Here is a 57,671-nt window from a genome sequence, read left to right as displayed (position 1 = left end):
CTGCCTCGCCGGTGATCACTCCTTCGTCATTGATGTCGCTGGCCTGGATGAGCTGATCGCGATAACCCGTTGCAACCAGCTCGTTGAGATTGGCCATCACGCCGTTCTGCCACAGGAATGCCTGGCAACTCGCGAACCCGGCCATGCAGGACAAGCCGACCACCTGACCTAGCTTGTTGATGCCAAGCGCCTGGCTCTGCGCACCGGCACCTTGTCCTGGCAGCGTGCCCAGATCTTGCATACCGCCGCTCTGGGTCCACAGAAACGCATGCGCCAGAAGCCCGCGGCCAGTCTGCACATTGGCGAACCCGACCACCGCGCCGTTGCGGTTGATCGCCATCGGAGTGTTCCAGGCCGCCCCGCCAATATTGCCCATATACGTCGGCTGGCCGTGTTGCCAGATCACCGCGTGGATGGCGCTCAACCCGCCGACCGCGTTCGAGCAGATGCCCGAAATGCCGACGACCTGGCCTTGATCGTTGATGGCGGTGGCCGCTGAAACCGTGTCCACCGTGGTTTCGCCAGGGAGTGGCGGCAGCGGCGGCAGTTCCTCTATCTGGTCTTTGCCCGGCCCCCAGACCACCGCGCGGAACTGCAGCACCTGCGGCGGATTGCAGGTCGAATCGTGTACGGTGTTCTCGGCCCAACCGACTGTCTGGCCCAGGTTGTTCGTTCCGGTGGCGAAACTGTTGTAGCCACCCAGCGTGGGCAGCGCGCGCAATTTGCCCCAGTCGGAAACGAAGCCGGCGCAGTTATGCAAGGTCGCTGCCCCGGGGAAAAAAGCCGAACAGCTCCAGGCCTCGCCCAAAGGGTTCACGTCGGCGGTTTCCGCCATGCCGGAGATCACGCCAAGGCTGTTCTTCACCGGCCATTGAATGCTGCTGTTGGCGCCGCCCAGAGTGCCCAGGTCGAACCGCGACCCGAACAGCCACACCGTGGCGTGCGTGGTTTTGTCGCCGGGTTGATTGGCATTGCCGCCGATGATGCCGAGGTTGTCGATGCTGTTGCCGGAACTGAAAGTTCCACCCGCCGACGGCAGGTTGTAGACGGAATAACCGGGACCGCCCGATGCCGCCAGGGCTTGCGCGACTGCGCCGCTGCCGGCCAGCGTGGCGATCAGGATTGCATACGGAATCTTGCGCATGACGTACTCCCTCGTGATGTGGACTTCGAGATTGAGCTCGCCTGGAACGCATCGAAAGCGCCACTTTTGCGATGGGAGCTAGTCCGGTCGGTCGCCGCCGCGGATAGTCGTTACAATCGCGCCATGCGCCGATGGGAGCTGCCTATCGTGTTGGACCCCACGCGGGAACAGCCACTGTTCCTGCAGCTTGCTGGCGCCATCGCCGACGACATCCGGCGCGGCCGGCTCAAGCCCGGCGATGCACTGCCGGGTTCGCGCGAACTGGCCGAATGCCTGGGCATCAATCGCAACACCGTGGTCGCCGGTTATGGCGAGTTGGCGGCCGAAGGGTTGATCCATACACGTATCGGCGGAGGCACCTTCGTCGCCGATTCGGTGAACGTACCGTTCGCTCCGCATGCGCCGTCGGCGGAATACCCGGCACGCCCGACATACCGGCTCATGCCACCCGTGTATCAGTTGCCGCCCATCGGCGCGCCGGCGCCAGGTGCATTGAACATCTGCAACGGCATGCCCGATGTGCGTCTGTTTCCAGCAGCGGCAATGGCGCGTGCGTTCCGCCGCGCCATCGGCCAGCGTGGTCGTGCCTTGTTGACCTATGCCGATCCCTGCGGCCACCCGCGCCTGCGCAAGGAACTGGCGGCCATGTTGGCGAGCACGCGCGCGCTACCGGTGACGCCAAACAATCTCATGATCACGCGCAGCATCGAACAGGCCATCGACCTGGTCGCGCGCATGCTGTTGCAGCCGGGCGATGTGGTGGTCGTCGAGGCTTTCGGCTATCCGCCGGCGTGGAGCGTGCTGAAGCTCGCCGGTGCGCGACTGATGCCTTTGCCGCTGGACGATGACGGGCTCGACATCAGCGCGCTGGAGGCCTTGCTGGCGCAGCAGCAGGTGCGCGCCGTGTTCCTGACGCCGCATCACCAGTTCCCGACCACCGTCGTCATGTCACATGCGAAACGGTTGCGGTTGGCTGAGCTCGCCTTGCGGCACGGCTTTGCGATCATCGAGGACGATTACGACCACGAATTCCATTACGCCGGCAAGCCTGTCCTGCCGATTGCCTCGGGCGCGGGCCGCGCCAACGTGATCTATATCGGCTCGCTGTCCAACCTGCTGGCACCAGGAATAAGTTCCGGCTTCGTGATTGCGCCAGCACCGGTGTTCGAACGGCTGGCAAGTCTGCGCGCAGCGAGCGATGCCCAGGGCGATGCGGCGATGGAATGTGCGATTGCCGAACTTTTCGAAGATGGTGAATTGCTGCGCCATGTAAGACGGATGCGGCGCATCTACGCTGCCCGGCGCGATGCCCTGGCGGCATCGCTGGTGCGCCACCTCGGCAGCGCCGTCACGTTCCGCACCCCCGCCGGCGGCACGGGGCTATGGCTGCGTGTCGACGATGCGATCGACGTGGCTGCCTGGTCCGTTGCCGGTGACCTCGAAGGTGTGCAGTTCTTCGGTGCCGGACGCTATGAATTCTTCCAGCGCGAGCAACCGTTCATGCGACTGGGCTTCAGCTATCACGATGAAGCCGAACTGGACGAGGCGGTGCGGCGCATGGCGCGTGCGCTCGCACAGTCGCGAAGCAGTGCTGTCCGACCGGCGCGCAAGACGACCACACCGCAGGCCACCCAAACCGCCTCGCACGGGTAGCACGGCAAACGCGCCATGATTATTTGCCGCGCGCCTTCTCGCGAGCGGCGCGCAGTGCCAGCAGCTTCTCGCGCAACTGCAATTCAAGGCCACGCTCGACCGGTTCGTAGAACACGCTGCCGGCAAGTGCGTCGGGCAGGCATTGCTGGTCCAGCGCGATGCCGCCTTCGGCATCGTGGTCGTATTGATAGCCCTTACCGTAACCGAGGCCTTTCATCAATGTCGTCGGTGCGTTGCGCAAGTGCATCGGCACTTCCAGCGTGCCGCCGTCGCGCACCGCGGCGCGGGCCTTGTTGTAGGCCATGTACGCGGCGTTGCTCTTGGGCGAGATCGCCAGCCAGATCGCCAGCTGGGCCAGGCCCAACTCGCCTTCCGGGCTGCCCAGGCGTTCATAGGTATCCCACGCGTCCAGCGCCATGCGCCAGGCGCGGGGCTCGGCGAGGCCGACGTCCTCCACCGCCATGCGGGTCATCCGCCGCGCCAGGTACAGCGGATCGACGCCGCCGTCGAGCATGCGGCACAGCCAGTACACGGCGGCATCGGGATCGGACGAGCGCACGGATTTATGCAGCGCCGAGATCTGGTCGTAGAACTGCTCGCCCTGCTTGTCGAAACGGCGCGTTCGGTCGGCCAGCACCTGGGCCAACGTGACCTCGTCGATACGCCGGTCTTCGGCCAGCTCGGCGGCGATTTCCAGCAAGGTCAGCGCACGGCGCACGTCGCCGTCGGCGGCCTGGGCGATCGACTCCAGCGATTCGTCACCCACCTGCAGTTGCAACTCGCCGAGGCCGCGCTCGCTGTCGGTCAGCGCGCGCTTGAGCGCGGCAATGATGTCGTCGGTCGAGATCGGCTCCAGCACGTGTACGCGGCAGCGCGACAGCAGCGCGGAATTCAGTTCGAACGACGGGTTCTCGGTGGTGGCGCCGATGAAGATGATCACACCGCGTTCGATGTGCGGCAGGAACGCATCCTGCTGGGTCTTGTTGAAGCGGTGCACCTCGTCGACAAACAGCACGGTGCGCCGTCCCTGGGCGAAGTTCACCTCGGCTTCGGCCAGCGCCTTGCGCACATCCGGCAACCCGGACAGCACCGCGGAGATCGCTCGGAAATCCGCGTCGGCATAACGCGCCACCAGCAGCGCCAGCGTGGTCTTGCCGCAACCGGGCGGCCCCCACAGCACCATCGAGTGGATCTTGCCGGCCTCCAGCGCGCGGCGCAGCGCCTTGTCCGGGCCGACCAGCCGCTGCTGGCCCACGATCTCGTCGAGGCTGCGCGGGCGCATGCGTTCGGCCAGCGGCTTGAGCGCGTCGGGTTCGGCGAACAGGCCGGGCATGGACGTCGGGATGGAACGTGGCATGACGGGCATGATACGGCATGCCCGGGGACGCCCTAGCCGCCCTGACATCGGGATGACGCGGATTGCCGCTATGATGGCCCCACGCTGCGGCTTTGATCCGTAGCGCACCGCTGGGGGGGGCCAGAACGCAAGTGAAGGTGAGGACGCAGATTCCTTCCGGAAGAAGGAAGGATGGTGGTGACAGGTCGCACCTGCACACGTCAACCCGGCATGTCGGACAACGCATTAATTCGTTGCGTTACCGGGGCCGCCGTAGTCTCCTGAGGCTCGTCGGGTTGGTTCTGCTGTTTTTCCTGTGTGGTTCCGCCAGTGCGGGCAGCGACCCGTGGGCGCCATTCGATGCGCCCTGGTTCGACCGGCCCGGCACCGCCGAAGGGCTGCCGCAATCGATCATCACCTCGGTTGCGCAAGATCGGGGCGGCCTGATCTGGGTCGGCAGCATGGTGGGCCTGGCGCGCTACGACGGCTATCGCACGCAGGCATTCGACACCCGCAACGGCAACAACCCGGGGTTGCCCGACGCCTATGTGCGCAGCCTGCTCGCCCTGCCCGACGGCGGCCTGCTGATAGGCACCAACGCGGGCGGACTGGCACGCTTCGACCCGGCAACCAATCGGTTCCGCAACTACCCGATAGGCGCGAGCGGCACCTCGGACAGAAAGATCTACGACCTCGCCGATGATCATGCCGGTGGCGTGTGGATCGCCACCGATTCGGGACTGGATCACCTCGATCTGCGCACCGACACGATTACTCAGCTGCATACCGGCGGCGGCACCGAGCGACGCAATTTCAGCGTAATGCAGGATCGCGCCGGCAATCTGTGGCTGGGCAACAACAAGGGACTGTTCGTGCGCCGCGCCGGTTCGACGACATTCGAGCAGCCGAAGCATCCGGCCGGTGCCGTGGCCAGCGTGCTGGGCAATCAGATCTGGACCATCCACGAGGATCGTGCCGGCAGGCTGTGGGCAGGCAGCGGACAAGCCGGTGCGGCCTATCGCGATACCGACGGCCAGTGGCACGCGGTGCCGGGCTTCAGCGGCTATAGGAACGGCGCCCAGCAATCCACGGTGCGCGGCTTTCTTCAGGTCGCGCCGGACACGATATGGATCGCCACCGATGGCAGCGGCGTGCTCGCGTACACCGTGGGCGACACCCAACTGCGCCAGATCAAGCACGATGCGGCGATCGCCTCCACCCTGCCGGGCGACTCGGTGCGCGCGCTGCTGCTGGACCGTTCGGGCAACATCTGGGTCGCCACCGATCTCGGCCTCGCCCGCACCCATCCCAACGCGCGCCTGGCCTTCTCGCTGCTGCCTTCACCGCTGGAACAGAACACGCTCAGCGACACCAGCGTGCGCGGCATCTACGTCGACACACGCGACCGCATCTGGCTTGGCCTGGGCTCGGGCCGGATCGACATGATCGATCTCAAGGCCGGCCGCATGAGCCATCTGCAGCTGGACGGCAACCAGATCCACCGCGACGTGCAGACCTTCGTCGAAGCAGCGGACGGTTCGATCCTGGTCGGTACGCAAGGGCTGGCCCGGATCGAGCCCGATGCGCTGGCGATCCGGCCGCTGGCGCTGCCGGCGCTGGAAAACAAGCCGGTGCTCAGTCTGCAACGGGACGGTTCGCGCATCCTTATCGGCACCTATGACGGCTTGTATCGCTACGACACGCGCAGCGGGGCGCTCGATCATGTCGGTCACGAAGCGGGTGATCCGAACAGCCTCAGCAGCGACACGGTACGCGCGATCGCCCGCGTGGGCGACAGCTGGTGGTATGGCACCACCCGCGGCATCAGCATTGCGGACAGCACGCCGGACCACAGCACGCTGGACCCTCACGGCTTCGAGAACCTCACCCACCATCGCGACGACCCGTCCAGTCTGCCGCAGAACTATGTCAGCTCGATCATGCTGGACCCGCAGCAGCGATTGTGGGTCAGTACCTTCGGCGGGCTGGGAGTGATCGATCACTATTCGCCCGGAGGGCCTTATCGCTTCCGCACCCTCGGCGTCGCGCAAGGCTTGGCAGACGACAAGATCAGCGGCATGCAGGACGACGATCGCGGCAACCTGTGGATCAGCACTTCCATCGGCGTATCGATGATCGACAGCGACATGCGGAGCGTGCACAACCTCGGCCCGCGCGATGGCCTGCACATCCGCAGTTACATCTATGCGGCTGCCGCGCGGGCGCCAGATGGCGAACTGCTGTTCGGGGGCCTGGGCGGATTGACCGTGATCCGGCCGCAATGGCAGGCGCCGGCGACCGCTGCGGCGCCGCTGACGATCACCCATGCCATCGTCAACGGCAGCGAGATGCCGTTTGGGGAAATTCCCCGTGATGGGCAGACCCTCGAGCTGGATTCGCGCAGCCGGAACCTGCGACTGGACTTTGCCCTGCTCGACTACCAGGCGCCGCTGGAAACCTCCTACAGCTACCGCATGGAAGGCCTCGACGACGACTGGACCGAGATCCCCAGGGGCAGCCTGCCCAGCGCCATCTACACCAACCTGCCCCACGGCGACTATCGTCTGCATCTGCGCGCGGCGACCCATGGCATGCAGCCCCAGACCGTCGAAACCCGTGTCGGCATCACGGTCAAACCACGCTGGTACGAAACCGCGATCAGCCGGCTGATTGCCGTACTGCTGCTGATCGGGCTGATGGTCATGCTGGTCAATCTGCGCACGCTCTATCTCCGCCGCCAGGCCGCGCAGCTGCAGCGGCAGATCGACGAACACACGCGCGACCTGCTCGCCGCCAACCAGCGTCTCGATGAACTGGCCAGCACCGATGGACTGACCGGCGTCTACAACCGGCGCCGTTTTCTGGAGCTGGCCGGGGTCGTGCGCGAACAGGCGCAGGGACGCCCGGTGTGCATCGCGCTGTTCGACCTCGATCGCTTCAAGCGTATCAATGACACTCACGGTCACCTGGCCGGCGATACGGTGATCCGCTGCGCGATCGAGGTCATAAAGCGGCACTGCCGGCAAGGCGACTTGGTCGGGCGCTACGGCGGCGAGGAATTCGTGCTGTGCCTGCCCGACACCAGCCTGCAACATGCCCAGGAAACCACCGAGCGCATCTGCGCGGCGCTGGCCGGCACCACGGTAATCCACGACGGGCGCCCGATTCCGGTGACCGTCAGCATCGGCATCGCCGCGCTGCGTCCGGGTGAATCGATCGAACAATGGCTGTCGCGTGCCGACAAGGCGCTGTACGAGGCCAAGAACAATGGTCGCAACCGTTGCGCCACGGCGGTCTGAAGCACGCCGCCGTCAGCTCGTAGCGACACCGTCTTGCGGGATCAGTCCTTCAGCGGCTGAGTGGTGATTACCGGCACGTCGCCGATCACGTCGGCGCCCTTCGGCGGCACGAAATTGAAGGCGGACGCCGGAATCGGCGCATTGCGCTGCCAGCCGGAGAAACGGATGTCGGTGGTGGAGCCGAGCTGGTCGCGGAACGTCATGCGCGCCAGGCCGTTCGCGTCGAATCCGAGATCGGCATAGTCGAACTGCGGATCCTTGGCGGTGGAGGTGAGCCGCAACCAGACCAGCCCGTCGTGCTCGCCCTGCTCGGCGACCTTGAAGTTCCTGTCCAGCTGCTTGACGTCGGTCAGCACGGTGAGCGGGCTGTGCGCCTCTTCGGTGCTCTGCACGCGTACGGTGACCTGCTCCAGCTCCGGGTCGTACATCCATACCCGGCTGCCGTCGGCCACGATGGTCTGTTTGTACGGCGCCAGCGTATCCCAGCGGAATTGGCGCGGAGCTTCCAGCGCCAGCGTGCCGGAACTGGACTTGGTGCTGTGGCCGTTGATGTCGGTCAGCGACTGGGTGAACTGCCCGGTGAGCGAATGCAGGCCGGCGGCGAAGGCATCCAGCCGCGTGCGCGCCGCACCGTTGGCGGCCTGCGCCACGGTGCCTAGCGACAACATCAGCACAACTGCGGTGACGGCAAGCACGAAGCGTTTCATCGGATTCCCTGTAGATGGAGATGGCGTGGCGATGGGTACGAAGTGTGGCCCGCGCTGGCTTAACCGAACCATTTACCGTCAATTTTTGGGCGGCGGTGGCGCCAGCACTTCGCGGTTGCCGTTGTGCTGCGGGGCACTGACGACGCCGTCCTGTTCCATCTGCTCGACCAGCCGCGCGGCGCGGTTGTAGCCGATGCGCAGGTGGCGCTGCACGCCGGAGATCGAGGCGCGGCGCGTCTGTGTGACGATCGCTACCGCCTTGTCGTACAACTGGGTGTCGGCATCGCCGCCACCTTCCTCGCCATCCTGCGGCAGGCCGGAGTCGTTGATGTACTTGCCGTCGCTGGTGGCCTGCACTTCCTCGAGCACGCCCTCGATGTATTGCGGCGCGCCCTGCGATTTCAGCCAGGCGACCACGTGATGTACCTCGTGATCGTCGACGAAGGCGCCATGCACGCGCTCCGGCGTGGCGGTGCCAGGCGGCAGATAGAGCATGTCGCCATGGCCGAGCAACGCCTCGGCGCCGGATTGATCGAGAATCGTGCGCGAATCGATCTTGCTGGACACCTGGAACGCGATGCGGGTCGGGATATTCGCCTTGATCAGGCCGGTGATCACGTCGACCGACGGGCGCTGCGTGGCCAGGATCAGATGCACGCCGGCGGCACGCGCCTTCTGCGCGAGCCGGGCGATCAGCTCCTCCACTTTCTTGCCCACGATCATCATCATGTCGGCGAATTCGTCGATGATGATCACGATGTACGGCAGCGGCTCCAGCGGCTCGGCCGCCAGGTTCGGCATCTCCGGATTCGGCCGGAACAGCGGATCGAGCAAGGGCTGTCCGGCGTTCTCGGCGTCCTTCACCTTCTTGTTGAAGCCGCCCAGATTGCGCACGCCGACCGCGGCCATCAGCTTGTAGCGGCGCTCCATCTCGGCCACGCACCAGCGCAGCGCGTTGGCGGCTTCCTTCATGTCGGTGACCACCGGCGCCAGCAGGTGCGGGATGCCTTCGTAGACCGAAAGCTCCAGCATCTTCGGATCGATCATGATCATCCGCACGTCTTTCGCGCTGGCCTTGTACAGCAGGCTCAGCACCATCGCGTTGACCGCCACCGACTTGCCTGAACCGGTAGTGCCGGCCACCAGCAGATGCGGCATCTTGGCCAGGTCGACCACCACCGGCCTGCCGCCGATGTCCTTGCCCAGCGCCAGCGCCAGCGGCGACTTCAGCTGGTCGTACTTGTCCGAGCGCAGAATCTCCGACAGGTACACGATCTGCTTGTGGGTATTCGGAATTTCCAGTCCGATCACGTTTTTGCCGGGGATCACGTCGACCACGCGCACACTGACCACCGACAGGCCGCGGGCGATGTCCTTGTCCAGGCTCGACACCTGCGAACCGCGCACACCGGCCGCCGGTTCCATCTCGAAGCGGGTGATCACCGGGCCCGGATAGGCGCCGACCACCTTGGCGTCGATCTTGAAATCCTTCAGCTTGAACTCGACCTGGCGCGAGAGCACTTCGAGGGTTTCCTCGGAATAGCCCGGCCCCTGGAGCGGCGCCTCGTCCAGCAGCGACAGCGGCGGCAGCTCGCCCGGCGTGGAGGCACCGACGAACAGCGGAATCTGCGTTTCGAGTTTGGCCCGCTCGCTCTTGGTCACCGGCGCGGGCGCGGGCTCGATGCGTACCGGTTCGCGCTTGGCCTGCTTCACCGCATCGGCCTTCTTGACCACCTCGCGCTCGTTGCGAGCCTGCCGCGCGGCCATCGCCTGCGGCGCCTGGCGCAGCTTGCCGCGGGCCCAGCCCACCAGTTGCAATACGCCCTGCCCGGTCCAGTCCATCACCTTGAACCATGACAGCCCGGTCGCCAGCGTCACCGCGATCAGAAACAGCGCAAGCAACAGCAGCGGCGCACCCTTGGCGCCGAACGCACTGAGCAAGGCATCGCCGACCCAGACACCGATGATGCCGCCGACGCCTTGCGGCAGCACCGGATCGTCATGGAAATTGAGGTACAGCAGCGCGGGGCCGGTGATGAAGAAAAACACGAAGCCAATCAGGCGCAGCGCCGGCTCCCACGGATGCACCGACTGCTCGCCGCGCTGGCGCAGCACCTGCACGCCGAGCAACAGCAGCAGCAGCGGGAAACAGTAGGCCACCAGGCCGAAGATCCAGCGCAGCAGGTCGGCGACGTAGGCGCCCACCGTGCCGCCGAAATTGCGCGCATGCTCCAGCTGGCCGGCGTTCGTCCAGCTGGGGTCATGGGCGTTGTAACTGAACAGGCACACCAGCAGATACAACGCCAGCGGCAGCAATAGCAGAGCGCCGGCTTCACGCAGCCGGCGCTTCAGCTCCTCGCTGAGGCCTTCCTTCGGTTGTGGTTTGACGTTCGCGCTTCGCGCCACCTTGGAGGGCTTCCCTTTTTTGGACTGGTTAGTTCCAGACAGGGTCAGAGCATACCTTGCAACGCCGGATGTACCAGCTTGCCGCCGTCGATATTGATGCCGCCGCTCAACGGAGCGAACTCGCGCCACTCGTTACCGGCGGCCAGACGCTGCACGTACGGCAGGATCGCGGCGGATATCGCCACCGACGAGGTCTGCGGCACGGCGCCGGGCATGTTGGTGACGCAGAAGTGGGTGACGCCATGCACGTCGTAGGTCGGCTCCTTCCAGGTGGTCGGCTTCGAGGTCTCGAAGCAGCCGCCCTGGTCGATCGCGATGTCCACCAGCACGCTGCCCGGCTCCATCGTCTTGACCATGGCTTCGGTGACCACCCGTGGCGCCTTGGCGCTGGGCACCAGCACCGCGCCGACCACGATATCGGCGTCACGCACTTCTTCGGCCACGGACGACTCGTAGGCGTAAAGCGCGGTGACGTTCGGGCCCATCGCCATCATCTCGGCGAGGCGATCCTGGCGCTTGTCGAACACCACCACGTTGGCGCCCGCAGCGGCGGCCAGCGAGGCGGCGGCACCACCGGCGGCGCCGGCACCGAGCACGACGACCTTGCCGCGCGGAGTGGAGGCCATGCCGCCCAGCAGCTTGCCTTTGCCGCCCTGCGGGCGATGCAGCAAGGTGGTGCCGATCTGGGTCGCGATACGGCCGGCGATCACCGACATCGGCAACAGTAGCGGCAGCACACCGTTCTCTTCCACCGACTCGAACGCGATGCCGGTCAGGCCGATGTCGAGCAGACTCCGGGTCAGTGCCGGTTCGGCGGCCAGATGCAGGTAGCAGAACAGCAGGTGATGCTTCTTCAGCAGCGCCAGGTCGCCGGCCACCGGCTCTTTCACCTTGACGATCAGCTCGCCAGCCTCGTACAGGGCCGCAGCATCGGGCACGATCTTGATGCCTTCCTTGATATAGGCCTCGTCGGCAAAGCCGCTCTTCAGACCCGCACCAGCCTGGATGAACACTTCATGGCCACGGCGCACCAGATCGGCGGCGGCGGCGGGAACGAGGGCAACACGACCTTCGAGGGTCTTGGTTTCGGAGGGGATACCGATACGCATGGAGAAAGAATCCTGTGGGAGCACGTTGTAAATCCATCGCATTGACGCCGCGGTGGGTCATTGAATCTGTCGCCTACCTTGAATCGGCCGGGTGTATTCCCCATCCTTGCGGATTCGTGGCCTCTTGCTCGCCCACTTTGTCGCCGACTTTCCCCGGATGAGGAAACCATCGGCGCAGTGGCAGCGAATAAGGGTCCAGGCCATCAGTAAACTCAAGGATTATAACAACCATGAGCACCACCAAACACGTCCGCCTGCTGATCCTAGGCTCAGGCCCGGCCGGCTATACCGCGGCAGTTTATGCCGCGCGCGCCAACCTCAAGCCGACCATGATCACCGGCCTGCAGCAGGGCGGCCAGCTGATGACCACTACCGACGTGGACAACTGGCCAGGCGACGTCGAAGGCCTGCAGGGCCCGGCACTGATGCAGCGCATGGCCGAACATGCCGAACGCTTCCACACCGAGATGATCTTCGATCACATCCACACCGCGGATCTGAAGCAGCGCCCGTTCCGGCTCAAGGGCGATTCCGGCGAGTACACCGCCGACGCGCTCATCATCACGACCGGCGCCACCGCCAAATATCTGGGCATCGCCAGCGAAGAAAAGTACAAGGGCAAGGGCGTCTCCGCCTGCGCCACCTGCGACGGCTTCTTCTTCCGTGACCAGGACGTGGTGGTGATCGGCGGCGGCAATACTGCGGTCGAGGAAGCGCTGTACCTGGCCAATATCGGCCGCAAGGTCTACCTGGTGCACCGCCGCGACAAGCTGCGCGCCGAGAAGATCATGCAGGACAAGCTGTTCGAGAAGGCCGCCGCCGGCAAGATCGAGCTGGTCTGGAACCACAGCATCGACGAAGTGCTCGGCGACGAGACCGGTGTCACTGGCGTGCGCGTGAAAGACGTCAACTCCGGGGTCACCCGCGACATCGCCGCCACCGGCTTCTTCGTGGCGATCGGCCATACCCCGAACACCGGCATCTTCGAAGGCCAGCTCGACATGCACGACGGCTACATCAAGATCCATAGCGGGCAGAGCGGCATGGCCACGATGACCTCGGTGCCGGGCGTGTTCGCCGCCGGCGACGTCGCCGACCACGTGTATCGCCAGGCGGTGACTTCGGCCGGCTTCGGCTGCATGGCCGCACTGGACGCCGAACGCTGGCTGGATCAGCAGACCCCGGCCGGCTGATATTGTTTGTAGGAGCCCGCTCGCGGGCGATGCTTTTGCTCTGATCTCCCTACCCAATCAGACATCAAAGCAAAAGCATCGCCCGCGAGCGGACTCCTACAACAACGGTTGGGCCGATTCCGCCATGCATGACATCCGCTTCCACGCCGCGATCACCGAACTGCCCGCCGCGGAGTGGGACGCACTATGCGCCGACGCGAACCCGTTCGTGTCGCACGCTTTCCTGGCCGCACTGGAACGCGGCGGCTGCATCCGCCCCGACTGGGGCTGGCAGGCGCACCATCTGAGCCTTCATGAAAACGGCCGGCTGCTCGCGGCCGCGCCGCTATATCTGAAGGGCAATTCGCACGGCGAGTTCGTGTTCGACTGGAGCTGGGCCAGCGCCTGGGAACGCGCCGGCGGCGAGTACTATCCCAAGCTGCTCTGCGGCGTGCCCTACTCGCCGGTGCCCGGCCCGCGATTGCTGGCCGGCCATGACGAGCGCACGCCGATGCTGCAGCGGGCGCTGGTCGAGGCGATGCGCAGCGAAGCCGACCGGATGGGGTTGTCGTCGGTGCACGTGAATTTCCTGCAGGAAACCGAACTCGCCGCGTTCGGCCAAGGTCATTCGAACCCGCACTGGCTTGCGCGCTCGGATGTGCAGTTCCACTGGCACAACCACGGTTACCGCCACTTTCCTGCTTTTCTCGCCACGCTCAATCACAAGAAGCGCAAGAACATCCTGCGCGAACGCAGCCAGGTTGCCGCCAGCGGCGTGACCATCGAATGGCGCAGCGGCGACACACTGAGCAGCGACGAATGGCGGCAGGTGCACGCGCTGTACGAAACCACGTTCGACATGAAGGGCAACCATGCGGCGTTGACCGCGGCGTTCTTCCGTCAACTCGGCGAGCTGGGTGGGACCGCCCAGCTCGCACTGGCGCGCCAGGACGAAACCATCGTCGCGATGGCGTTGTTCATCCAGAGCAACAAGGTGCTGTACGGACGCTACTGGGGCGCGTCTGTGGACCTACCCGGCCTGCATTTCGAGTTGTGCTATTACCGCGGCATCGAGCATGCGATCGCCCACCAATTGACCCGCTTCGAACCCGGCGCGCAAGGCGAGCACAAGCTGGCGCGCGGCTTCCTGCCGGTGCGCACGCACTCGCGGCACTACCTGGCGAACCCGGATTTCCGCGCCGCCGTGGCAGCGGCGCTGGCCAGCGAAGCGCAAGCGGTCGACGCTTATGTCGACGAGCTGCAGAGCCACAGCCCGTACGCCAATCAGGGCCGGACCGAGCACAGCCACGCTGATCACAGCCGCACCGGTCCATGATCCGCCTGCCGCTACTGGGTCCCGACGCATGGGATCGCTTTCCCGACCCTCGCGGCGCGCTGACCGAGCCGAACGGCTTGCTGGCGTTCGGCGGCGATCTGTCGCCACAGCGTCTGCTCGCCGCTTATACCCACGGCATCTTTCCATGGTTCGGCGAGGGCGAACCCATCCTGTGGTGGTCGCCCGATCCGCGTTGCGTGTTTCGTACCGAAGCGGTGCGGATCAACCGCAGCCTGCGCCGCCAGCTGGCCGGCCGGCATTGGCGGCTGACCGTCGATCACTCTTTCGACGCAGTCATCCGCGCCTGCGCCGCGCCGCGCACCAACGAGTCGGGCACCTGGCTGGTGCCGGCGATGATCGATGCCTATGTGCAATTGCATCGGCAAGGTCACGCGCACAGCGTGGAAGTCTGGGATGGCGAGCGGCTGGTGGGCGGCATCTACGGCGTCGCGGTCGGCCGGCTGTTCTGCGGCGAATCGATGTTCAGCGCCGAAAGCGGCGGCTCCAAGCTTGCGCTGGCCGCGCTTGCCCGGCTGCTGCACGACATGGATTTTCCGCTGATCGATGCGCAGGTCAGCAACGCACATACGCTGGGCCTTGGCGCGATCGAGATACCGCGCGTGCAGTTTCTGCAACAAGTCGCCGAGCTCGGCCAGCGCGCCGGACTCGTCGGCAGCTGGAGCGTGTTCACGCCACGCTTGATTCAGCCTTGCGCGTCCGATTGACGGCCGTCGGCTTCAGTCGGCCGCAGCGCGGCCTAGCGCCTTGATGTCGTCGTAGTGATCCAGGAACAGCGCCACCAGATCCGGATCGAGCTGGCTGCCCGCGACCTGGCGCAAATAATCCAGCACGTCGGGTTCCGGCCAAGCCGGCTTGTAGACCCGCGCCGAGATCAGCGCATCCCATACATCGACTACGCTGAAGATCCGCGCCGCCAACGGAATTTCTTCACCGCGCAGACCTTGCGGATAGCCGGCGCCATCCCAGCGCTCATGATGAGCGTGCGGAATATCACCGGCCTCGCGCAGAAAATCGACACGCTGCAACAGTTCGTAGCCGAGTTTCGGATGCTGGCGCATCACCGCCATCTCTTCGTCGTCCAGTTTGCCGGGCTTGATCAGTATCGAATCCGGCAACGCCAGCTTGCCGATGTCATGCAACAAGGCACCGAACGTGAGATGACGCAGCGCCTCGCCATGCACGCCTGCCCGCTGGGCCAGGCCTGCGGACATACGCATCACCCGGTCGGAATGGTCACCGGTTTCCCGGTGGCGGATGTCCATCGCCGACACCAGCACGCGCAGCGCCTGACTGTGGCCTTCGCGCAAGGTGTGGTTGGCCATCTGCAAGCGGCGCAGGTCGCGGCCGATCATCCAATACAGCAGCGCCCCGGTGACCAGCACGAACAGCCCGCCCTTGATGCTCTGCAGGAATGTAAGCTGGGCCTGGCCACGCGCCATCGCGTTCAGTGCGCGATCGGAAAACCAGATCCACAGCGCAGACAGCAACACATAGGAAGAGGCCGTGCGGAATTGGGGGCTGATCGTCAAGACAAGACTCCGGCGGGAACGTCCCGTGCACGACATGCGCGCCTGGCATCCTGCGTGCAAGGGGCAGTGTGAAGCACGGACCGGCGTGACTGTGTGACAGAAACCTCAGCCGGCCCGCGCCGCGTACTTGCGCGCCACGTAATCGTCCAGGATGCCGACAAACTCATTGGCAATATTGTCGCCACGCAAGGTCATCGCCTTCTCGCCGTCGATGAATACCGGCGCCGCCGGCGCCTCGCCATTGCCGGGCAGCGAAATACCGATATTGGCGTGTTTGGATTCGCCCGGCCCGTTGACGATGCAGCCCATCACCGCCAGCGTGAGGTTCTCCACGCCGTCGTACTTGATGCGCCAGACGGGCATCTGCTCGCGCACGTGTTCCTGCACGGTCTTCGCCAGTTCCTGGAAGAACTCGCTGGTGGTGCGGCCGCAACCGGGGCATGCGGTGACCAGCGGCGTGAACGAGCGCAGGCCCATGGTCTGCAGCAGTTCCTGCGCCACGATCACTTCGCCGGTGCGCGAGGCGCCCGGCTCTGGCGTGAGCGAGATGCGGATGGTGTCGCCGATGCCCTCCTGCAACAGCACCGCCAGTGCGGCACTGGATGCGGTGATGCCCTTGGAACCCATGCCCGCCTCGGTGAGACCCAGATGCAAGGCGTAGTCGCAGCGCGCGGCGAGGTCGCGATATACCGCGATCAGCTCCTGCACACCGGAGACTTTGCACGACAGGATGATGCGATCGCGCGCCAGCCCGATCTTCTCGGCCAGCGCAGCCGAATCCAGCGCCGAGCGGATCAGCGCCTCGCGCGCCACGTGCGAGGCATCCCAGGGATCGGCGCGCTGCGCATTCTGGTCCATCAGCGCGGTGACCATGCTCTGGTCCAGCGATCCCCAGTTCGCGCCTATGCGTACCGGCTTGCCGTAGCGCAACGCCATCTCGATGATCGCGCCGAACTGGCTGTCTTTCTTCTTGCCGAAACCCACGTTGCCGGGATTGATGCGGTACTTCGCCAGCGCCTCGGCGCAGGCCGGCTCGCGCTCCAGCAGCTGGTGGCCGTTGTAATGGAAGTCGCCGATGATCGGCACGTCCACGCCCATCATCGCCAGTCGCTCGGCAATGCGCGGCACGGCGGCGGCTGCTGCCGGGGTGTTTACCGTGATGCGCACCAGTTCGGAGCCGGCACGGGCCAGCTCGGCGATCTGCCTGGCGGTGCTGGCCGGGTCTTCGGTGTCGGTGTTGGTCATCGACTGCACCACCACCGGCGCACCACCGCCCACGCGTATCTTGCCGATCTGCACGGCTACGCTGGGCCGGCGTAGCGCCGGTTCGGCCGGGCGCGGTTTCTGCGAAGCAAGCTCACTCATGGAATCAACCGGAAAACAGGTCGCGACGGTGCGCGACGACACCGCCAAGGATACCCGATCGAGCTTACACGCCTGTGGCAAATCGGCGCAGCTCCAGTCCAAAAGCCGATGAGAAGCGACCGTCGCCGACCTGCCCCACCAGCGCCAGGGCGGCGGCGAGGGGTAGCATCGATGCCCGGTGACGCGACGGGGCACGCGACACTGACCGGGCGAATTGCCGCAGCGAATTGATCGTAGTCAAGGCGGCGCATCATGCTTGAACCAATAATGCTGGGATTGATTGGGAAAACCGCATGCCGAATACCGAGTACTACAACGACAAGGTCGTCCGCCAGTTCCTGCTGGCTGCGGCCGTCTGGGGCATCATCGGCATGTCGGTCGGCGTGTACATCGCCGCCGAGCTGATGTGGCCCGCGCTCAACTTCGACCTGCCGTGGATCACCTTCAGCCGGCTGCGCCCCGATCACACGTTCGGCGTGATCTTCGCGTTCGGCGGCTCGGCGCTGATGGGCACCTGCTATTACGTCGTGCAGCGCACCGGCCACGCGCGGCTGGCGCTGGGCAAGCTGGCCGGCTTCACGTTCTGGGGCTGGCAGCTGATCTGCGTGCTGGCCATGGTGTCGATGCCGCTGGGCCTGACTACCAGCAAGGAATACGCCGAGCCGGAATGGTGGATCGCCCTGTTGACCGCCGTGGTGTGGGTGAGCTTCGGCACGGTGTTCTTCGCCAGCCTCGCGCGGCGGCGCATCAAGCACATCTACGTGGCGAACTGGTACTACGGCGCATTCATCATCGCCGTGGGCCTGCTGCACATCGTCAATCACTTGTCGCTGCCAGTGTCGTGGACGAAGTCGTACCCGATTTATTCGGGTGTGGTCGATGCGATGGTGGAATGGTGGTACGGCCACAACGCGGTGGCGTTCTTTCTCACCGCCGGCTTCCTCGGCATGATGTATTACTTCGTGCCGCGGCAGGCGCAGCAGCCGCTGTGGAGCTACCGCTTCTCGATAGTCAATTTCTGGGCGCTGATTTCGGTCTACATGTGGGCCGGCGCGCACCACCTGATGTACACCGCACTGCCGGACTGGGTGCAGTCGGTCGGCATGGCCTTCTCGCTGGTGTTGCTGATGCCCAGCCTGGGCTCGGCGGCGAACGGTCTGCTCACCTTCAACGGCTCGTGGTGGCGGCTCAAGATCGATCCGGCCGCCAAGTTCATGGTGATGTCGCTGGTGTTCTACGCGGCAGCCACCTTCGAAGGCTCGATGATGGCGGTGAAGACGGTGAACTCACTGTCGCACTACACCGACTGGACGATCGCCCACGTGCATTCCGGCTCGCTAGGCTGGGTCGCGATGATCACCATCGGCTCGCTGTACGCCATGGCGCCGCGCGCGCTGGGCCGCCCGGAAATGTACTCGCGCATGGCGATGGAGTGGCATTTCTGGCTGCACATGGCGGGCACCCTGCTCTATGTGGGTTCGATGTGGACCGCCGGCGTCACCGAGGGTCTGATGTGGCGCGCCACCCAGCCCGACGGCGCGCTCACCTACGGCTTCCTCGACAGCCTGATCGCGATCAAGCCGATGTACCTGATCCGCTGGCTGGGCGGCGTGTGCATCCTCTCGGGCATGTGGGTGATGGCGTGGAACCTCTGGTACACCGCGGCGGATGCGCGGGCGCGGCTGATCAAGCCGATTCCCGTGCCGATCCCGGAACCGGTACCGCATCAGGTACCCGCTCCGCTGCCCGCCGCCGGTTAAGGACGACATCATGGCCTACAAGCATTTCGAAGCGATCGAGAAACACGCCGGCCTGCTCGGCATCCTGATCGCGGTCATGGTCTCGCTGGGCGGGCTGGCCGAGATCACCCCGCTGTTCATGGAAGCGCATTCGCTGAAGGCGCCGCCAGGCGTGCATCCCTACGATCCGTTGCGGCTGATCGGCAAGGACGTCTATGTGCGCGAGGGCTGCTACCTGTGCCACTCGCAGATGATTCGCGCACTGCGTTTCGAGACCCAGCGCTACGGTCACTTCTCGACCACCGCCGAATCGGTCTACGACCGCCCGTTCCAGTGGGGCTCCAAGCGCACCGGGCCGGATCTTGCCCGCGTCGGCGGCAAGTACTCCGACGACTGGCATCGCATGCATCTGATGAATCCGCGCCAGGTCGCGCCGCAATCGAACATGCCCGGCTATCCCTGGCTGGCGCACGACACGATCGACGCCGCCGATGTGCAGGCGCGCATGCGCACGCTGCGCCGGCTGGGCGATCCGTATACAGACGCCGATATCGCCGCAGCGCCCGCCGCGTTGGCAGGCAAGACGGAAATGGACGCACTGATCGCCTACCTGCAAGGCCTGGGCATCCGCAACGAACCCACTGCGACAGCCGGCACGCCTACCACTCCGGACGATGCCCCGGCCGGCACCGGAGGCGCGCCATGACGCCGATGAATCCGATCTGGGGTTACATCGCCGGTGGATTCATCCTGCTGATGATGTTCAGCTTCATCGGTATCTGGATCTGGGCGTGGCGCAAACGGCACAAGCCCGCCTTCAACCGCATGGCGCGGCTGCCGCTGGAAGACGAGTTCGATACGGAAGTAGACACGAAGGAGAATCGCCCATGAGCAGCGGGTGGTCGTTATGGGTGATGTTCCTGGTGGTGCTCAATATGGGCATCACGTTGTTCCTGTTCCTGTGGGGACCGCGCGCGAAAATCCCCACCTTGCCCGACGGTACCAGCGGCCACGTGTGGGCCCACGGCGTGCTGCGGGAGGGTGTGCGCAAGCTGCCGCTCTGGTGGCTGCTGTTCTCGGCCAGCATGTTCGTGATCGCGTTCTTCTATCTGTATCTGTTTCCCGGCTTCGGCAATCACAAAGGTGCGCTGGGCTGGACTTCGCACGGCGAACTGGCCAAGGCGGTCGCCGCGAACGAGGAGAAGCTCGATCCGTTGATGGCGCGCTTTCGGCTGTATCCGGTCGAGCAACTGGCCGCCGATCCGCAAGCCCTGCAGATGGGCAAGGTCCTGTTCCAGGACAGCTGTGCCGCCTGCCATCAGCGCAGCGGCAAGGGCAATATGGTGCTCGGCGCACCCGATCTCACCGACAACGACTGGCTATATGGCGGCAGCGGCAAGGACATCGTCACGTCGATCCACGACGGCCGTGCCGGCGTGATGCCCCCGTGGGCCAGCCTGGGCGAAGACAACGTCGACAACCTTGTGCAGTACGTGCTGAGCCTGTCCGGCTCGCCGCACGACGAGGCCAAGGCCGCTGCCGGCAAGCCATTGTTCGCCACCTGCGCGGCCTGCCACGGCGCCGACGGCAAGGGCAACCAAGCGGTCGGCGCGCCGAACCTCACCGATCACATCTGGTTGCATGGCGGCACCGTGGCGGATATCCGCAAGACCATTCACGACGGTCGCCAAGGCCATATGCCGGTGTGGAGCCCGCGGCTGACCGAAGACCAGATCCGCATCGTTGCCGCTTATGTCTATCACCTGTCGCATCCGGCCGATGCCAGCAGCCAATGACATCGCCGCCCGCACCGCATCGGCCTGGTATCGCCAGCCGGTGCTGTGGCTGGGCATCGCGGTCTTCTTCGCGTCGATGGCCGGTTGCGTGTGGTTGATCGTGCTCGGTGTGCGCCACGCCGACACGCCGCTGGATACCTCGCATACGGTCTTCGGCGTTCCGGTCGGCGCACACAGCAGTCCGCAGCGCCCTCCAGCCGACCCGCCACGATGAGCATCTACGCGGCCAGCACCTATGCCGCTGGCACCTATGCGGCCGGCACCTATGCGGCATGGGGCCATCCACAACTCGCGGCGCAGGTATTGCGCAGCCGCCGCGACGGATGCAGCGAGATCGCCTTGCGCGTCGAATCGCTGCATGACCCGCGTCAGCTGCTGTGGCTGGAGCAGCGGATTCGCGCCCTGCCCGGCGTGAGGCGTGTCGCCATCGATCGCCCGGCCCGGCGCGTGCGGGTGGTGTGGGATACGCAGCGCACGTCGCTGCCGAGCCTGCTGGACAACTTCGCCGCCGCGCACTGCCCGGCGCAGCCACTGCAGCACGACAGCATCGACGATGCCCGCTCGCACGAACAACACGACGCGCTGAAGCGGCTGCTGGTCGCCGGCATGTGCGCGATGCAGGTGATGACGTACGCGTTCGTGATCTATATCGGCGTGGTCGATTTCGTCGACTTCAGCACGCGCAACCTGTTCCGCTGGCTCGGCTTGATCACCACCGTGCCCGTGGTGTTCTACTCGGCACAGCCATTTTTCGCCGGCGCCGTGCGCGAACTGCGCGAACGCCGGCTTGGGATCAACCTGCCGGTGGCGCTGGCGGTGGCGCTGGTGTTTCTCGCCAGCGTGTTCAACACGCTGCGCGGCAGCGGCGAGATCTATTTCGATTCGGTGAGCATGTTCGTGTTCCTGTTGCTCGGCGGTCGCTATCTGGAACTGCGCTCGCGCCATCGCAGCGGTGCGCTGGGCGACGCGGTGATCGATGCGTCGCCCCTGCTGGCCGAACGCCGACGCGCCGACGGCGAGCTGGAAACGGTCGCCGCGATCGGCTTGCTGCCCGGCGACCTGGTGCATATCGCCGAGGGCGGCACCGTGCCTGCGGACGGCGTGCTGGAAAGCGCGCGCGTGCAAGTGGACGAGGCGCTGCTGTCTGGCGAATCCCGCCCGCTAAGCCGCGTACGTGGTGAGCGGCTGATCGCCGGCAGCGTGCTGCTGTCCGGTCCGGCCGAGCTGCGCGTGGAGCATGGCGGCGCATCCACCACCGTGGCGCGCCTGGGCGCGCTGGCCACGCGTGCCCGACAGGCCCGCAACCTGCTCGGCGGCAGCGATCGCGAAATCGGCCGATTCGTCGGTCGCGTATTGCTGCTGACGGCGCTCACCGCCTTGGGCTGGCTGCTGGTCGATCCCGCGCGCGCGTTCGAGGCGGCGGTGGCGGTGCTGGTGGTGGCCTGCCCCTGCGCGTTCGCGCTGACCCGTCCGGCCACGCTGACCCGCGCGCTCGGCGTGCTGGCCGGTCGCGGCGTGCTGGTCACCGACGGTGCCGCACTGGCCACGCTGGCGCAGGTCGACTACGCGCTGTTCGACAAGACCGGCACGCTCAGCGTGCCGCAGCTGGACCGACGCGCCGTCGAACCCCTGCGCGGCGACACGCCCGACCGCGTGCTGCAGCTGGCTGCCGCACTGGCCCACGAAAGCTCGCATCCGCTGGCCCGCGCCCTCGCCGATGCCGCCCGCCAGCATGCACTGCCGTTGCGTGCGCAGTCGGTGCAGGTCAGCGCCGGTGCCGGCATCAGCGGCGAAGTCGATGGTCGCTCGCTGCGCCTGGGTCGTGCCGATTTCGCACTCGCTCCCAGTGGCCAGTCCCTGCCGGACAACACGGCAGGCGCGCTGCTGCTGGCCGACGCGCAAGGCGCCATCGCAGCGTTCCATCTGGACGAACAACCTCGCGCCGATGCTCGCCGCGTACTCGACGCGCTGCGCGCCGACGGCATCATGCCGACTATCGCCAGCGGCGACGATGAGGCTCGCGTAGCTGCTCTATCCAGCCGCCTCGGCATCGACGACTGGCATGCTCGTCAGTCGCCAGCCGACAAGCTCCAACGGCTGCAGGCTGCGCGTCGCGACGGCCACCTCACGCTGGCTGTCGGCGACGGCAGCAACGACGCGCCACTGCTGGCCGGCGCCGACGTCTCCGCGGCGCTGACCTCCGGCACCGAACTGGCGCAGGCGCACGCCGACCTGTTGTTGCTCGATGGACGTCTGGACGGTCTGATCGATGCCCGCGCGATCGCCCGCCAGGTACAGCGGGTGATGGCGCAGAGCCGACGCTGGTCGTTGCTGTACAACCTGTGCGCCGTGCCGTTTGCCGCGTTTGGTTTCGTGCCGCCATGGCTGGCCGGCATCGGCATGTCGCTGAGCTCGCTGGTAGTGGTGCTGAACGCGCTGCGGGTCGGTCGCGATGAGGCATCCGAACGGTCAGATCCGGCCGGCCCTGCGGAACGTACGCGCGAGCTGCGCGCATGAACATTCTGCTGATGCTGATTCCAGTCACTGTGCTGCTGTTGCTGGTCGCGGTGGCGCTGTTCTTCTGGGCCGTCAACCACCAGCAGTTCGACGACCTGGACAGCCCCGCGATCCTGCCGCTGATGGATGATCCACCGGCGGAAGAGTCCGCCCCGAAGCCCCCCGAAGAAACCGCCCCACCCACGCAGGACATCGTGTAGGTCGTCGCGTACGTAGGAGCCCGCTTGCGGGCGATGCTCTTGGCTCTTGGGTTGATTGATTTGAAGCAGAGAGCTTTCACCCTCCTGCGGAGGGCGAGTTACTTCTCTTTTGCTTGTCCAAAAGAGAAGTAACCAAGAGAAAACGACACCCCGCTTACGCGCTTGCCGGGCCTCCTGCCCGGCAAGTCCGCGGGTGGGTTACGGGGTTTGTCGACAGCACATCCTGTGCTGACGCCAAACTGGTCGGCATCCCTGCCGACCACCCTTCGGGCTTTTCCTCCACCCACCCGCCGCTTCAGAGGGGCCCCGGGTAGAGCAGCGGGCCATCGTGGCCCGCACTTTTCAGAAGAGCCAGAGCAACAGCAGAGCGACGCTTTGCTTCGGCTTTTCACCGAGTGCGGGCCACGATGGCCCGCTGCTCTACCCGGGGCCCCTGTGCGGCGGTGAGACGGGGTCGACAGGCCCGCAGGGGCATCGGCAAGGATGCCGATGCCTTTTCGCCAGGGCAGGATGCCCTGTCGAAAAGCCCGACCCCGGCTCACGGACTTGCCGCCCACGGATGGGCGGCAAGCGCCAAGCGGGGTGGCCTTCTCTTTTGGTTACTTTTCTCTTGGCCACACAAGAGAAAAGTGACTCGGGCGCCAGAGGCGCACGAAAGCTCTTCGCTTCAAATCAATCAACCCAAGAGCCAAGAGCATCGCCCACAAGCGGCCCCCTACATTTGCTTGCGGCGCAGCGCTGCCTGCAACAAGCGGCGCTGCAGACGATCGGCCAGCTTGACCGGATGAGCCAGCCCCATCCGCGCCAGCGCCTCGGCCTCATCAGCGGCCACCGCACCATGTCGACAGACGGCACGCAGCAACCGCCATCGGCCGCGCCAGTGGCTGCTGCAGGCTTTCAACCAGTTCAGCGCCGGCAGCAGGCGCTGCTCGACTTCGGTGAAGTCGCTGCCGAACGGAAACTGCGGCAGCAAGCCTTTCTGCTGGAACGGCGCCAGCGCCTCGTGCAGGTAGCGCGGAGAATGCCGACGCCAGGCTTCCAGTATCACGAAGTCCGCGGCCAGCTTGCGGTGTGCCTTCGCCTCCGCGCACAGCGCATCGAGAAAACGCGCGTCGCTGATCGACAGCATCGCCTCGACACACTCGCTGTCGCTCTTGCCGCGCAGGTCGGCCACGCCGTATTCCGTCACGTAGATGTCGCGCAGGTGGCGCGGGATGGTGGTCTGGCCGTAATTCCAGCGAATGTTGCTTTCGATCCCGCCACGCACCTGCCGCGTCGCGCGCAGCAGCAGCACCGAGCGGCCTTCCGGCAGTTCGTGCGCCATAGCCACGAAGTTGTACTGGCCGCCGACACCGCTGACCACGCCGCCATCGTCCAGCGTGTCGGACACCGCGGCGCCGAGCAGGGTCGCCATCATGCATGTGTTGAAGAAGCGCGCGCCGCGCCGCTGCAGCGTCGCCAGCACCTGGTGATCGCCGTACAGATGGTTGACGTTGGAGACCGGACCCATGTCGATCGCATCCGGATCGACCGCTTCGGTGGCGTCGAGCCATGCGTACAGTTCGCGCGAACCGAGAAAGAACGCGCCACGCAGATAATGTCCGCCCGGCACGTCGGCGGCCAGCCGACCGGCGGCCGAAGCACGCTCCAGCGCGAGATTGTCCCAGCTGCGCCGCTTCAGGATGCCGGCGCGCTGCAAGTGCATGAAGCCGTCCATCACCATCTCGCTGGCGCCATACAAGCCGGCCTGGAACGCAGCCAGGCCGCCCAGCCATCCGGCCAGCGCATGCGTGGCGCCGCGCCGGTCCAGCGCCACCAGCGCGCGTCGCCATACGGTGTTGTCCTGCTGGCGCAGCAGCAGCGCCTTGACCAGCGCGTCGGACAACGCGCCGATGCCGATCTGCAGGCAGCCGCCATCCCTGACCAGCGCACTGGCATGCAAGCCCAGCGCGTACTCGGCCAGGTCGACCGGCTGCCGCGGCAATGCGAACAGTAGCGGCGAAGTTTCCGGGCGCAGCTCCACGTCGAAATAGTCTTCGGCCACTTCGGCTTCGCCGCTCAGATACGGCAGGTCCGGATGCACCACCGCCACGCACAGCGGCCGCGGCTTGCCGGCGTCCTGTACCTGGCGCATGAAATCCAGAGTCAGGTCCGGATTGCACGACAAGCTGTAGCGCGCCCCGTCCGGCCCCTCGCGACGCGCCACCAGTTGCACCAGCAGGTTGATGTCCTGCACCACCAGATCGCGGGCGACGTGGGTGTAGTTCTGGCTGATATAGCTGCGCTGCGCACAGCCCGAATGCAGCAGCGCGCCGGACTGCAGGTAGAACTCATGCACTTCGACGTTCGAGGGCAACGCTCCGCGCGCCTGATCCAGCGCGTACTGCGGATCGACCTGATCGGCACCGAAGTGGCGCTCCAGGAACGGCCCGAGAAATCTTTGCTCCAGTCCCGGCGCCGGCTGCGGCCGGGTCAGCGACAGCGCGGTGTACAGACGCATGGACCGGATCGGATCGGCCGCGGTGTTCCGGTACAGCGCGTTGAGCAGTCCATGCGGCTTGCCCAGGCCCAGCGGCGCGGCAATGCGCAGATCCGCCCCCAGTTCGTCGGCGAGGTAGCGCGCGCATGCATCGGTATCGGTGTAGCGGTGCTCGATCTGCATGCACTGGATCATGCCAGAAGCTTGCCAACGACAACGCCGATACGGGTCATCGCCTAAACTCGACGCATGCCCATGCCACCGATCCATGCCACGCCGATCCGCCTGCTGGCGGAACAGGCGCTGAGCCGCACCGCCGGCGCGCCCTTGCTCAACGGTAATGCGGTGGAACTGCTGATCGACGCCTCCGCGCACTACGACGCCTGGCTGGCGGCGATCCGGGGTGCACGACAGCGAGTGCTGCTGGAGAACTACATCATCCGCAACGACGAGGTCGGCGTTGCGTTCCGCGATGCCCTGGTCGAGCGTGCGCGAAACGGCGTGTTTGTCGCTGTAGTGGTGGATTGGGTCGGTTGTCTGGGCCAGTCGCGCCATTCCTTCTGGGCGCCATTGCGCGCGGCCGGCGGCGAGGTGCGCGTGTTCAATCCGCCGCAGCTGGGGCAACCGTTCGGCTGGATCAGCCGCGATCATCGCAAGCTTTTGGTGGTCGACGGCGTGCACGGCTTCCTGTCAGGCGTATGCATCAGTGCGAAATGGCTGGGTGATCCGGCGCGCAATGTGCCGCCGTGGCGCGACACCGGTGTGGCGCTGCGCGGTCCCGTCGTGGCGGAGCTGGAGGCGACATTCGCGCAAAGCTGGCGTGAAACCGGTGCCGCGCTGCGGCAGTTTGTGCCCCTGCCGGAACCCGCCGCGGCCGTCGGCGATATCTCCCTGCGATTGATTGCCACCCAGCCGGCTACGGCCGGCATGTACCGGCTCGATCAGTTGATCGCGTCGATGGCGCGCAAGACGTTGTGGCTGACCGACGCTTATTTCGTGGGCCTCACGCCCTACGTGCAGGCACTGGTAGCGGCCGCGCGCGATGGCGTGGACGTGCGCCTGCTGGTGCCCGGCAGCAGCGACATCCCCGCGGTGGCCAGCATGTCGCGTTCGGGCTACCGGCCGTTGCTGAAAGCTGGCATCCGGGTGTTCGAGTGGAATGGCTCGATGCTGCACGCCAAGACCGCCGTCGCTGACGGGCAATGGGCACGGGTCGGTTCGTCCAACCTCAACATCGCCAGCTGGTTGAGCAATCGCGAGCTCGATGTGGCGGTCGAAGACGCCGACTTCGCCGACCAGCTCGCCGCGCAGTACGAACGCGATCTGGGCAACGCCACTGAAATCGTGCTGGCGGCGCCTCGCCGCCGTGGCAGCAGCGAGCGCGTACGCAGCAGCGAAACCCGACCGCGGATACCGCACGGCGGCGGCAGTTCCGGCCGCGCCGCCGCCGGTGCCTTGCGCATCGCCAACAGTGTCGGCGCCGCATTGACCAATCGTCGCGTGCTGGGCGACAGCTCCAGCGGCCCGCTGCTCGTCGGCACGCTGGCGCTGCTCACGCTGGCGGTCGTCGCGATCCTGTGGCCGGCCTGGGTGGGTTGGCCGCTGGGGGTGATGTGCGGCTGGTTCGCACTCAATCTCGGCATCCGTGCCTGGCGTCTGCGCGGGCAACGCGCAAACGATGGCGATTGAACGTCGCCAACTTTGCTTGAAGTGCTTCTTGCATTCCCTACCTCAAGCAGATGTTTTTTCACGACTTGATACGTTCGCCATGCTAGGCTCGCTCCCCTTATGCATGCGCCGTTCGACGACACGCCACGCCACGTTCTGACCCCCAGCTCGCTCAACCGGCTGGTGCGCGATCTGCTGGGCGACGCGCTGCCGCAGGTATGGATCGAAGGCGAGCTGTCGAACGTGGCGAAGCCCGCCTCCGGCCATCTGTACTTCACCTTGAAGGACAGCAGCGCCCAGGTGCGCTGTGCGATGTTCAAGCTGAAGGCATCCGCGCTGCGCTTCCGTCCGATCGACGGCATGCAGGTTCTGTTGCGCGCCAAGGTCGGCCTGTACGAGCCGCGCGGCGAATTCCAGCTGGTCGCCGAATACATGGAGCCCGCCGGCGAGGGCGCGCTGCAACGCGAGTTCGAGCAGCTCAAGGCACGGCTCAATGCCGAAGGCCTGTTCGAGCCCGGCCGCAAGCGCACCCTGCCCCGTTACGCGCGTCGCATCGGCGTGATCACCTCGGCCACCGGGGCCGCCGTGCGCGACGTGCTGAGCGTACTGGCACGACGCTGGCCGCTGGCCGATGTCGAAGTGCTGCCGGTGCCAGTGCAGGGCCGCGAGGCGCCGCCGGCGATCGTCGCGATGCTCAACAAGGCGTCCATCAGCGGCCGCTACGACGTGCTGCTGCTGACCCGCGGCGGCGGCTCGCTGGAAGACTTGTGGGCGTTCAACGACGAAGCGGTGGCGCGGGCGATCCACGCCAGCGCCGTGCCGGTGGTCTCCGCGGTCGGCCACGAGATCGACTTCAGCATTGCCGACTTCGTCGCCGACCTGCGTGCACCGACGCCATCCGCCGCAGCCGAACTGCTGGTGCCCGATGCGGTAGCGGTCGACCGTCACCTGCAGCAGTTGCAGCAGCGCATGCTGACCTTGCAACAGCGGCAGCTGCAGGCGCATGCGCAACGCGTCGATCATCTGCTGGCGCGCCTGCAGACGCAGCGACCGCAGGCGCGCTTGCAACGTGACCGAGAGCGGCTGCTGCATCTGCAGCGCCGCCTCACCGCAGTGCTGCGCGAACAGAGTCAGCTTCGTCACGTCCGACTGGAGCGGTTGCACGCGCGCCTGATGGCACAGCATCCGCGCGCCCGGCTGCCGTTGCTGGCACGCCGGCTGGCCGAACAGGATCAGCGCCTGCGCCGCGCCCTCGCACACGTCCTGGAACGCCGGCAGACCCGCCTGCGCCATGCCGGTCACGCGCTGCATGCGGTAAGCCCGCTGGCCACGCTGGAACGCGGCTACGCCATCCTGCTCGATGTCGAGGGCAAGGTCGTGCGCTCGGTCAGGGACGCAGCGATCGACATGAAGCTGCGCGCGCGTCTCGCCGATGGCGAACTCGCCTTGCGTGTCGACGCGAATGGAAGCGAGTCACCCCGAGACTGAGAGACCAGGCTGGGCGGAACAGCGCTTCGAATCAGGCAGCCTCCGAGAGCCGACACCCGCGCGTTACAATCTCCCTAGCAACCCTGCCTGTCTTTCTTTCATCACCATGCGCAATCCTCTGCAAGAACAACTGCTCAAGGCCGGACTGGTCAACAAGGCCAAGGCGGCGCAAGTGGTGCGCGAGCAGGCGAAACAGCGCAAGGGCAAGGCACCGGCGCCGCCGGGTGTCGAGCAGGTGGATGCACAGCGGTTGCAGGCCGAGAAAGCGGAGCGGGATCGCGCGCTGGCCGCCGAGCGCAACGCGCAGCTGCGTGCAAACGAGCAGCATGCGCAGGTTCGGCAGATCGTCGAAGCACACAAGGTCAAGCGCGAGGGCGAGATTGCCTATCGCTTCACCGACGGCGACACGATCCGCGACGTACTGGTCAACCAGGCGCTGCGCGCACAACTGGCCAGCGGCACGCTGGTGATCGTGCGTCACGACCAGGGCTATGAGCTGTTGCCGCGCGTCGCGGCCGACAAGGTCTACGAACGCGACGCGGCCATGATCGTGCTCGATCACGGCCGCGCAAAAACCGGCAGCGGCAACGACGCGGACGACGAGTACTACAAGCAGTTCGAAGTGCCGGACGACCTGATCTGGTAGCGCATCAACGCTTCAGTTCCAGCAAGTCCCAGCCATTGCCGTACAGATCATCGAACACGGCGACCGTGCCATAGGCCTCGTACCGCGGTTCCTCGCGGAAGTGCACGCCCTGGGCGCGCATGCGCTGCCAGTCGCGCTGGAAGTCGTCGGTATTGAGCAACAGGAATACACGACCGCCGGTCTGGTTGCCGATGCGCGAGGCCTGCTCGTCGCCTTTCGCCTTGGCCAGCAGCAGGCGGGTTTCGCTCGAGCCGGGCGGCGCCAGCAAAACCCAACGCTTGCCGTCGCCCATGTCGGTGTCCTCGATCAATTCGAAGCCAAGTGCGCGGGTATACCAGGCGATCGCCTCGTCATAGTCCGCCACCAGCAACGCCAGCGCGCCGAGATGCTGTTTCATTTTTTATCCGTCTTAAGTGTCGGCAGCGGACCGAGCTCCGCCTGCGATTTCCTGGTCAGTTTCGCGCGCACCAGCGTGTACGCGTCGAGGATGAACGCCGCCAGCTCGGCCGTGGCGAAACGCGACGGCTCGATGACCGAGATCCAGTGTGCGCGTGCCAGGTACGGCGCCGGAATCACGCCTGGTTGATCGGTGAGTTCCAGGAAACGGTCGTCGGCCACCTTGAACGACAGTCGGCCGCCCTCGCTGCCGTCCGACGGCATCACCGCGAACATCTTGCCACCGACGCTGAACACCGCGTCGATACCCCACTTGGTATCACGCGTGACGCCGGGCCAATGACGGCACAGCGCGTTCAGTTGAGCGACAGTGAGGCCGCTGGCTTGTTTGCGGCTCATGCCGTGCTCCGTGGGATTCGGCTCGTATTCTGCGGTGTGCCGCCGCTGCTGTCCGCCGATTTGGCGGCATCCCGTGCTGCAACACGATTTACATCGGTAGGGACATCATGCCGCAGCTAGTCATACGGTTCGTTATTGCAAATTCATGTTGCATTGCACACAATACGCAAAAGTACGGACGTCCCATGATTCCCGCCATCGACTTCTACGCCCCTTCCCGATTCGCCCCGTTGCCGCCGCGCAGCAGCGAGCGTTTTGCCCGCCCCCGCGTGGCGCCGTCGGCCCATGGCGAACAGGTACGTACGCAGGACGATCGCGAGTTGCTGCTGCGCGCGATCGAGCCCGGTGACGTGGCCGCGATGCAACGCTGCTTCAGCCGACTGTCGCCGGAAGATATCCGGCGCCGCTTTCTGCACGCCATGTCCGAACTGCCTGCGCCGATGGCACAGCGGATGTGCCGGATCGATCCGGCATTCGAGACCGCTTATGTATTGATGGATGAGTCGGTGCAGCCGGCGGAGATGCGCGGTGTAGGCCGGATCTACGTCGACGCAGCTACCGACGCGGCCGAGTTTTCGGTGCTGGTAGAACATGACTGGTGCCGTCTCGGCCTCGGCGCCCTGTTGATGCAGCGGCTGGTCGACGACAGCCGTCGTCGCCGCCTCGCCGAGCTGTGGGGTTACGTATTGCAAGAGAACCGTCCGATGCTGGACCTGTGCCACGAGCTGGGCTTCACCCAGCGGATGGTGCCGGACGAACCAGGCACTGCGCTGATCACGCTGAAGCTCTGATCGCGCCACTTGTACACAAACAGCCCCGGCCCGCCGGGGCTGTCGCGTTACACTTGCCCGCTTTCCCCGGCGCGGCTCGATGGCGGCGCCCTGAACACGCGTCCCTATGTCCAGCCTGATCAAGCACCCGCCCCTGCCCACCACCCCCAAGCAACGCCGCTACTGGACGCCACCCCACGGCTCCGCGCGGGCACTGCTGATCGCGGAAGCGGCACGCACCCACGACGGCTTGCTGGTGGCGGTGACCCGCGATACCCAGCGTGCACAGGCGCTGGAAGCCGAGCTGAACATCTTCGGCGGCGGCCTGCCCGTGCTGCATTTCCCGGACTGGGAAACGCTGCCCTACGACGTGTTCAGTCCGCATCCGGAAATCGTCTCGCAGCGTATCGCCACGCTGTATCAGTTGCCCAATGTGAAACGCGGCGTGCTGGTGGTGCCGGTGGCGACGCTGATGCAACGGATCGCGCCGCGCGCGCACATCACCGGTTCCGGGCTGGTGCTGGCCAGGCGCCAGAAGCTGGATCTTCTCGCCGAACAACGCCGGCTTGAGGCCTCCGGCTATCGCCATGTGCCGCAGGTGGCCGAGCCGGGCGACTTTGCGGTGCGCGGTGCGTTGCTCGACATTTTTCCGATGGGCACCGCCGAGCCGTATCGCATCGAACTGTTCGACGACGAAGTGGAATCGATCCGCAGCTTCGATCCGGAAACCCAGCGCTCGCAGCAGCAGGTGGAGAAGATCGAGTTGCTGCCCGCACGTGAGTTCCCGCTCACCGACGAGGCCGCGAAAGAGTTTCGCGGCAACCTGCGCGAGCGCTTCCCGATCGACGTGCGCCGCTGTCCGTTGTATCAGGATATGAAGGAAGGCGTGACGCCAGGCGGCATCGAGTATTACCTGCCGCTGTTCTTCCGGCAGACCGCTACGCTGTTCGACTACCTCGCCGACAATGCGCTGTTCGTACTCGGCGAGGGTGCCGGCGATGCAGCCGACCAGTTCTGGACGCAGACCGCCGAACGCTACGACCAGCGCGCGCACGACATCGAACGTCCGGTGCTGCCGCCGGCCGAGCTGTATCTGCCGCCCGAACAATTGCGCGAACAACTCAACAAACGGTTGCGCGTGGAAGTCGTCGACGCCGGCCATGAGCACGCTGTCGCCGCCGGCACCCAGCCCGCGCCGGAGTTGCCGCTCAACCGCAAGGGCGAGGAGCCGGGTACGTCGCTGCGGCATTTCCTGTCCAGCTATCCGGGGCGGGTGCTGATCACCGCCGACTCGGCGGGTCGGCGCGAGGCACTGATCGAAACGCTGGCCGGTGGCGGGATGAAACCGGACAACGTGGATGGCTGGACCGCTTTCCTCGCTACGGATGCGCAACGCTTCGCCATCACCATCGCAGGACTCGAGCAAGGCTTCGCACTCACCAAACCGGCGATCACCGTGCTCACCGAGCGCGAGCTCTACGGCGAGCGCGTGCGCAGCGAACGCGACCGCAAGCGTCGTCGCGGCACCGCGCGCGATCCGGAAGCGATCATCCGCGATCTCACCGAGCTCACCCTCGGTGCGCCGATCGTGCATGTCGATCACGGCGTGGGCCGCTACCAGGGCCTGGTCTCGATGGATGTGGGCGGCATGGATGGCGAGTTCCTCGTCATCGAATACGCCAAGGGCGACAAGCTGTATGTGCCGGTGGCGCAGCTCGGCCTGGTCAGCCGCTACTCCGGCACCGCGCCGGAACTGGCACCGCTGCATTCGCTGGGCGGCGACGCATGGGAACGTGCACGCAAGAAGGCCGCGGAAAAGGTGCGCGACGTCGCCGCCGAACTGCTGGCGATCTATGCGCAGCGTCAGGCGCGCGGCGGCGAGTCGATGCCGATCGATCGCCAATTGGTAGAGGAATTCGGCAGCACTTTCCCGTTCGAGGAAACACCCGACCAGGAAACCGCGATCGAAGCCGTGCTCGCCGACCTAGCCGCGCCGCGCGCGATGGACCGGGTGATCTGCGGCGATGTCGGCTTCGGCAAGACCGAGGTCGCGCTGCGCGCCGCATTCGCCACCGCCACCGCGGGCAAGCAGGTCGCCGTGCTGGTGCCGACCACCTTGCTGGCCCAGCAGCATTACCGCAATTTCGCCGATCGCTTCGCCGACTGGCCGGTGCGTGTCGACGTGCTGTCGCGCTTCAAGTCGGCCAAGGAAGTGAACGAGGCGCTGAAACGGCTCGCCGACGGCCAGATCGACGTGATCGTGGGCACCCACAAGCTGCTGCAGCCGGATATCAAGTTCAAGAACCTCGGCCTGGTCATCGTCGACGAGGAACAGCGCTTCGGCGTGCGCCAGAAGGAGCAGCTGAAGAAGCTGCGCGCCGAAGTGGATCTGCTGACCATGACCGCCACGCCGATCCCGCGCACGCTGAACATGGCGATGGCCGGCCTGCGCGATCTCTCGCTGATCGCCACACCGCCGGCGCATCGCTCGGCCGTGCGAACGTTCATTTCCGCCTGGGATCCGGCGACGATCCGCGAAGCCTTGCAGCGCGAACTGTCGCGCGGCGGCCAGGTGTACTTCCTGCACAACGAGGTGCAGAGCATCGAGCGCACCGTCCGCGAACTGGAGGAGCTGGTGCCCGAGGCGCGCATCCGCATCGCCCATGGCCAGATGCCGGAGCGCGAGCTGGAGGGCGTGATGGCGGATTTCCACCGCCAGCGTTTCAACGTGCTGGTATGCACGACAATCATCGAAACCGGCATCGACATCCCGACCGCCAACACCATCATCATCAACCGCGCCGACCGTTTCGGACTGGCGCAGCTGCATCAGCTGCGCGGCCGCGTGGGGCGCTCGCATCACCGCGCCTACGCTTATCTCGTCGTACCCGACCGCAAGTCGATCACCGCCGATGCACAGAAGCGCCTGGAAGCGCTCGCGTCGCTGGAAGAACTCGGCGCCGGCTTCACCCTGGCCACGCACGACCTGGAAATCCGCGGCGCGGGCGAACTGCTGGGCGACGAGCAGTCCGGCCAGATCCAGGAGATCGGTTTCGGCCTGTACACCGAACTGCTGGATCGTGCGGTGCGCGCACTGAAGTCGGGCAAGATCCCGGACTTCGACCTCAGCACCGAACACGAGACCGAGGTCGAACTGCACCTGCCTGCGCTGATCCCCGACGACTACCTGCCCGACGTGCACGCGCGCCTGACCTTGTACAAGCGCATCGCCAGCGCGCGCAGCGAAGACGACTTGCGCGACCTGCAGGTGGAAATGATCGACAGGTTCGGCTTGCTGCCGGACAGCGCCAAGCACCTGTTCGCCGTGGCCGGGCTGAAGCTGATGGCCACCCCGCTCGGCATCCGCAAACTCGACTTCGGTGCCAACGGCGGCCGCATCGTGTTCCGCGCGAGTTACCAGGGAAATCCGCCCGACGTCGATCCGATGCTGATCATCAAGCTGATCCAGCAGCTGCCGCGCGTCTATAAGCTCGATGGTCAGGACAAGTTGAAGATCACACTGGATCTTCCCGGCGCGACCGAGCGTATCCGCAGCGCGCAGGAAGTGCTGATACTGCTGGGTGCTCGCCGGCCTGGCTGAGCCAACCGGCAGAGCCCGGCGCAAGTGACCTTCCACGTCCGGATCGAACCGTTCAGGGGCCGCAACAAGCGACTGGCCGCCCCTATCATCGGATGCCGTGCCAGCTTCACGAGTGAGCAAGGCCGGGGCTCCGGGTCGTGCGCATCGACGCTGGCACGTCGCATGCTTGACATGTTCACAAGAGATGTGCAAGTTCGGATGTTGCCGTCCGGCCCGGCACGGAGCCCCTGGCTCGATGCCGCGCGGGCACCACACCGTTCGCTCGTGAATACGGCCGATCCGGCAAAAAGTACGCGTCATTCGCGATCTCGAACGAGATTGACAGAGCGGAGAGATGCAGATGAGGAAGCTGATCACATTACCGGGATCGGATCGCCGTTGGCGGTCATGGCCCGGTCTTGTGCTCAGCCTGCTATGGCTGGGTCTGGGTGCAGCCCATGCGGCTACTCCGTTGAACGGCGCCTGGCGCGAAGTCCGCACCAATGACACAGCGCAAGTCGTGCTCGCCGAATACCGCGCAGGCCAGCTGAAGAGTTTCGACCCCTCCCTGTTGCAGCGCTTTCCGCGCAGCACCGCCGGCAGCTGGGTGGTCATCGCATCACAGCCGCCCTGGGACAATGGCGAACGGGTGCTGACGATCTACCCGCCTCCGCTGAGCACGGCCACCGTCTTCGCCAACGGTGGCGAAACGCAGCCGGTGGCGCTGGCGCTGGATGACTTCAGTGCAGCGGCCCACGGCCACGGCCGGCTGGCCTGGCGGGTCCCGGCCGACCTGCCCGCGTCGGCACCGATCCTGCTCCGGTTCGAACCGTCCCCGACGCTGAGTGCGCCGGTGCGATTCCAGTTGCAGTCCTGGAACGAGTATCTCCAGCAGGATGCGCAGTGGCTGGTATTCGCCGGCGCCTGCTTCGCGGTGATGCTGGCGATGGTGCTGATGGCACTGTGCTTCGCGTTGATGCTGCGCGACGTCACCTATGCGTGGTACGCCGGTTACATCTTCTGCTACATGCTCATTCAGGGCATCCAGACCGGCTTCCTGTTCCACCCGCTGGAATGGAGCTGGCTGTCCGGCATGGCACCGCTGGCCGGGCCGGCGGCCGTGGCGCTGTCGGTGGCGTTTGCTTCGTTGTTCATGATGCGGTTCTGCGAACTGCAGCGTTACGCGCCGCTGCTGCGGGTGCCGATCGTGGCGCTGGCGGTCGGCATGATCCAGCTGGTCTTGATGCGCTGCAGCCATATCGCATTGCTGGTCGACGTGGCGCAAATCCTGCTCAATCCGCTGCTGATGATCGGAGCGGCGTTGCTGCTGGTCGCCGCCATCGTCGCCGCTGCGCGCGGTTCGCGCCAGGCGTGGTTTTTCCTGGCCGGCTGGACGCCGCTGTTGCTGCTTACTGCGATGACCAGCGCACAGGTCAACGGCGCGCTGCCGCAACTGGACTGGCTCAATGATGCGAGCCTGGCTGGCGGCGCGTTCGAGGCGATCGTGTTGTCGCTTGGCCTCGCCGATCGTGCACTCGGACTGCGCCATGACCGCGACATCGTGCGGGCGCTGGCCGATCATGACGCGCTCACCAACGTGCTCAACCGCCGCGCCTGGACCGAACGCGCCAGCGCCTTGCTGACAAACGGGCCGCCGCGGCCGATCGCGTTGCTGTTTCTCGATCTGGATCATTTCAAGCTGCTGAACGATCGTCAGGGACACAACGCCGGCGACCGCGCGCTGGTCGCTGTGGCGCAGGCACTGGCTACCGAGTTGCGGCCATCCGATCTGCTCGGTCGTTACGGTGGCGAGGAGTTTGTCGCCCTGCTCGATGGCACTACGCCGCAGCAGGCCATGCCGGTGGCGACCCGCCTGTGCCGGCGCGTGCATCGAATGGAAATTCCGTCCGGTGACGAATCGATGCTGCTCAGCATCAGCATCGGCGTCGCCATCTACCGGGATGGCGACGATGTGGAGTCGCTGGTCGAACGCGCCGACCAGGCCATGTACGAGGCCAAGCTCAGCGGCCGCAACCGGGTTTGCCTGCACGCCGACACCGTGCCGCCGAACGCGCCTCCCGGCCCACGGCTGCACATCGTGAAAAAGCGGGAGTAGCGACTCAGCGCTTCGCCAGCTCCCGCGCCGCAGCCACCACGTCGGCTTCACCCGGCAATACCAGCAAGGCCGCACCGGCCAGCGGCGTGAACGTATCCGCGCCGACCACGCGCCGCATCGGCGTAGCGCCACAGCCGCCTTCCACGATGGCGGTGACCACGCCTTCGCCCACGCCGGCACTCTTGCGCCCTTCGTCCAGCACCAGGATGCGCTTGGCGCTCTTTGCCTGCGCCGCGATGAAGGCATCGTTGAGCGGCGCCAGCCAGCGCAGGTCGACCACGCGCACCTGCCAGTCCAGCTCCTGCTCGATCGTGCGGGCGGCACGCAAAGCCATAGGCACGCCATTGCCGAAGGTAAAGATCACCAGGTCGTTCGCCGCCGCGTTGTAGATCCGCCCCTCGCCCAGAGTCATCGCCTGATCCGGTGCCGGATAGTCGTACTGCCACAGACCATCGCCGGCTTCGTACAGATCCTTGGTCATGTACAAGGCGATGGGTTCGAGGAACGCGCACACGCGGCCGTCGACCTTGGCCAGCGCCATCATCGTGCGCAGCATCATCGCCGCATCGTCGCCGCGGCTGGCGCAGCCGACCACCAGGCCGGGAATGTCGCGCAGCGCGGTGATCGAGTTGTCGTTGTGGAAGTGACCGCCGAAACCCTTCTGGTAGCCGAGCGAGGCAACGCGCATCACCATCGGATTGCGGTACTGGTCGTTGGAAAAGAACTGCAGCGACGCCGCCTCGCCGCGGATCTGGTCGCAGGCGTTGTGGAAATACGCCAGGTACTGGATCTCCGGCATCGGCAGCATGCCCATGTTGGCGTAGCCCTGGGCCAGGCCGAGGATCATCGTCTCGTCCAGCAGCGTGTTGAACACGCGGCTGCCCTTGAAGATCTTGTTGAGACCCTTGGTGACGGTGTACACGCCGCCCTTCTGCGCCACGTCCTCGCCAAACAGCAGCGCCTGCGGATACTTCGCCAGCAAGTCGTGCAAGGCCTGGCCGATCTGGATCGCCAGGTGCCGCGGCGGCAGTTTCTCCGGCAGCTTTTCCTCGCCGCCGAATACGGCGAGACGCTTCTCGGCATAGTCCGAGCGCGTGGCTTCAGCTTGCACCGCAGCCGGCGTATAGGGCGCCAGCGGCTTCATCACGTCGGCAAGCGAGGTCAGCCGATGCCGCGAATCCGCATCCTCGGCGGCGGCGAAGCAGCGCCTGCGAGTGGCCTCGTAAAGATTCAGCAATGCGTCCTTCGAGTACAGGCCGGACTCCAGCGCGATGCCGGCCGAGCGCAGCAACGGGTCGGCTGCCTCGACCGCGAACAGCTCCTCGACGCTGCGCCATTCGATCTCGAAATCGGTGCCGGCATGACCCATCACGCGAGTGGTCTTCAGATGCAGGAAGGTCGGCCGGCGCGTACTGCGGCAATGTTCCACCGCACGCTGCACCTGCGCGTAGCCTTCGGCCAGATCGAGTCCGTCGGCAAAGAAATAATCGAGGTTGGAACGATGCTGGAAGTTGCTGGCGACCCAGCCGGCCGGCGTCTTCACCGAGATGCCGATGCCGTTGTCCTCGCACACGAACAACACGGGTGCGGGCAGCTTCTGGTAAGCCGTCCATGCCGCTGCGTTGAACGCGGTCTGCGCGGTGGCGTGGTTGCTCGATGCATCGCCGAACGAGCAGATCGTGATGCTGTCGTCCGGAATCGGCAGTTGATGACCGATGCGGCGCGCCTGTTCGATCGCCACCGCCGTGCCCAGCGCCTTGGGCAGGTGCGAAGCGATCGTGGACGTCTGCGGCAACACCCACAACGGTTTGCTGCCCCATACCTTGTGGCGGCCACCGGAGGCCGGATCGTCCTTGCTGGCGGCGAAGCTCAACGCCGAATCCGTTACCGGGTCCATGCCCGGCAATTTGCGGAAACGCTCGGCCATGAAGCCACCGGAGCGGTAATGCAGAAACGCCGGATCGGTATGCCGGGTCAGCCGCGCCACCATCGCGTTGCCTTCATGGCCCGACGAGCCGATCGTGTAGAACACCTTGTTCTGCACGCGCAGCACGCGCGCCATCAGGTCGAGATGGCGCGAGATCAGCTGCGATTCGAGCAGCTCGCGAAAACCGCGTGCATCGAGCGCACTGCCCGGCAATACCGCCTCGCTGTCGCGCGGCGCGGCGCGCACCTCGCCCTGCCACAACTGCACGAACTCGATGAAATTCTGATCGACGATCTCGGCGCGATTGAAACCCTTGTGGCGGGCGCTGATGGCAAACGGCATGGACATGATGGCTATCGCTTGAATGAATGAGGAGTACGACGTTTTCTGTAGGAGCGACTTCAGTCGCGATCACTCTTGCCTCAAGTGATCACGGCCTCTCCTTGTGCAATGACTTCAGCAGCGCCGCACGCCGACTATCCTTGGGCCGCCCGAAACGTTCCAGCAGGTGGATCTGCTCCTCTACGGCGGGAATCGGCACGCGCAAACCGGCGACGTCCACGGCAATGATTTCCCCGATCCTCACCGGCTCCCAGCCGGCGCCGCCGGATACTTCGAGTCCACCCATGATTTCCACGGCCAGTCCCGGGAAAACGAAGCGTGCGAAGCGCGAGCGGAAGCGTTCGGCGCCGGCCGATGCCATGGTCGTCTCCAGTCGCTCCCGCCAGCGGTCTATCAGCGTTTCCGCATCGCGGGCACTGGTCAGCACGTCGAGATCGGCTACCGTCACCTTCGCCCCGATCAGCCACGCGGCGCCACTACCGATCAGGGTCCACGGATCACGGCAGTAGCGATGCAGATCCGGCACGCTCGCGGCGAGTACCTCGCGCAATGCCGCCGCCGTGTCGATGTCGGCGGATGCATTCATGATTGTGCGCGGCGCTTGCGCCATTGTTCGCGCGTCTGCGCCCAGATGTCGTTCGGCGAATCCTCGTACGGCGCCGGCAGCTTGCCGGGGCCGCGGCAGGTCGAGCCGAGTCGCTTGGCCAGCATCTGCGAAGCGTGGTTGTCCGGATGGATCGAATGGATCATCTCGCTCCAACCCAGCCGATCGAATGCCCAGTCGATCGCCGCGATGCAGCCTTCCAGCGCGTAGCCCTTGCCCCAGGCGGCGCGCGCCAGCCCCCAGCCCACCTCGGTACCGGGCCAGTCGACCGGATGCCAAGGCCCGAGCCGGCCTATCCATTCCCCGCTGCTTTTCTCTATCACCGAGAACATCGCGAAACCCTGGATCGACCAGGCACCCGCCAGGGTCAGGAAGCCGCGCCAGGCGGCGGCGCGCGATTGCTGGCCGCCGATGAACTGTGCCGCCTGGGCATCGGCCATGTTGGCCGCATAGGCATCGAAATCCTCCGCCCGGGGTGGACGCAGGATCAGCCGCTCGGTTTCGATGCGCAGCGAATCGGAATCCATGTGCCGCCGCCCCGTTTCAGAATGCGTTGATGCCAGTCAGCTCGCGGCCGACCACCAGCTCGTGCACGGTCTCGGTGCCTTCATAGGTGATCACCGATTCCAGATTCAGCGCGTGACGGATCGCACCGTGTTCCGTGGTGATGCCGGCACCGCCGAGGATGTCGCGGCACTGGCGCGCGATGTCGATCGCCATGCGGCAGTTGTTCCACTTGGCCAGCGACACCTGGGTGGGCTGCATCTTGCCGGCGTCCTTCAGGCGACCGAGCTGCAGCGACAGCAGCTGCGCGGTGGTGATGCGGCGCGCCATGTCGGCCAGCTTCAGCTGCACCGCCTGATTGGAGGCCAGCGGGCGGTCGAACAGGATGCGCTCCTTCGTATAGTCCAGCACTTCCTTCAAGCACGCCTGCGCGGCGCCGATCGGTCCCCAGGTGATGCCGTAGCGGGCCTGGGTGAGGCAACCCAGCGGCCCCTTCAGACCCTTCACGTTGGGCAGCCGCGCACTGTCCGGCACGCGCACGTTGTCGAAGAACAGCGCCGAGGTGACCGAGGCGCGCAGGCTCATCTTCTTGTGGATTTCCTGCGCCTTGAAGCCGGCCGTATCGGTGGGCACGACGAAGCCCTGGATGCCGTCCTCGGTCTGCGCCCACACGATCGCGATGTGCGCGAGGTTGCCGTTGGTGATCCACATCTTGGCGCCGTTGATGATCCAGTCGCCACCGTCCTTTTTCGCGTGCGTCTTCATGTTGGCCGGATCGGAACCGCCGTGCGGCTCGGTCAGGCCGAAGCAGCCGATCACTTCGCCGGCCGACATCCGCGGCAGGTACTGCCGCTTCTGTTCCTCGCTGCCGTAGGCAAAGATCGGATACATGCACAGCGAGCTCTGCACCGAGGCGAAGCTGCGCAGGCCGGAATCGCCGCGCTCCAGCTCCTGGCAGATCAGGCCGTAGCTGACCCCATTCATGCCGGCGCCGCCGTATTCCTCGGGAATGGTTGCGCCGAGCAGGCCGAGAGCGGCGATCTCCGGGATCAACTCCCTCGGGAAACGGGCCTGATCGAAGCAGTCGCCGATGATCGGCAGCACTCGCTCGTCGACGAAGCGGCCGACGGTGTCCTGCACCATGCGTTCCTCGTCGGTGAGCAGCGAGCGGACATCGTACAGATCGAGCGGATTCAGACTGACAGCCATGGAAGCTCCGGAGACGGGCGCGTAAAACCGTTATTGTAGCGCGGGACCCGGTGGCATAAAGGCGACCGCCCCCAGGCCGGACGCGGCATGCCGATCTCCTCTGGCCGTCACCCTCCTCCCCCCAAAAGCGGAAATCCATGTTCAAAGGTGTCTTGCTCGGTTTCATGGCATTCGCGGCCTATGCCCTGAGCGACGCGTTCGTGAAATCACTGCGGGGCTCGCTGCCGGCATACGAAGCCGTGTTCTTCGGCGCAGCGCTGGGCCTGACCGCGCTGCCTTTCATCAAGGCGCGCGGCGACCGCTGGCGCGAGGTGCTGGTCGCGCAACGTCGCGGCCTGTATCTGGTGCGTGCCATTGCCGGCGCGGTGGGCAGCGTTGCCGCCGTGATCGCCTTCACGGCGCTGCCGATGGCGGAGGCTTTCGCGCTGATTTTCCTTTTGCCGATCTTCGTCACCATGCTGTCCGTGCTGGTGCTCAAGGAGCACGTCGGGTGGCGCCGCTGGTCGGCGGTGGTCGCCGGCTTCATCGGCGTGCTGGTGGTGCTGCGGCCCGGCTTTCGCGCACTCGGTATCGGCCACCTCGCCGCCATCATCTGCGGCCTCGCCGGCGCGATCTCGATGATCGCCTTGCGTCTGGCCGGGTCGCACGAGAAACGCCTCACCTTGTATAGCGCCGGCATGGTCGGCTCGACGCTGCTCACCGGGGTGCTGATGCTTTCCCGTTTCCGCTGGCCGGACCTGCACCAGTGGCTGCTCCTGCTCGGCTACGGCCTGCTCGCGGCGCTCGCCGCCGTGTTGTTGATGCTGGCCACGCAGAAAGCGCCCGCCAACCACGTCGCGCCCACCCAGTACAGCCAGATGTTGTGGGCAGTACTGCTCGGCTATGTGCTGTTCCACGATGAACTGGACTGGCCGATGGCCGTCGGCATCGCGATCATTCTCGGTGCCGGGATGTTCACCTTCGTGCGCGAAGAGAAGGTCACGCGCTGGTGGAAGCGCATGCGTATGGTGTGACGGCAGGCCTGCACGACGATTCGTCGAATACATCGGTCCGCATTTAAGGCGCCATGAAGAAACATGGCCACCCGAAGGAGGCCATGTTTCTCGTCACGCATCGACAGCCGTCCAGCCTGCGCGGCTGGACGGCACGTCTCGCTTACTGGCAGGTCGGGAACTTGAACGACCCGATGCGCGTGTTCCAGTTGAATGAGCCGGTGTTCTTCAGATACTCGGTGGTGTACCAGAACGTGCAGTCGTCGACTGGATCGACGGTCATGGCACTGTAATCGCCCCAACGCGCCAGGTTATTGCCGCTCTGCGAACCGAGCCCTTCGATGATGCTGCTCTCGGACTGCATCGTGCTCAGCGCGTCGGTTGCCAGACGACCGGTGTAGCGGATCGCCGGATGGAGCGCACTGCTGGATACGCTGTAGCCAAGCGCCATGTCGCCCACCTTGTCCATCGCCACCGAACCCATCCAGCGATAGCTGGTGTCCGGCGTGAAGGTGGACTGCTGGTACACCGTCGGCGTGCCGCCGGGGCTGCGGATCTCGTACCAGCGCACCCCGCTGTACGGGTTCTTGTGCGTGGTGCCGACCTTGACCGAATGGGTGACCACCAGCGATTCATGGTTGGTGAAATTGCGATAGGCCAGGCGGAACATGAGGCGGTCGGCCAGCGAATCGAGCTTCTGGCTGACGCCGGACTGCGGAATGCAGGTACCGCCGCCGCAGGCTGCGGCGAACGAGGCCACCGGGATGTTGAGCGGACCTGTCAGCGTGGTGTTGGCGGTGTTGGCCCAGTCGACATGGAACTTCCACAGGTTCAGCGAGCTCGCGCCGAAGTTCATCAGATAGTTCGGCGAGCCGGCCGGCGGCGCGGTGGCGCCGTCGAGGTCCGCCGGCAGCACGCCGCCGTAACTCGAAGACAACTGGAAGCACTGCTGCGTGGCCGCTGCGCCGCTCAACATCGCGTTGCGGTCGTAGGCGCACAGCTTCGCGCCGGCGAACGTATTGCCGTTGAACATGTTGAACGTTTCGTAATAAGCATCCGGCCAGACGCCCATCTTCGGGTAGTCCGGGAAGATGCTGCCGTACGGGAACGCATAGCGGTAGTAGGCACCGGTGGCATCGCTGGTCGCCGATACCGCCACGCACTGGTAGTACGGCGCAGCGGTCACCGCGAACTGGGCGACGATCCAGCGGCCGGCCGCCTTGTCGTAGACCACGGTGGCATCGCCATCGTTGTCGGCTTCGCAGGGACCGCCGAAGCCGGACCACAACGTGTTGGTCGCCACCGGACCGTAAGTCACCGCCTTGGTCGACTTGTCGAATACGGCAAACGCGCTGTTGACGATCTGCACGTACTGGGTCGCACCGACGGCGCCGTTGGTATCCGGTGGAGCGCTGTTGACGGTGAACGTGCCCTGCGGCCCGCTGAAGCCCTGGCCCACGCCGTCGAAACCGGCGCCAAGCGAGGGAGCGAAGCTGCCCGTACCGGAACCCTGCACGGCCCCATCGGTCTGGTTACCCGGACCATCCAGGAACGGCAGCGGGTGGGCCGGATGCGCGTGCGAGTTCTTGACGAAATCGTCCGGTCGCGGCATCACGCCGCGCAACGAGTGCAATGTGTCGTGCTGTACGGCCGGAGTGACCTCGGGCCCGGTGGTGGTATCGGTGGCATTCACGCTGCTGGCAGCAGCGAGGCCGATGGCGACACACAGCGCAAGGCTGAGGCCGTTGGCTTTGGGCAATGGCATGTATTTCCCCTCCAGAAAGGTCGTTGAACTTTCTCGAACCGGGTGTACATACGACGAGCCAGTTCCTGTCGCTACCGGATCGCAATGTTCACCGGGGTGCCTCTCCGCATCGCAACACGCCTTGTCGCGACTCCCCCCGGAGAGTGCCTAAGCATATGAGTCAACGACGTTTTCGGCAAATTTTTTAGTTCGTTGCCATTTCACGCGGACGTCACGGAGCACCGCATATCGGCGCGGAACAACGACCTGGACGAGGTCGACGGACCGATCGCCCATCGTTGCGTCGCGATCATCCCTCGGTCATTGCGTGCAACCGGGCCGCGCAGATCCTGAGTTCCGTGCGCAGGCCTGCTGGCGTGCGGATCTCGAAGTCGAACGGGAGGCCGGCGAGCTGTCGCGCGAACCAGGCCAGATCATCGGCACCGGTGCGCAGAAGCACCCCGTCCTGCGTGGGCTCCAGCAAACCGAACGCAAGCGAAAACGCGCGGCGCGCCGTCTGCAGGTCCGTGCGCAGCAGTACCTCGATCGCATTCGCGTGCGGAATCGCCGCGATGCCGCGCACCAGCTGATCCAGCGGGTCGAAGCCGGCTGGCCTGCGGAATGGCCGATCGAGCTGGTTCACCTTGCCGATGCGATCCAGCCGGAATGTGCGCAGGCCGTGACGCAGATGGCACATCCCCACTGCGTACCAGGCACCTGCCCGGTAGGCGAGTCCGTACGGATCGAACTCGCGGTCGGTGCGCACGCCCTGGGCCGATTCGTAACTCATACTCACACGCCGCTCTGCCTGCGCCGCACCGGTCAGTGCAATCAGCGCCGCATTGCTGTCCGGCGTGCTGGCGGAAGGCAGCAGGTCGACCTTGACCGTATCGGCGATCGCGCCTACGTGCCGCTTCAAACTGTCAGGCATCACGCGGGCGAGCTTGGCCTGCGCGCTTTCCACCGCCGGTGCGGCCTCGGCCAGGCCCAGACCACGCGCCGCCACCATGCCCACCGACAGCGCTACCGCCTCATCGTTGGTGAACATCATCGGCGGCAGCTTGAATCCGGCGACCAACATGTAGGCGCCGTGGCGGCCGCGCTCGGCCGTCAGCGGAATGCCGAGGTCTTCCAGCATCACGATGTAGCGCCGCAGCGTGCGCACATCGACGCCAACCCGCCGCGCCAGCTCCGGACCGCTCATACGGCCGTGGCTTTGCAGCAGCTCGAGTACAGCCAGTACGCGTGTAGTGGGCCGGGCCATGGTCACGATTGTACTGGCCAATCAGGGCGAAATTTGACCTGTATGGGTCTTAACGTGTCCGGCACACCATCCGACAGTCCTGGGGATCTCTCGTGAAGCCTTTCGAACGACTGATATGCGGCATCGTCCTGCTCGGCGCATTCGGTGCGGCGAGTTCAATACACGGCAAACCCACCAGCGGAACCATCACCATGGAAAGCGTGCAGCACCTGCGGGACTACCAGGCCATCGAATTTCGCCGCTACGTCACGAGCCAAGGCGAGCGGTCGCACTTCGTCAAATATTTCGACACGTATTTTCCCGAAGCCCTCGAGCAACTCGGTGCGATGGTGTTCGGGCAATTCATGGAGCGGGACCATCCCGATCGCTTCACCTGGCTGCGCGGCTTCCGCGACATCAATGCACGTCCCGTCGTCAACGCGGCTTTCTATTACGGGCCGTTGTGGAAGGAGCATAGGGTCAAGGTCAACGCGATCCTGCCGGATAGCGACAATGTGATGCTGCTGCGGCCGCTGCATGCCGACCAGGGCGTCAAGGTGCTGCCGGCGGTCGATCCGGTGACCGAAGAACACAGTGCGCAAGGCATCGTGGTGGCGCAGATTTTCGCGGTGAAGAAAGGCAGCGAGGACGCGTTTGCGCATCAGGCAGAGGCCGCATTTTCCGCCTACCGCGTCGACGGCGTGCATCCGGCCGGCGTGCTGGTGACGCTGGATGTGCCGAACAACTTTCCGCAGCTGCCGATACGCACGGACGGCCCATTCCTGATCTGGCTCGGTGTGGTCAAGGACGACGCCACGCTGGACAGGCGGCTCGCGCCGCTCCTGACATCGGCGGAAAAATCGCTGGCGGACTCCGGCCTGTTGCGTGGCGCGCCCGAACGCGTGGTGATGGACCCGACCCCACGTTCGCGCCTGCGCTGGCTGTCCGACACGGCCGCCGGGATAACGCCATGAACCACTACGAACAACTATGGCTGTTCTTCGTCCTGGTCTTCGGCATCGTGGTGCTGCCGGGCCTGGACATGGCCTTCGTCATGGGCAGCGCACTGGCCGGCGGGCGCAGCCGCGGCTTCGCCGCCGTGGCTGGAATCATCGCGGGCGGGATCTGCCATGTGCTGATGACGGCGCTGGGCATCAGCGTGCTGATCAAGCTGGTCCCTGGCGCCTTCAACGCCTTGCTGCTGGCCGGAGCGCTGTACATCGGCTGGATCGGCATGTCGCTGATGCGCAGCGAATCCTCGTTTGGCCTGCACCCGGACACCAGGCTGCGCTCGCGTGCGGCGACCTTTCGGCAAGGCATGCTGACCAGCCTGCTCAACCCCAAAGCCTATCTGTTCATGCTGGCGATCTTCCCGCAGTTCCTGCGCCCGGACTACGGCCTGATCTGGCTGCAGGCCCTGGTCATGTGGCTGATCATCGCGCTCAACCAGTTGTGCGTTTATGGGGGCGTGGCCTTGATGGCCGATCGCGCGCGACGATGGCTGCACGGCAAGCCTGCCGCCGGGATAATGGCAACGCGCTGCGTGGGCGCCTTGCTGATCGCGGCGGCGATGTTCACCGGATTCGAGGGTTGGCGCGGCCTGCATTAGGGGCGCCCTAAGTCCATCGCGCCGTACAGGCACGAATGGCGACCGGCATGTTTCGCCGGCCGTCTAAACGTTCCATGCCGTGCTGCAGCCATGCTGGTGGCCCCACCCACAACGAGCCGCAAACATGTCGGGACTACTGGCGCTTGGACTGATCTCCGCGCTTTCCGCTAGCACCATCACCCTGCCCGCTCCGCATGCTCCCGGGCAGCGGCTCGCCCTGCACTGCATCGCGCCGGCGCACGCCAACGGCCGCAGCGTGCTGTTCGTGCACGGCGCCAGCTTCCCGACCATGCTGGCGTTCGGATTCGAATTCGCGCCCGGAGACTCGTGGATGAGCCACATGGCACAGCAGGGTTTTCTCGTCTGCGGCCTGGACTTCCTGGGATTCGGCGCATCCAGTCGCCCCGCAGCGATGGCACGGCCTGCCCAAGCTGCCGCCCCGGTGACCAGGGCGACCGAGGCCGCGCAGGAAATCGCCGTAGCCGTCGACTATCTGCGACAAACCCGCCGCATGAGCCACGTCCACCTGGTCGCCCACTCCTGGGGCACCATCCCCGCGGCCACTTTCACCGCGGAACATCCCGGCGGGCTGGCCTCGCTCACCTTGTTCGGCCCCGTCGTGGCGAAGGCGGGTGCGTCGGCTGAGGCCCTCCCCGGCGCTTGGTGGACCATCACGGCCGAAGCGCGCTACCAGCAATTGCGTTTCAAGAACGTCCTGCCCGTAGGCTTGACGTTGCTGGAACCGGCCGTGGCGCAGAGATGGGCTACCGCCTTCGATGCGTCGGTGCCCCACATCGGCGGAGACGCGCCGGGCGAGCTGCGCATTCCGGCCGGTCCGACGGTGGATATCGACGCGGTGACGGCTACCGGCATCTATCCCTACGACCCGGCGGCCATCAAGGTTCCGGTCTTCGTGGTGTACGGCGATTACGACCGCGTGACGGATGATGCCGGAGCGGCCGCCTTGCTGGCGAAGTTCAGCAACAGCCCGCTGAAGTGGCGCATGCGCATCGACCACGGCACTCACGTGATGCACTTGGAGCGCAACCGCCATTCGCTGTATCAAAGCGTGGACGCCTTCATCCTCGCGGCCGAGGCGCAGCAGCGATGATCGCCGTGATCTTCGAACTCACCCCAGCCGACGGGCACCGCCAGGAATACCTCGACATCGCCGCTCAGCTGCGCCCCTTGCTGGATGGCATCGACGGCTTCATTTCGATCGAACGCTTCGAGAGCCTGACGACGCCCGGAAAAATCCTTTCGCTGTCGTTCTGGCGCGATGAAGATGCGGTGGCGCAATGGCGGAACATCGAGCGGCACCGGATCGCCCAGGCTCGCGGCCGTGCCACCGTCTTCGACGATTACCGGTTGCGCGTGGCCAGCGTGATCCGCGACTACGGCATGCACGAACGCGAACAGGCCCCCGCGGACAGCCGGCTTTTCCACGCCTGAAACCAGGCAAACCTCAGCGGTTGCTGACTCCGTGCGGCACATGGCCCGTGGCCACGTGCTTGCGCGCCGACTCCACATTGGCCGGCGAGTCGTCGAAAAAGATATCGGCGCCGAACGCGTCGAGAAACGGGCCTTTGTCGCGACCGCCGAGGAACAGCGCCTCGTCGATGCGTACGCCCCACTTGCGCAAGGTAAGGATCACCCGCTTGTGCGCAGGTGCGGAACGCGCGGTGACCAGCGCGGTGCGGATCGGCGAATTCTCGGCCGGGAATGCCGCCTGCAGGCGATGCAACGCGGTGAGAAAGCCGCGGAACGGACCGACCGACAGCGGTTCGGCGGCATGCTCGCTTTCGCTGCGATGAAACGCTTCCAGGCCTTCTTCGCGCGATACGCGTTCGCCTTCGTCGCCGAAGATCACGGCGTCGCCGTCGAAAGCGATTCGCAGCTGCTCGCTGGCACGCGGTGCCGCGGTGCTGGGCAGGATGGTCGCGGATGCCACGCCGGCGGCCAGCGCCCGTCCGACATCTTCGGCGTTGGCCGAAAGGAACAGATCGGCCTTGAACGGTGCGATGTAATCGGAGGTCGGCGCGCCGCTGGTGAACGCGGCGCGGCTGATTTGCAAGCCGTAGTGCTGGATCGCGTTGAAGATGCGCAAGCCGGTGTCCCCGGAGTTGCGCGAAAGCAGGATCACCTCGACCGGCGGCACGTCGCCGGCCAGCTTGTTGAGACCGAGCAGCTTCTGCACCAGCGGAAACGCCACGCCGGGTTTCAGTATCTCGTTCTCGTGTTCGATCTGGAACGAGCGGTAGGCATCCAGCCCTTCGCGTTCGAACAACGCATGACTATCACCCAGATCAAACAGTGCGCGTGAGGAAATCGCGACGACCAGCCGCTGGTCGCTGGCCGAGTCGGGGGCATGTACGGTTGGCTTGGTCATGACGCGAATCTAGCGCATAGAGCGAGGAATGAGTGAAGAGGAGTGAGAAACGAGAGAGGCCTCTCTCCACTCACTCCTCTCCACTCACTTCTGAATTTTTTCATTCTGCCGCGAACTGCTCGTCGAGGATGCGCTGTTCGAGGTTGTGTTCCGGATCGAACAACAGGCGCACCCCCTGCCCGCCGGACTGCCTGATCGACACCGTGCGCACGTCGCGCACCTCGTGGAAATCGGCGGTGGCACTGACCGGGCGCTTGGCCGGATCGAGCACACGCAGGAGCACTTCCGTGCGATGCGGCAGGATTGCGCCGCGCCAGCGGCGCGGGCGGAACGGGCTGATCGGGGTGAGTGCCAGCACATTCGCATCCAGCGGCAGGATGGGGCCGTGCGCGGACAGGTTGTAAGCGGTGGAACCGGCCGGGGTGGAGACGAGGATGCCATCGCAGATCAATGTCGCCAGTTTCACGATGTCGTTGAGTTGCACTTCCAGGTGTGCGGCCTGATTGCTCTGGCGCAACAGCGAAACTTCGTTGAACGCCAACGCCGAGTGTTCATTGCCTGCCGCATCGGTGACCTGCATCTGCAGCGGGAACAGCGAGGCCGTATGCGTGCGCGCGATTCGCTCCGGCAAGCCGTCGAGCTTGTGCTTGTTCATCAGGAACCCGACCCGGCCCAGCTTCATGCCATAGACCGGCACTTCCAGTTCGCGGTAGGCATGCAAGGTGCGCAGCATGAAACCGTCGCCACCCAGCGCCACGATCAGCTCGGCTTTTTCGGGCGGCACATCGCCGTAACGATCGACCAGTTTGCGCCGCGCCTGCTGGGCGACGCTGGTATCGCTGGCGACGAAGGCAAGGCGCATGGGCATCGGCACGTAGTGGCGGTCGCACGAGCTTACCGTAGGAGCCCGCTGGCGGGCGATGCTCCTGCTTGTTGTTTCTGCATTCGGAGCAAAAAGCTTTCGTCCTCCTGCGGAGGGCGAGTTACTTCTCTTTTGCTTGTCCAAAAGAGAAGTAACCAAGAGAAAACGACACCCCGCTTACGCGCTTGCCGGGCTTCCTGCCCGGCAAGTCCGCGGGTGGGTTGCGGGGTTTGTCGACAGGGCATCCTGCCCTGACGCCAAACTGGTTCGCATCCTTGCGAACCACCCTGCGGGCTGTTCCTCCACCCACCCGCCGCTTCAGAGGGGCCCCGGGTAAAGCAACGCGCCTCCTGCGCGTACTTTTCAGAGGAGCCAGAGCAATAGCAGAGCGACGCTTCGCTCTAGCTTTTCACCGAGTGCGGGCCAGGATGGCCCGCTGCTCTACCCGGGGCCCCTGTGCGGCGGTGAGACGGGTCGATAGGCCGCGAAGCGGGAGTCGACAAGGATGTCGACTCCTTTTCGCCAGGGCAGGAGCCCTGTCGAAAAGCCCGGCCCCGGCTCACGAACTTGCCGGGCAGGAGCCCGGCAAGCGCCAAGCGGGGTGGCCTTTCTCTTTGGTTAGCTTTCTCTTTGGCCACACAAAGAGAAAGTGACTCGGGCGCCAGAGGCGCACGAAAGCTCTTCGCTTCAAATCAATCGACCCAGAGCAAAAGCATCGCCCGCCAGCGGGCTCCTACAAATGCTGCATGCTGGAACGCCCGGTGACCTTGCAGGCACCGGGCGTTCTGAACCACATGACGGCGGGAGGCGGCTCAGCCCACCGGCACCTGCGCCAGCTGGGCCAGCCGGCGTACCGCGACCGAAGCGATCGGGTAGTCCGCGTTCTGAGTGAGGATTTCCGCCAGCATGCTGCGGGTGTACTGCAACGAGGGATCGTCGCGCTGCAGCCAAGCCTGTACCGGCGAGACGTCCTTGCGCGCACCGGTCAGGCTCAGCACCTGCAGCGCCAATGCGCGATGCTGGTGGTTGAGCTCGTCCAGCAGCGAGCCGCGTGCCTGCGCATGCCAATGGCCTTCGACCGGCAACGCCTCGATCTGGTCGCGCAGCCATTCCAGGTCCAGCGCCTCGCCCAGTTCGAAGAACACGCCAGCCACCTTCTCCATCGGCTGACCGCTCTGCTGCGCCACCTCGGCCATGTCCAGCGCGGCTCGCAGCTCCGGCATGCGGGCCAGCCGCAGCGCCAGATCGGCGGGCAGGCCCAGGCCTTCCCATTTCTCCTGGGTGCATGAGAAATCGCCTTTGCCGGTCGGCGTCAGCACCTCCGGCAACGCCTTGCGCAGGGCCGACACGCTGTCCTGATAACGCTCGACATTGGCGGCGATATCCAGCGAACCGCCCGGACGATTCAGCAGCCAGCGGGTCAGGTGGCGCAGCAGCGACCAGATCTGCTTGATCGCGTCGATCTGGGTGTCCTCGGCGACCTGGCTGTCGAGTGCTTCGATCTGCGCCCACAGTTCACGCGCCTCGATGATTTCGCGCGCCGCGGTGTACGCCTTGGCGATCGCGGCCGGACGCTGGCCGGTGTCCTCCTGCATGCGCATCATGAAGGTGGCGCCCATGCGGTTGATCGTCGAGTTGGTCACCGCGGTGGCGATGATCTCGCGCTTCAGGCGATGGCGCTGCATGTGCTCGGCATACTTCACGTGCAACGGCTCGGGGAAGTAGCGCATCAGTTCCTTGGACAGGTACGGATCTTCCGGCACGTCGGAATCGAGCATCTGCTGGAACAGGCGGATCTTGTCGTACGACAGCAGCACCGCGAGCTCGGGCCGGGTCAGGCCCAAGCCGCGGCTCTTGCGCTCGGTCAGCTCGGCGTCGGACGGCAGGTTCTCGACCTGGCGATCCAGCGTGCCCTCGGCTTCCAGCGTGCGGATGAAATGCGCCATCGAACCGAGACGGCTCACCGACTGGTGCTCCATCAAGGTGATCGCCTGGTTTTGCCGATAGTTGTCCCACAACACCAGCTGGCCGACCTCGTCGGTCATCGCGGCGAGCTGCGCGTTGCGCGCATCGAAGCTCAGCTCGCCGCGCTGGACCGCGTCATTGAGCAGGATCTTGATGTTCACCTCGTGATCGGAGGTATCTACGCCAGCGGAGTTGTCGATGAAGTCGGTGTTGAGAAGCACGCCATGCTGCGCCGCCTCGATGCGGCCCTTCTGGGTCATGCCCAGGTTGCCGCCCTCGCCCACGATCTTGCAGCGTAGCTCGCCACCGTTGACGCGCAGCGCGTTATTGGCGCGGTCGCCGACATCGGCATGCGTCTCCGCGGACGACTTCACGTAGGTACCGATGCCGCCGTTCCACAGCAGGTCGACCGGCGCCTTGAGGATCGCGCTGAGCAGATCGGCCGGCGCCAGCTGCGTCACGTCGGGCTTGAGTCCCAGCACCGCACGCACTTCCGGCGAGACCGGGATCGATTTGGCGCTGCGCGGGTAAATGCCACCACCAGCGGAAATCAGCGACTTGTCGTAATCGTCCCAGCTCGAACGCGGCAGCTTGAACATGCGCTGGCGCTCGGCGAACGAGCGCGCGGTATCCGGATTCGGATCGAGGAATACATGACGATGATCGAACGCCGCCAGCAAGCGGGTGTGCTCGGACAGCAGCATGCCGTTGCCGAACACGTCGCCGGACATGTCGCCGATGCCGACGCAAGTGAAATCCTGCGTCTGGCAATCGCGGTTGAGCGAACGGAAGTGGCGCTTGACCGATTCCCACGCACCCTTCGCGGTGATGCCCATGCCCTTGTGGTCGTAACCGTTAGAGCCGCCCGAGGCGAAAGCGTCGCCGAGCCAATAGTCGTGTTCGATCGAGATCGCGTTGGCGATGTCGGAGAACGTGGCGGTGCCCTTGTCGGCTGCCACCACCAGGTAGGGATCGTCCGCATCGTGACGCACCACGTCGTGCGGGTTCACCACCTTGCCTTCGATCAGGTTGTCGGTGATGTCGAGCAGGCCGTTGATGAACAGGCGGTAGCAGGCGATGCCTTCGGCCAGCTGGGCGTCGCGGTCGCCGCCCGCTGGCGGTTTCTTGACGAAGAAGCCGCCCTTGGAACCGACCGGGACGATCACTGTGTTCTTCACCATCTGCGCCTTGACCAGGCCCAGCACTTCGGTACGGAAATCCTCGCGCCGGTCCGACCAGCGCAGGCCGCCGCGCGCCACCGCGCCGAAGCGCAGGTGGATGCCCTCGACGCGCGGCGCGCATACCCAGATCTCGCGATACGGTACCGGCTTGGGCAGCTCGGGTATCTTGTGCGAGTCGAGCTTGTAGCTGATGTAGTCGCGATACGCGCCGTTCCACTGCTGGAAGAAGCTGGTGCGCAAGGTGCCGCGGATCAGCCCCACGAAGCTGCGCAGGATGCGGTCCTCGTCGAGACTGGCGACGTTCTCCAGCAGCACGGCGATCGCGCTTTCGACGATCTGGATCTGCTCGTCGCGCGGCTTGGACAACGCCGCGCTCAAGCCATCGATCAGCGCCGGATGCGCGGCCTGCACGTTGGCCGGAATCAGCGCCTGCATCTCGGTCGTGAGAGTGGCGCCGGCGGCCTTCAGCTCGTCGGCGGAGAGCGCCTCGCGGCGCGGGTCGAACTTGGCCAGAAACAGTTCCACCAGCAGGCCGGCGACCGCCGGATAGCGGTTGAGCGTGTCTTCCATGTATGCCTGCGAGAACGTGGCAGCGGTCTGCAACAGGTATTTGCAATAGCCCCGCAGCACCGCCACCTGGCGCCAGCTGAGCTTGGCGCCCAGCACCAGCCGGTTGAAACCGTCGTTCTCGGCATTGCCGCGCCAGATCTGCTCGAACGCATTCTCGAATAGCGTACCGACCTGCTCGACGCCGAAGGTCAGCTTGCCGACCGGCTGCACTTCGAAATCCTGGATCGACCGCGGCGCATCGCCGGGAATGTCGTAGACATGCTCGGTGAGCACGCGCAGGCCCAGGTTCTCCAGCTGCGGCAACACTTCGGACAAGGCGATGTCGCCGCCCGAGCGGTACACCTTGAAGCGCAGCGATTCCGGCGCCTTCGGCGGGTGATAGAACGACATCCGCAACGCGTTGTCGCCTTCCAGCAGCGACAGCTGATACACGTCCTCGGCGGCTACCGCCGGGCTCACCTCTTCCACATACCCGGCCGGCAGCGCCTTCGCGAAACGGTTGGCCAGCACCACGCCTTCATGGTCGCCGCGCTGCTGCACCAGCGCATCGCGCACCTCGTCGTGCCAGTTGCGCACGATGCTGGCGACGCCTCGTTCGAGCTCCGCCAGGTCGTAGACGGGCTGGTCGCCGATCTTCGGGCGCACCACGATGGTCAGCCGAGCCAGCGTGGCCTCGCCCATCTGCACCGACGAGTCGCTCTGCTCGGCGTGCAGTGCCGTACCCAGCAGGTTCTCGATGCGCTCGCGCACCGAGGTATTGAAGCGGTCGCGCGGCACGAACACCATGCAGCTGAAGAAGCGGCCATAGCGATCGCGCCGCATGAACAGCCGCGTATGAGCGCGCTGGCGCAGTTCGAGTATGCCCATCGCGGTGGCGAACAATTCGTCCTCGCTGCTCTGCAGCAGCTCTTCGCGCGGCAGCGTTTCCAGCGTGTGGCGCAGCGATTTGCCGGAATACGAGTCGCGCTTGAGCCCCGAGCGCGCCAGCACCGCTTCGACCTTGTGGCGCACCAGTGGCACGTCCTGCGGGCGCGCCATATAGGCATTGGACGAGAACAGGCCGAGAAAACGCTGCTCGGCCACTGCGCGGCCGTCCGCGCCGAACTGCAGCACGCCGATGTAATCCATGTAGCCGGTGCGGTGCACGTGCGAACGCGCATTGGTCTTGGTCAGGATGATCGCGTCGGTCGAACCGGATTGCGGCAGCTCACTGGCAGCCAGGGTGCGCAGCGAGCGCGGCGCCAGCGAGCGCTCACGTCCGCGCAGAATGCCCAGACCCGAAGACTCGACCGCACGGAGCACGCGATCGCCATCGGCGTCGGTGACTTCGTACTCGCGATAGCCGAGAAAGGTGAAGTTGTCGTCGGCAAGCCAGCGCATGAACTCGCTGGCTTCCTGCACCGACGCAGCATCCAGCGGCAACTGGCGCCGCGGCAATTCGTTGGCGACTTCCAGCGCTTTGTTGCGGATCGCAGCCCAGTCGTTCACGGCCAGCCGCACGTCTTCCAGCGCAGCCTCGATCTGCGCTTTCAGCTGCGCCTGCTCGGCAGCGTCGGCGACCCGATCGATCTCGAAGTGCATGATGGATTCGGGCGCGCCGGCCTCGTCGCTGAGGCTTTGCAGCTGACCGGACGCATCGCGCACCACCTTCAGTACCGGATGGATCACCGCATGAATCTGCAACCGGTTCGATACGATCATGCTGACCGTGTCGACCAGGAACGGCATGTCGTCGGTGACTATCTGCAGCAGGCTGCGGCCGGCATGGACGTCGGCCGGACTCAGCACGCGCACGGTGGCACGCGCGGCCTGGCGTTGCTGCATGAACTCCAGCAGGCTGCCGACCAGCGCCGCCCATTGCACCGTCGTATGCAAGGTGACATCGCTGGCCCCGACGCGGGCGAAAAACGCCCGGCAAAAAACTTGCGCCTCATTCAGTCGCTGGGGCGACAAACCGCCCTTTTCCAGCTCTGCAAGCACTACCGACGGAAGGGAGGAATCGTTCGCCGCATGGGTCGCATTCATGGCATCTGCTAGTCAGTGGAGACAAGATTTGAGAATGGGGAGAAAAAGCCTTGAAAGGATACGCTGCGTGACAAGGCGAATCCACCCGCGCAGCGCGGTTCGCACCATGCCCGCCCGGATGGATCGGGCGAATCGTGATGTCTCTCGCGGATCACGAGACAGGTCATCGACGTGCTCAAGCGGGCATGCTTCGCGACGTCTTCGGCACATCGTCACCATCGCGATGACACCCACGCGCTCGGCGTCTTCATCGCCGGAAACCGCTCCGACGCAGCATCGGAAAAATGCGTTCGACGCGTTTGCTCACAGCTTCAGCACGCATGTCAACGGTGGATTCCTGCCTCCGATAAAATGTAAACTGACCGGTATAGCCTGATGGTCGAGACGACTAACAGCGTGCTTTGCATGACGGCACCGACATCGCGTCCCACAGGTTTCACGATCCGACCAAACCTATGACACGGGACACCACGGTCGCGATGCGGTATCTGTTCCCTGATTTGCCGTAGCGCTTCCCGTCCCCTCCCCATATTCCCCCGATCAAGCAAGTTCTGGAGCTCCCATGAAGTCCTCATTACTGCGCACGCCGTCGTTGTGCCTGAGCCTGCTGGTGCTGGCTGCCTGCGGCAAGGTGCAAGGTCCGCCGCAGATGCCGCCGCCGGAAGTGGGCGTGATCACCGCACAACCGCAAAATTCGCCGCTGACGCGCGATCTGGTCGGTCGGCTGTCGTCGTATCGCAGTGCCGACGTGCGTGCCCGCGTACCGGGCGTGCTGCTCAAGCGCAATTACGACGAAGGCACCGACGTGAAGAAGGGCCAGTTATTGTTCCAGATCGATCCAGCCCCTTTGAAGGCCACGCTGGCCGCCAGTTCGGCCGCGCTGGCGCAGGCGCAGGCGACTTACACCAATGACAAGATTGCCGCGCAGCGCGTGCGCGAACTGGCACCCAAGGGTTACGTGTCCAAGTCGGACCTGGACAATGCGCTGGCCGCCGAACGCACCTCGGCCGCCGCGGTCCAGGCGGCCCAGGCCAATGTGCAGAGCGCCCGCATCAACCTGGGCTATGCCGACGTGACCGCGCCGATCGATGGCCGTGCCGGCCAGCAGCAGGTCACCGAAGGCGCGCTGGTCGGCAGCGGCGAAGCGACCTTGCTCACCACCATCGACCAGATCGACCCGCTCTACGTGAACTTCACCATGAGCGTGGCGTCGATGGAGCAGATGCGCCGCGCGCAGAGCAGCGGCAACGTCACTCTCGCCGAACCGGACAAGGCCAGTGTGCAGGTCACCCTGCCCGACGGCAGCGCGTACGGCGAGCCGGGTGTGTTGAATTTCTCCGATACCACGGTCAACCCGGCTACCGGCTCGGTCAACCTGCGCGCGACGATTCCGAATCCGAAGCACAGCTTGTTGCCCGGCATGTATGTGACCTTGAAAGCCAACCTCGGCCAGCAGAACAAAGTGTTCCTGGTCCCGCAGCAGTCGGTGCAGCGCGACACCGTGGGCGCCTATGTGATGACCGTCGGCACTGACGGCAAGGTGGCGCGCAAGGACGTCACCACGGCCGACATGATCGGTGGCAACTGGGTGGTTACCGACGGCCTCGCCGCTGGCGATCGGGTGGTGGTGTCGG

Annotated in this window: 43 protein-coding genes (2 of these 43 cut by a window edge); 24 read left to right on the top strand and 19 right to left on the bottom strand. The window is 65.4% G+C overall.

Translation table 11 applies throughout. The features are described 5' to 3' along the window. Window positions 1-1,144 carry the 5' portion of a DUF3466 family protein gene (locus BUA26_RS11065; RefSeq protein ID WP_072760722.1) on the bottom strand. 176 nt of this gene lie to the left of the window's left edge, so the window shows 1,144 of its 1,320 coding nt (coding positions 1-1,144); the start codon lies at window positions 1,142-1,144; its stop codon lies off the left edge, out of view. A gap of 147 nt (window positions 1,145-1,291) precedes the next feature. Between BUA26_RS11065 and BUA26_RS11060 the strand changes: the two genes are divergently transcribed. Beyond that, window positions 1,292-2,797, top strand: a complete 1,506-nt coding sequence (locus tag BUA26_RS11060) for a MocR-like pyridoxine biosynthesis transcription factor PdxR (protein WP_218587806.1) — start codon at window positions 1,292-1,294, stop codon at window positions 2,795-2,797. A gap of 19 nt (window positions 2,798-2,816) precedes the next feature. Here BUA26_RS11060 and BUA26_RS11055 read toward each other — a convergent pair whose 3' ends face one another. Then, window positions 2,817-4,154, bottom strand: a complete 1,338-nt coding sequence (locus tag BUA26_RS11055; protein ID WP_072760720.1) for a replication-associated recombination protein A — start codon at window positions 4,152-4,154, stop codon at window positions 2,817-2,819. Window positions 4,155-4,429: 275 nt separating this feature from the next. On the opposite strand from BUA26_RS11055, the gene BUA26_RS11050 reads away from it, so the two are divergent. Then, window positions 4,430-7,432, top strand: a complete 3,003-nt coding sequence (locus BUA26_RS11050; protein ID WP_255368281.1) for a ligand-binding sensor domain-containing diguanylate cyclase — start codon at window positions 4,430-4,432, stop codon at window positions 7,430-7,432. 41 nt (window positions 7,433-7,473) lie between these two features. On the opposite strand, the gene lolA is transcribed toward BUA26_RS11050, so the two are convergent. The 3 genes from lolA to ald all read right to left on the bottom strand — a co-directional run bounded on the left by lolA (window position 7,474) and on the right by ald (window position 11,654). Continuing rightward, a complete protein-coding gene (gene lolA, locus BUA26_RS11045) occupies window positions 7,474-8,139 on the bottom strand; it encodes an outer membrane lipoprotein periplasmic chaperone LolA (protein ID WP_072760719.1) in 666 nt (221 codons plus the stop codon). A 78-nt stretch (window positions 8,140-8,217) separates the two neighbouring features. Then, on the bottom strand, window positions 8,218-10,545 hold the full coding sequence (locus tag BUA26_RS11040) for a DNA translocase FtsK (protein ID WP_072760718.1): 2,328 nt from the start codon (window positions 10,543-10,545) through the stop codon (window positions 8,218-8,220). A gap of 44 nt (window positions 10,546-10,589) precedes the next feature. After that, the gene (gene ald / locus BUA26_RS11035; protein WP_072760717.1) at window positions 10,590-11,654 is read right to left on the bottom strand and encodes an alanine dehydrogenase; all 1,065 of its coding nucleotides are present in this window, start codon (window positions 11,652-11,654) and stop codon (window positions 10,590-10,592) included. A 230-nt stretch (window positions 11,655-11,884) separates the two neighbouring features. On the opposite strand from ald, the gene trxB reads away from it, so the two are divergent. The 3 genes from trxB (at window position 11,885) to aat (ending at window position 14,887) form a co-directional block, all read left to right on the top strand. Further along, window positions 11,885-12,847: a thioredoxin-disulfide reductase gene (gene trxB, locus BUA26_RS11030; protein ID WP_072760708.1), complete on the top strand. Its 963-nt coding sequence runs from the start codon at window positions 11,885-11,887 to the stop codon at window positions 12,845-12,847. 124 nt (window positions 12,848-12,971) lie between these two features. Further along, a complete protein-coding gene (locus BUA26_RS11025; protein WP_072760706.1) occupies window positions 12,972-14,162 on the top strand; it encodes a GNAT family N-acetyltransferase in 1,191 nt (396 codons plus the stop codon). Beyond that, window positions 14,159-14,887: a leucyl/phenylalanyl-tRNA--protein transferase gene (gene aat, locus BUA26_RS11020; protein WP_072760703.1), complete on the top strand. Its 729-nt coding sequence runs from the start codon at window positions 14,159-14,161 to the stop codon at window positions 14,885-14,887. The genes BUA26_RS11025 and aat overlap by 4 nt, the downstream gene beginning before the upstream one ends. Before the next feature lie 12 nt (window positions 14,888-14,899). Here aat and BUA26_RS11015 read toward each other — a convergent pair whose 3' ends face one another. Both BUA26_RS11015 and ispG read right to left on the bottom strand, forming a co-directional pair. Beyond that, window positions 14,900-15,712 carry an HD-GYP domain-containing protein gene (locus BUA26_RS11015; protein ID WP_255368280.1) on the bottom strand — a complete coding sequence of 271 codons (813 nt, stop codon included), beginning with the start codon at window positions 15,710-15,712 and terminating at the stop codon, window positions 14,900-14,902. A 105-nt stretch (window positions 15,713-15,817) separates the two neighbouring features. Further along, complete coding sequence (ispG, locus tag BUA26_RS11010) at window positions 15,818-17,077, bottom strand: flavodoxin-dependent (E)-4-hydroxy-3-methylbut-2-enyl-diphosphate synthase (RefSeq protein ID WP_072760701.1); 1,260 nt, start codon at window positions 17,075-17,077, stop codon at window positions 15,818-15,820. Window positions 17,078-17,370: 293 nt separating this feature from the next. On the opposite strand from ispG, the gene ccoN reads away from it, so the two are divergent. The 7 genes from ccoN to ccoS are packed head-to-tail and all read left to right on the top strand — an operon-like array spanning window position 17,371 to window position 23,329. Continuing rightward, window positions 17,371-18,837: a cytochrome-c oxidase, cbb3-type subunit I gene (gene ccoN, locus BUA26_RS11005; protein ID WP_072760699.1), complete on the top strand. Its 1,467-nt coding sequence runs from the start codon at window positions 17,371-17,373 to the stop codon at window positions 18,835-18,837. Between the two features lie 10 nt (window positions 18,838-18,847). Beyond that, window positions 18,848-19,522: a cytochrome-c oxidase, cbb3-type subunit II gene (gene ccoO / locus BUA26_RS11000; RefSeq protein ID WP_072760697.1), complete on the top strand. Its 675-nt coding sequence runs from the start codon at window positions 18,848-18,850 to the stop codon at window positions 19,520-19,522. Then, window positions 19,519-19,707, top strand: coding sequence for a cbb3-type cytochrome oxidase subunit 3 (locus BUA26_RS10995; protein WP_072760695.1), 189 nt, complete (start codon window positions 19,519-19,521; stop codon window positions 19,705-19,707). Before ccoO ends, BUA26_RS10995 begins: the two co-directional genes overlap by 4 nt. Next, window positions 19,704-20,612, top strand: coding sequence for a cytochrome-c oxidase, cbb3-type subunit III (gene ccoP / locus BUA26_RS10990; protein ID WP_072760693.1), 909 nt, complete (start codon window positions 19,704-19,706; stop codon window positions 20,610-20,612). Before BUA26_RS10995 ends, ccoP begins: the two co-directional genes overlap by 4 nt. After that, a complete protein-coding gene (locus tag BUA26_RS10985; protein ID WP_072760691.1) occupies window positions 20,596-20,826 on the top strand; it encodes a hypothetical protein in 231 nt (76 codons plus the stop codon). The genes ccoP and BUA26_RS10985 overlap by 17 nt, the downstream gene beginning before the upstream one ends. Next, window positions 20,823-23,129 (top strand): heavy metal translocating P-type ATPase, encoded by a 2,307-nt coding sequence (locus BUA26_RS10980; protein WP_072760689.1) that lies wholly within the window; start codon window positions 20,823-20,825, stop codon window positions 23,127-23,129. The genes BUA26_RS10985 and BUA26_RS10980 overlap by 4 nt, the downstream gene beginning before the upstream one ends. Further along, window positions 23,126-23,329, top strand: a complete 204-nt coding sequence (gene ccoS / locus BUA26_RS10975) for a cbb3-type cytochrome oxidase assembly protein CcoS (RefSeq protein WP_072760687.1) — start codon at window positions 23,126-23,128, stop codon at window positions 23,327-23,329. Before BUA26_RS10980 ends, ccoS begins: the two co-directional genes overlap by 4 nt. A 715-nt stretch (window positions 23,330-24,044) precedes the next feature. On the opposite strand, the gene BUA26_RS10970 is transcribed toward ccoS, so the two are convergent. Next, window positions 24,045-25,991, bottom strand: coding sequence for an acetyl-CoA hydrolase/transferase C-terminal domain-containing protein (locus BUA26_RS10970; protein WP_255368279.1), 1,947 nt, complete (start codon window positions 25,989-25,991; stop codon window positions 24,045-24,047). A 66-nt stretch (window positions 25,992-26,057) separates the two neighbouring features. On the opposite strand from BUA26_RS10970, the gene BUA26_RS10965 reads away from it, so the two are divergent. The 3 genes from BUA26_RS10965 (at window position 26,058) to BUA26_RS10955 (ending at window position 29,610) form a co-directional block, all read left to right on the top strand. Beyond that, entirely contained in the window at window positions 26,058-27,497 is a 1,440-nt protein-coding gene (locus tag BUA26_RS10965; RefSeq protein WP_072760683.1) for a phospholipase D-like domain-containing protein, read from the top strand. A gap of 99 nt (window positions 27,498-27,596) precedes the next feature. Then, window positions 27,597-28,964, top strand: coding sequence for an exodeoxyribonuclease VII large subunit (gene xseA / locus BUA26_RS10960; RefSeq protein ID WP_072760682.1), 1,368 nt, complete (start codon window positions 27,597-27,599; stop codon window positions 28,962-28,964). Between the two features lie 106 nt (window positions 28,965-29,070). Further along, window positions 29,071-29,610 (top strand): DUF2058 domain-containing protein, encoded by a 540-nt coding sequence (locus BUA26_RS10955; protein ID WP_072760681.1) that lies wholly within the window; start codon window positions 29,071-29,073, stop codon window positions 29,608-29,610. 4 nt (window positions 29,611-29,614) lie between these two features. On the opposite strand, the gene BUA26_RS10950 is transcribed toward BUA26_RS10955, so the two are convergent. Then, entirely contained in the window at window positions 29,615-30,007 is a 393-nt protein-coding gene (locus tag BUA26_RS10950) for a VOC family protein (protein ID WP_072760680.1), read from the bottom strand. Then, window positions 30,004-30,405, bottom strand: coding sequence for an MmcQ/YjbR family DNA-binding protein (locus BUA26_RS10945; RefSeq protein ID WP_072760679.1), 402 nt, complete (start codon window positions 30,403-30,405; stop codon window positions 30,004-30,006). The genes BUA26_RS10950 and BUA26_RS10945 overlap by 4 nt, the downstream gene beginning before the upstream one ends. A 185-nt stretch (window positions 30,406-30,590) precedes the next feature. On the opposite strand from BUA26_RS10945, the gene BUA26_RS10940 reads away from it, so the two are divergent. The 3 genes from BUA26_RS10940 (at window position 30,591) to BUA26_RS10930 (ending at window position 36,871) form a co-directional block, all read left to right on the top strand. Further along, on the top strand, window positions 30,591-31,196 hold the full coding sequence (locus BUA26_RS10940) for a GNAT family N-acetyltransferase (protein WP_072760678.1): 606 nt from the start codon (window positions 30,591-30,593) through the stop codon (window positions 31,194-31,196). 106 nt (window positions 31,197-31,302) lie between these two features. Then, a complete protein-coding gene (gene mfd / locus BUA26_RS10935; RefSeq protein ID WP_072760677.1) occupies window positions 31,303-34,776 on the top strand; it encodes a transcription-repair coupling factor in 3,474 nt (1,157 codons plus the stop codon). Window positions 34,777-35,116: 340 nt separating this feature from the next. Further along, complete coding sequence (locus BUA26_RS10930) at window positions 35,117-36,871, top strand: sensor domain-containing diguanylate cyclase (protein ID WP_072761542.1); 1,755 nt, start codon at window positions 35,117-35,119, stop codon at window positions 36,869-36,871. A 4-nt stretch (window positions 36,872-36,875) separates the two neighbouring features. Here the strand turns inward: BUA26_RS10930 and BUA26_RS10925 are convergent, their stop codons facing one another. The 4 genes from BUA26_RS10925 to BUA26_RS10910 form a co-directional block, all read right to left on the bottom strand. Further along, window positions 36,876-39,146, bottom strand: coding sequence for a thiamine pyrophosphate-dependent enzyme (locus BUA26_RS10925; RefSeq protein WP_072760676.1), 2,271 nt, complete (start codon window positions 39,144-39,146; stop codon window positions 36,876-36,878). A gap of 82 nt (window positions 39,147-39,228) precedes the next feature. Further along, window positions 39,229-39,726, bottom strand: a complete 498-nt coding sequence (locus BUA26_RS10920; RefSeq protein ID WP_072761541.1) for a nucleotidyltransferase family protein — start codon at window positions 39,724-39,726, stop codon at window positions 39,229-39,231. Beyond that, window positions 39,723-40,271, bottom strand: coding sequence for a GNAT family N-acetyltransferase (locus tag BUA26_RS10915; protein ID WP_072760675.1), 549 nt, complete (start codon window positions 40,269-40,271; stop codon window positions 39,723-39,725). The genes BUA26_RS10920 and BUA26_RS10915 overlap by 4 nt, the downstream gene beginning before the upstream one ends. Before the next feature lie 16 nt (window positions 40,272-40,287). Beyond that, a complete protein-coding gene (locus tag BUA26_RS10910; RefSeq protein ID WP_072760674.1) occupies window positions 40,288-41,457 on the bottom strand; it encodes an acyl-CoA dehydrogenase family protein in 1,170 nt (389 codons plus the stop codon). 137 nt (window positions 41,458-41,594) lie between these two features. Between BUA26_RS10910 and BUA26_RS10905 the strand changes: the two genes are divergently transcribed. After that, the gene (locus tag BUA26_RS10905) at window positions 41,595-42,470 is read left to right on the top strand and encodes a DMT family transporter (RefSeq protein WP_072760673.1); all 876 of its coding nucleotides are present in this window, start codon (window positions 41,595-41,597) and stop codon (window positions 42,468-42,470) included. A 142-nt stretch (window positions 42,471-42,612) separates the two neighbouring features. Here BUA26_RS10905 and BUA26_RS10900 read toward each other — a convergent pair whose 3' ends face one another. Continuing rightward, window positions 42,613-44,214: a hypothetical protein gene (locus BUA26_RS10900; protein WP_072760672.1), complete on the bottom strand. Its 1,602-nt coding sequence runs from the start codon at window positions 44,212-44,214 to the stop codon at window positions 42,613-42,615. Between the two features lie 289 nt (window positions 44,215-44,503). Continuing rightward, window positions 44,504-45,457 carry a helix-turn-helix transcriptional regulator gene (locus BUA26_RS10895; protein WP_072760670.1) on the bottom strand — a complete coding sequence of 318 codons (954 nt, stop codon included), beginning with the start codon at window positions 45,455-45,457 and terminating at the stop codon, window positions 44,504-44,506. Window positions 45,458-45,549: 92 nt separating this feature from the next. Between BUA26_RS10895 and BUA26_RS10890 the strand changes: the two genes are divergently transcribed. From BUA26_RS10890 to BUA26_RS10875, 4 genes are all read left to right on the top strand, one after another. Next, window positions 45,550-46,410, top strand: coding sequence for an NIPSNAP family protein (locus tag BUA26_RS10890; RefSeq protein ID WP_072760668.1), 861 nt, complete (start codon window positions 45,550-45,552; stop codon window positions 46,408-46,410). Continuing rightward, entirely contained in the window at window positions 46,407-47,045 is a 639-nt protein-coding gene (locus BUA26_RS10885) for a LysE family translocator (RefSeq protein ID WP_072760666.1), read from the top strand. The genes BUA26_RS10890 and BUA26_RS10885 overlap by 4 nt, the downstream gene beginning before the upstream one ends. A gap of 124 nt (window positions 47,046-47,169) precedes the next feature. Beyond that, entirely contained in the window at window positions 47,170-48,156 is a 987-nt protein-coding gene (locus tag BUA26_RS10880; RefSeq protein WP_072760664.1) for an alpha/beta hydrolase, read from the top strand. Beyond that, window positions 48,153-48,497: an antibiotic biosynthesis monooxygenase family protein gene (locus BUA26_RS10875; protein ID WP_072760662.1), complete on the top strand. Its 345-nt coding sequence runs from the start codon at window positions 48,153-48,155 to the stop codon at window positions 48,495-48,497. The genes BUA26_RS10880 and BUA26_RS10875 overlap by 4 nt, the downstream gene beginning before the upstream one ends. Before the next feature lie 13 nt (window positions 48,498-48,510). On the opposite strand, the gene BUA26_RS10870 is transcribed toward BUA26_RS10875, so the two are convergent. The 3 genes from BUA26_RS10870 to BUA26_RS10860 all read right to left on the bottom strand — a co-directional run bounded on the left by BUA26_RS10870 (window position 48,511) and on the right by BUA26_RS10860 (window position 56,037). Beyond that, a complete protein-coding gene (locus tag BUA26_RS10870) occupies window positions 48,511-49,434 on the bottom strand; it encodes a 5'-nucleotidase (protein ID WP_072760660.1) in 924 nt (307 codons plus the stop codon). A 100-nt stretch (window positions 49,435-49,534) separates the two neighbouring features. Beyond that, window positions 49,535-50,308, bottom strand: a complete 774-nt coding sequence (locus BUA26_RS10865; protein WP_218587805.1) for an NAD kinase — start codon at window positions 50,306-50,308, stop codon at window positions 49,535-49,537. 800 nt (window positions 50,309-51,108) lie between these two features. Then, window positions 51,109-56,037, bottom strand: coding sequence for an NAD-glutamate dehydrogenase (locus BUA26_RS10860; protein ID WP_072760656.1), 4,929 nt, complete (start codon window positions 56,035-56,037; stop codon window positions 51,109-51,111). 562 nt (window positions 56,038-56,599) lie between these two features. On the opposite strand from BUA26_RS10860, the gene BUA26_RS10855 reads away from it, so the two are divergent. After that, window positions 56,600-57,671, top strand: partial view of an efflux RND transporter periplasmic adaptor subunit gene (locus BUA26_RS10855; protein WP_072760654.1) — the 5' portion only. Its footprint extends 125 nt past the window's final position; the window shows 1,072 of its 1,197 coding nt (coding positions 1-1,072); the start codon lies at window positions 56,600-56,602; its stop codon lies beyond the right edge, outside the window.

Source organism: Rhodanobacter sp. OK091 (genome assembly GCF_900142825.1).
Lineage (GTDB): Bacteria > Pseudomonadota > Gammaproteobacteria > Xanthomonadales > Rhodanobacteraceae > Rhodanobacter.
Note: the sequence above shows the minus strand (reverse complement) of the source record. Positions and strands in the feature narration are given on the sequence as shown.

What these genes read in the sequence shown, in the direction of transcription:
- BUA26_RS11055 (WP_072760720.1), bottom strand. Translation starts at nt 4,154, where the DNA reads ATGCCACGTTCCATCCCGACGTCCATGCCCGGCCTGTTCGCCGAACCC.
- lolA (WP_072760719.1), bottom strand. Translation starts at nt 8,139, where the DNA reads ATGAAACGCTTCGTGCTTGCCGTCACCGCAGTTGTGCTGATGTTGTCG.
- ald (WP_072760717.1), bottom strand. Translation starts at nt 11,654, where the DNA reads ATGCGTATCGGTATCCCCTCCGAAACCAAGACCCTCGAAGGTCGTGTT.
- trxB (WP_072760708.1), top strand. Translation starts at nt 11,885, where the DNA reads ATGAGCACCACCAAACACGTCCGCCTGCTGATCCTAGGCTCAGGCCCG.
- BUA26_RS11025 (WP_072760706.1), top strand. Translation starts at nt 12,972, where the DNA reads ATGCATGACATCCGCTTCCACGCCGCGATCACCGAACTGCCCGCCGCG.
- aat (WP_072760703.1), top strand. Translation starts at nt 14,159, where the DNA reads ATGATCCGCCTGCCGCTACTGGGTCCCGACGCATGGGATCGCTTTCCC.
- ispG (WP_072760701.1), bottom strand. Translation starts at nt 17,077, where the DNA reads ATGAGTGAGCTTGCTTCGCAGAAACCGCGCCCGGCCGAACCGGCGCTA.
- ccoN (WP_072760699.1), top strand. Translation starts at nt 17,371, where the DNA reads ATGCCGAATACCGAGTACTACAACGACAAGGTCGTCCGCCAGTTCCTG.
- ccoO (WP_072760697.1), top strand. Translation starts at nt 18,848, where the DNA reads ATGGCCTACAAGCATTTCGAAGCGATCGAGAAACACGCCGGCCTGCTC.
- BUA26_RS10995 (WP_072760695.1), top strand. Translation starts at nt 19,519, where the DNA reads ATGACGCCGATGAATCCGATCTGGGGTTACATCGCCGGTGGATTCATC.
- ccoP (WP_072760693.1), top strand. Translation starts at nt 19,704, where the DNA reads ATGAGCAGCGGGTGGTCGTTATGGGTGATGTTCCTGGTGGTGCTCAAT.
- BUA26_RS10985 (WP_072760691.1), top strand. Translation starts at nt 20,596, where the DNA reads ATGCCAGCAGCCAATGACATCGCCGCCCGCACCGCATCGGCCTGGTAT.
- BUA26_RS10980 (WP_072760689.1), top strand. Translation starts at nt 20,823, where the DNA reads ATGAGCATCTACGCGGCCAGCACCTATGCCGCTGGCACCTATGCGGCC.
- ccoS (WP_072760687.1), top strand. Translation starts at nt 23,126, where the DNA reads ATGAACATTCTGCTGATGCTGATTCCAGTCACTGTGCTGCTGTTGCTG.
- BUA26_RS10970 (WP_255368279.1), bottom strand. Translation starts at nt 25,991, where the DNA reads ATGCAGATCGAGCACCGCTACACCGATACCGATGCATGCGCGCGCTAC.
- BUA26_RS10965 (WP_072760683.1), top strand. Translation starts at nt 26,058, where the DNA reads ATGCCCATGCCACCGATCCATGCCACGCCGATCCGCCTGCTGGCGGAA.
- xseA (WP_072760682.1), top strand. Translation starts at nt 27,597, where the DNA reads ATGCATGCGCCGTTCGACGACACGCCACGCCACGTTCTGACCCCCAGC.
- BUA26_RS10955 (WP_072760681.1), top strand. Translation starts at nt 29,071, where the DNA reads ATGCGCAATCCTCTGCAAGAACAACTGCTCAAGGCCGGACTGGTCAAC.
- BUA26_RS10950 (WP_072760680.1), bottom strand. Translation starts at nt 30,007, where the DNA reads ATGAAACAGCATCTCGGCGCGCTGGCGTTGCTGGTGGCGGACTATGAC.
- BUA26_RS10945 (WP_072760679.1), bottom strand. Translation starts at nt 30,405, where the DNA reads ATGAGCCGCAAACAAGCCAGCGGCCTCACTGTCGCTCAACTGAACGCG.
- BUA26_RS10940 (WP_072760678.1), top strand. Translation starts at nt 30,591, where the DNA reads ATGATTCCCGCCATCGACTTCTACGCCCCTTCCCGATTCGCCCCGTTG.
- mfd (WP_072760677.1), top strand. Translation starts at nt 31,303, where the DNA reads ATGTCCAGCCTGATCAAGCACCCGCCCCTGCCCACCACCCCCAAGCAA.
- BUA26_RS10930 (WP_072761542.1), top strand. Translation starts at nt 35,117, where the DNA reads ATGAGGAAGCTGATCACATTACCGGGATCGGATCGCCGTTGGCGGTCA.
- BUA26_RS10925 (WP_072760676.1), bottom strand. Translation starts at nt 39,146, where the DNA reads ATGTCCATGCCGTTTGCCATCAGCGCCCGCCACAAGGGTTTCAATCGC.
- BUA26_RS10920 (WP_072761541.1), bottom strand. Translation starts at nt 39,726, where the DNA reads ATGAATGCATCCGCCGACATCGACACGGCGGCGGCATTGCGCGAGGTA.
- BUA26_RS10915 (WP_072760675.1), bottom strand. Translation starts at nt 40,271, where the DNA reads ATGGATTCCGATTCGCTGCGCATCGAAACCGAGCGGCTGATCCTGCGT.
- BUA26_RS10910 (WP_072760674.1), bottom strand. Translation starts at nt 41,457, where the DNA reads ATGGCTGTCAGTCTGAATCCGCTCGATCTGTACGATGTCCGCTCGCTG.
- BUA26_RS10905 (WP_072760673.1), top strand. Translation starts at nt 41,595, where the DNA reads ATGTTCAAAGGTGTCTTGCTCGGTTTCATGGCATTCGCGGCCTATGCC.
- BUA26_RS10900 (WP_072760672.1), bottom strand. Translation starts at nt 44,214, where the DNA reads ATGCCATTGCCCAAAGCCAACGGCCTCAGCCTTGCGCTGTGTGTCGCC.
- BUA26_RS10895 (WP_072760670.1), bottom strand. Translation starts at nt 45,457, where the DNA reads ATGGCCCGGCCCACTACACGCGTACTGGCTGTACTCGAGCTGCTGCAA.
- BUA26_RS10885 (WP_072760666.1), top strand. Translation starts at nt 46,407, where the DNA reads ATGAACCACTACGAACAACTATGGCTGTTCTTCGTCCTGGTCTTCGGC.
- BUA26_RS10880 (WP_072760664.1), top strand. Translation starts at nt 47,170, where the DNA reads ATGTCGGGACTACTGGCGCTTGGACTGATCTCCGCGCTTTCCGCTAGC.
- BUA26_RS10875 (WP_072760662.1), top strand. Translation starts at nt 48,153, where the DNA reads ATGATCGCCGTGATCTTCGAACTCACCCCAGCCGACGGGCACCGCCAG.
- BUA26_RS10870 (WP_072760660.1), bottom strand. Translation starts at nt 49,434, where the DNA reads ATGACCAAGCCAACCGTACATGCCCCCGACTCGGCCAGCGACCAGCGG.
- BUA26_RS10860 (WP_072760656.1), bottom strand. Translation starts at nt 56,037, where the DNA reads ATGAATGCGACCCATGCGGCGAACGATTCCTCCCTTCCGTCGGTAGTG.